Raw genomic sequence first — 46,653 nt, 5'->3', positions numbered from 1 at the left:
AATATAAGCGTTTTTGTTCAACTTGATAATGACCACTATTCGCCGACTGTCAGTCTTATTATTTGCAAGTGATTATGACTAAAAAGAGTAAAATCATATCCAATACTGATCAAGTCGAAGTTCGCGATTTTGATCTTGCTAGCCCAGAACATCGTATCGGTGCGCTCCAAGCGATCATCGATAATGTCTGCAAACAATTTGAACGAACGGCTCGGCAGTCATACCACCATCTACTTCGCCACCCTGTATCGTTTAGCCTTGAACAACAAGACACGCTGAAACTTCAAGATTATTTGCAGCAGATGCCAAAGCCGTCACTGTACCGTGAGTTTATTGTGTCACCACATGACTTACACGGCACCATTGCGATTGATGGCGAGCTGCTTTTCTTTATGGTCGATCTGTTCTTTGGTGGTCTTGGCAGTAATAAACGAAAACGTACTGAGATGAGTGATACGGAACTTCGCTTAGTCGAACGCTTTTTTTGTGTCGCCCTTGAGCATTTCTCCAACGGCTGGCACAGCATCACTAATTGGCAAAGCGAGCTAACCGAGAAGAATACACTGCGCCTCGGCAACATGATGCAAACCAATCAACTCTATCAAGTCTGTCACTTCACAATGGAAGTAGCCGGGCATAAGGGCTGGCTGGCGATCTCGCTACCTTTTGCCGGATTGGACTTTTTACGTGACCAGCAAAAACCGATAGATATTGATACCGACCCTGAATTACAGGCCCGAATTCAAAATAAAATCTGTCAGGCGCCAATGCACCTAACAACAACATTAGCAGAGCGCCGTTTGCCTTTAGGTAACGTGATGGATCTAAAAGCTGGTGATGTTATTCCGATTGAGTTACCAAATGAAGTTACGGTTAAGGCGGGGAATACAGCCCTGTTTACTGCGCGCGTTGCGGAAAACAATGCCAGCCTAGTTCTTCAAGTCCAAAGCGTGATTAAGCAAAATAGGAATTAAAATGTCTGAACAAGTCTCTGATTTAAATATCGATCTTGATGACCTTGATCTTGGCAGCTTAGGGCAAGACCCAATGCCCGCTGCGATGAATACTCCAACGCAAGATATGAGCTTCATTCGAAATATTCCAGTCAATCTGACACTGGAAGTGGCGAGCACTGAACTGATGGTCGGTGACTTAATGAATGTCGGTTTAGGCACTGTAATTGAGCTTGATAAGCTTAGCGGTGAAGCGATGGATGTGAAAGTCAACGGTACTCTACTTGGCCATGCTGAAGTGGTTATTGTGAACAACAAATACGGCCTACGTTTAGTCGATGTGGTTGATGACAATGACATGCTAAAAGGGCTTACCAAGTAATGCGCTATCTGGCTTTAATGGGCTTATGGCTCTTTGCTTGTACGCCTGCATGGGCACAAGATTTGTCATTACTGACCATTAACGGCCCAGCAGGGCAAGAGGAATACAGCGTAAAGCTACAAGTCTTCTTGCTCATGACAGCGCTGGCTTTTTTACCCGCCATGTTGCTGATGGTAACCAGCTTTACCCGCATTATTATTGTGCTCGGTATTTTACGCCAGGCCATGGGTTTACAACAAAGTCCACCCAATCGTATTTTAGTCGGTATCGCGATGACAATGACCTTATTTATCATGCGTCCCGTGCTTTATGACATCTATGATAATGCGGTAATTCCTTATCAAGAAAACCAAATGACGTTGCAAGATGCGGCACAAACAGCGGCAAAGCCACTGCGCCAGTTTATGTTGCAGCAAACACGTGAAACCGACTTAGAACAAATTCTGCGTATTGCCAACGAGTCTCCCCCTGACAATCTCGATGACCTCGATTTTCTGATTGTCATGCCAGCATTCGTCCTTAGTGAGCTTAAAACCGCGTTTCAAATTGGCTTTATGTTATTCATCCCCTTTTTGATTATCGACATCGTTGTCGCCAGCGTATTGATGGCGATGGGTATGATGATGCTATCGCCACTGATCATTTCCTTACCATTCAAGCTAATGATTTTTGTCATGGTCGATGGCTGGTCAATGACGGTTGGAACATTAAGTGCCAGCTTTGGCTAAGCAGTTATTCATCACCGGGGAAATGGATAAGATATGGGTTCAGAATTTGTAGCGGCATTTTTTGGTGATGCACTCGTTATCATCATCAGCATGGTGTGCGTATTAATTGTGCCAAGCCTTTTGGTTGGTCTTGTGGTCAGTATTTTTCAAGCCGCCACCCAAATCAATGAACAAACGCTGAGTTTTCTCCCGCGCTTACTGGTTACTTTGGCTATGCTGGGGTTTGCTGGCCCTTGGCTACTGCGCACATTGGGTGATTTATTTACCCGTCTGTTCCTCGATATTCCACATTTAATCGGTTAACCCATTATGGAGTTATCCGCAGCGCAATTCACCGCATTAATCGGGCAGGTATGGTGGCCGTTCTTTCGTATTAGTGCCGCATTAATGCTGATGCCTATCTTTGGTGGTAGCCAAATTCCGGTACAGGTCCGCATTGCCTTATCGCTAATTATTAGCGTGCTTGCCGCTCCGTTAATGCCGACAATGCCTGCGGTTGACCCCCTTTCTGTTGAAGCGCTAATTCTCGCGGGGCAACAAGTGATCATCGGCGCTATGCTCGCCTTATTGCTCGATTTACTCTTTGCCATTTTCACTACGATGGGGCAGATCTTATCGATGCAAATGGGCCTAGGGATGGCGATGATGAATGACCCGATTAATGGGGTCAGTATTCCTGCGTTAGGTAAGTATTATCAACTCTATGCTTTAATGCTTTTTCTGGCGCTAGATGGCCATTTAGTCGCGTTAGATGTAATGGTACAAAGCTTCAACATTTGGCCCGTAGGCGAGATGATGAGCCAAATGGCACTGCATACTATCATCATGCGATTTGGCTGGATGATGGCCGCCGCTTTGCTGCTCTCATTACCCGCTGTTTGTGCCATGTTATTGGTCAATGGATCATTCGGTATGATGAACCGCGCAGCACCTCAGCTTAACGTGTTTGCACTTGGCTTCCCGATGACTATGCTATTGGGTCTGATCTGTTTACTGATCACCACATCTGGCATTCCTGAAAACTTCACCCGTTTAAGCAGCGAAACCCTATCACTGATGTTAACGCTTGAGGAGGTACGGCCATGAGCAATGACAGTAGTCAGGATAAAACGGAACAGCCCAGTCAGCAGAAATTACGCAAAGCCAGAGAGGACGGTAACCTCCCTCGTTCAAAAGAGCTGGTAACGGCGTTAATGACACTGGGTAGTGCACTACTACTGACGGCATTTGGTGGCACCTTGGCAGAAATGTTTCGTCAAGTGACCCTACTGAATATGCGGTTATCTAAAGAAGCCGCTTTTGACACTAAAATCATGCTTCAGAACCTCAGTGAAAGTTTATGGTTAATGGTATCTGCCATTGGCCCTATGCTAGGACTGTTGGTACTCATTACCATTTTTGCCAACCTGCTTCGCGGGGGCTGGAACCTGTCGGCAAAATCAGCCCAACCCAAATTCTCCAAGCTTAATCCTATTTCAGGGATTAAGCGGATGTTCTCGACCAAGTCATTAGCTGAGCTGGTCAAAAGTATTCTCAAGGTCACCTTAATTATCGCCACCTTGGTGCTGTTAATTAAAAACACCCTCAACGACATTGTGAATTTACAACGTTTACCGCTGCCCGAAGCCATGCTACAAACCGTCGATTTTTTATGGCTTGGGCTATTTAGCTTTGGGTTAGCGCTGCTGTTCATTGCGATTTTAGAACTGCCATATTCGGGCTGGGAGTACACCAAACAGCTCAAGATGACCAAACAAGAAGTAAAAGAAGAAAGTAAAAACAGCGAAGGTCGCCCTGAAGTCAAAGCCCGAATTCGCCAGCTACAACAGCAAATGTCGCAACGTAGTTTGACCCAAACCGTGCCCCAAGCGGATGTCGTCATTACCAACCCAACGCACTATGCGGTGGCACTGAAATACGATTTAGATAAAGCTGGAGCACCCTTTGTGATCGCCAAAGGTGTCGATCAAATGGCGCTCCAAATTCAGCAAGTGGCACGCCGCCATGATTGCCCTGTGGTAGAAATTCCGCCGCTTACCCGTGCCGTGTATTACTCCACTAATGAATGGCAGGAAGTGCCTGCTCCTTTATATGTCGCCGTTGCACATATTCTGACGTTTGTTTTCCAAATGAAAGAATATCAAAAAGGGCGTCAGCCAAGTAAACCTGAATTTCCACGGGTCTCTATTCCCCGAGAACTTCGTCGTTAACGAGAACAATCTGCCATGAAACAGAAACTCGCTCCCATTATGTCCGTGCTTAGCAAAGGGCAAATAGGGATCCCGCTCCTCCTGATGACCCTTCTTGCAATGGTCATCTTACCCGTGCCTCCCGTTATTCTGGATATGCTGTTCACCTTCAACATTGTCTTGGCTTTGTTGGTGACCTTGGTCAGTGTTTACAGTAAACGTTCGCTCGATTTCTCGGTATTTCCGAGTATCTTGCTGATTGCGACATTGCTCCGTCTGGCATTGAACGTGGCATCAACACGGGTGGTATTACTCCATGGTCACGAAGGTGGCGATGCGGCAGGTAAGGTAATTCAAGCCTTTGGTGATGTGGTTATCGGTGGTAACTATGTTGTCGGTATGGTGGTGTTCGTTATTCTGATGATCATCAACTTCGTGGTGGTCACCAAAGGTGGCGAGCGAATTTCAGAAGTTAGCGCCCGCTTCACCTTGGATGCGATGCCCGGTAAACAGATGGCGATCGATGCGGATTTAAACGCAGGTATTATCGACCATAACCAAGCCAAGAAACGCCGTGAAGATGTCGCCCAAGAAGCCGACTTCTTTGGTTCGATGGACGGTGCGTCCAAGTTTGTTCGTGGTGATGCTATCGCGGGGATGTTGATCCTATTTATCAACATCATTGGTGGTGTCAGCATTGGTGTATTTCAACATGGCTTAGGCTTTTCAGACGCGTTCCAAACCTTTGTGCTGCTCACCATTGGTGATGGCCTTGTAGCGCAAATTCCATCGCTATTACTAGCAACATCTGCGGCTATTGTGGTAACTCGCGTTACCGACAGCAATGATTTAGCCAATCAAATTACCAGCCAAATGCTGGCATCGCCGCGCGCACTGTATGTCGTGGCAGGTATCATGCTGGTGTTAGGCTTGATCCCTGGCATGCCCCATGTGGCATTTCTATGTTTTGCTGCCGTCGTTGCGTTTGCTGGCTGGAAAATGCGGGAAGAAGCACCGACGATCAATCATGACGATTTGGCGCGTGCCGAAGAGATCGTTGAACAACATGATCAACCCGACCAACGTGAAATTGCGTCAAAAGATATTCCTCTCGTTCACGCTATCAGTCTGAATGTGGGCTATCGCTTAGTGAACTTGATCGACCGAAAGCAAGGTGCTGAATTACTTAGTCGCTTACTTGGTGTACGAAAAACCCTCACTGAGCATCGCGGCTTTGTGGTGCCTCAAATCCATGTGCGTGATGATTTAGCATTAGATGCCAATCATTATAAAATTGCCGTTCGCGGTGCCAATATCGTAGAAGCTGAAGTCGAAATGGACTGCCTACTGGCCATTAATCCAGGGCAAGTTTACGGCAATGTCGATGGCATTATGACGCGCGATCCCGCTTATAACATGGAAGCCATTTGGATTAAGCCTCACGATAAAGATAAAGCGGTGAACCTAGGCTATACCGTGGTCGACCATGCCACCATCATTTCGACCCATATCAGTAAAGTGATCAACGACTGTATTGAAGAAGTACTCAGCCCAGAAGAAGTAACCGGAATAATGGATCGCTTAGCGGCGCTTAACGGTAAATTAGCAGATGACCTACAGCAGAAGTTAACCCAGCAACAGCTACTGCGTGTTTTCCGTCAGCTGACCGTCGATGGGGTGTCACTATCGGATATTGTTACGATTGCCAACTCGCTGGTTGAATCAGCCGAACTATCCAAAGATCCTATCTTGTTAGCAGCCGATGTTCGCTGCATGTTACGCCGCGTCATTTTAGGCAACTTAGTGGGTACCAAGGCTGATATTCCTGCTATTACGCTGTCAGCAGAGCTCGAAAATATGTTGGTTAATGCGCTAAGCCAGGCGCAAGCCGGTGGTCACGTTCAACTCGATGGTTTCGCCCTTGAGCCAACCGTGATTGAAAAACTACAACGCAGCTTGCCAGAGGTGCTGGATAACATGCGCCTAAATAGCCATACTCCAATTTTATTGGTGATGCCACAATTACGCCCACTGCTAGCACGTTATTCTCGAATTTGTGCCCGTGGTTTACATGTGCTGTCATTCAATGAAATCCCCGATGATCGCAATATCTCGGTCGTCGGCAACATGGGCTAAGCTATCGCGCTCACAAGAATAAACCCGCTATCATAAAAAACGGGGCGCCTCATTGGCGCCCCGTTTTTCATTTAAGCCATTTCATGATGACTAAGAAACCGCATGTGCCGTGGTTTTCTTTTCGACCGGAATAAACAGAACAGGCACAGCCATGACAGCCATCAGCCAGAATAAATTAGCGCCCCATAAGCCGTATAACCAACCACTCAGCGCTGTCATCAATGCCATGAACGCCCCTAATGGCAAGGCATTGTATAACGCCTGCAAAGCAACCATTTGATTACTTGGCGCTTGCTGAATATAACGAATGGCCGCTAAGTGTGCCGCTGCAAATGTCACGCCATGTAACGCCTGTGCAATGACCAACATCGGCAGTGCCGTCATAGATGCGGTCATCCCCCAACGCAGCAATACACCAAATGCCGCTAGACGGAACATCCCCGCCACACTCCAATTGACAAACAAACGCTTACTGGTGGCAAAGACGAAAATTTCAGCCACCACGCTGAAACTCCATAAGTAACCAATAATGGCTTCGCTATAACCAATTTCTTTCCAGTAAATTGCACTAAAACTATAATAAGCGGCATGACTACCTTGCAGTAATGCGGCAATCACCAATAAGCGAATCACTAAACTATCCCGCAACATTTCACTTAATGCTGGGCGACTCTGTCCACTTTCTTCATGCGCGCTTGGAGCAATAGTTGGGTTTCGCATAGAAAACACCAATGCTGCCGCGAGGCCCGCAATCGCCACCCACGGAATAACATTTGCGCCATATTGAGCGGCTAACAAACCCACCAGCGTTGAACCACCAATAAAAGCAATCGATCCCCAAAGGCGGGTACGACCATAGTCTAAGTGACCATCCTTCGCATAGTGATTGGCCAGCGCATCTGACAAGGGGATCACCGGACCTGCCGCTAAATTAAACAACACAGTGACAGCCGCTAACGCCCACAAACTGCCCCCACAGAATATGTAAATAACACAACTTAACAACGCGGCTAAAGCAAGCCAGCGCAGCGCAGGGATTAAATGTTCCACTTTATGAATGCGTGGTGTCAGCACTAAATTAGCAACACAACGCACCGCCAAACCCATGCCAATTAACAAACCAATATTTGAGGCGTTCACCCCTAGATGCGCAAACCACAATCCCCAAAACGGTAAATAAACACCATAACTAAAGAAAAAACCGAACAGGTACTGCGAGGTCCAACCATACGGACTACTACGAAACATGCGACATCCTAATGCACGAAAATAAGGCGGTATTATGCCTAAAGTTTCAACACGCGCCCACCGTAATAGCAGCATTATTTCGCCTAAAAGTGCCATGATCTGGCGTGAAGGAAGATACGAGATAAAATCTAGACTAAAGTCGTCTGGCTTGATCACGCATCAGCACCGACAATAACTTTATCTCTTTTTGTATGGTGCCAGCTTGGAGCTAAGATGACTGATAAATTTGATACCTCGCTGCCGCCTTTCGATCGCTTAACAGCCATCGAGCAACAAACATTACGTAACGCGCTTGATGTTATCTATTTTCGGGCTGGCGAAACCGTTATTGCCGCTGGCGCTGACTGCCATCAGCTTTACATCATCATAAAAGGCAATATCGAAGAATATAGCGCGCCGTTAAACCCTGAAGAACATCACCACAAAGAAACCTTCGCTCACTACGCCAATGATGATTTATTTGATGTCAGCGCCCAGATTAAAGGCCAGAGCCGTCACGCATTTAAAGCCTGTGAGGATACGATTTGTTATACCCTACCACGTGAATTATTCGTACAGTGCTATCAAAACAACAGTCAATTTTCAGCCTATTTCGATACGAATCTCACCAAACGCCAAGCCTTATTAGAAGAAGCGCATCATCAACAAAACTTGGCGGAATTCATTCTGACAAAAATTGATGATGACAATATTCAACCTTGCTTGGTGGTACCGCATGACACCCCTTTATTATCGGTCACCCAGCAAATGAAAACCAAAGAGCTGGATGCTGCCTTTGTAACCCTCAATAACTTGCCGCAATACGGCATTGTGACCCGCACCGACTTATTACATGCCACTTTACTTGATGGGCACCCGCACGATACTGCGGTAAGTCGCATCGCCACCACACCGGTTGTCAGTGTCAATAAGGGGGATTATCTGTTCAATGCCATGCTGGCAATGACACGCCAAAAAGTAAAACGAGTACAGGTCTGCGATAACGATGCCGTGGTCGGTATGCTCGATTTAACCCAAGTGCTCAGCTTGTTTTCAACTCACTCTCATGTACTAACACTACGTATTGCGCGGGCTGAAACTATCGAAGAGTTAGCCCTTGCCGCTAATAGCCAGCAAACCTTGGTCGAGACGTTATTCAACAATGGGATTCGCACCCTATTTGTAATGGAACTGATAGCTGCCGTTAACGAACAAATCATAGAGAAAGCCTTCAAGCTGATAGTGCCCACTCACTTACAACCACACTGTTGTTTAATGGTGATGGGATCTGAAGGTCGTGGTGAGCAAATATTAAAAACAGATCAAGACAATGCATTAATCATTGAAGATGGTATCGACTGGCCTGATTGCGCCAGCGTGATGACTCAACTGACCAATACATTACAACAGCTCGGCTACCCACTTTGTCCAGGTAATGTCATGGTCAGTAATCCGCATTGGGTTAAATCACAGCGAATCTGGCTCCAGCACATCACCCAGCTCTGTCAGCATGGTGATCCTGATAGCATGATGACGCTTGCCATTTTAGCCGATAGCCATGCCGTTGCAGGTAACCAAGCCTTGCTGACACCATTACAAGCATGCCTTCATCAACACCTTGCCGACCAAGAACGTTTGCTCTCTATCTTCACCCGCCCAGCATTGCAATTTAGTATCCCGTTGACCTTATTTGGCAACTTAAAGGCAGGCAAACACGGACTGAACATCAAGCAAGGTGGGATTTTCCCCATCGTACATGGCATACGTGCACTGGCGCTGGAACACAACATTAGCCCCAACAATACGTTTGAGCGCATTGCGGTATTAACAGAGCAACGCGTACTGGAGCAACGTACTGCAGACAATTTAAGTGAAGCCCTAAAACTGTTTATTAAATTGCGCCTTCACCAACAATTGCGCCAACAAAAAGATGGGCAACAGCACCACATTGATATCAGCACCTTAAACCGTGCCGAACGGGATGTGCTCCGTCATAGCCTACATGTCGTTAAAAAATTCAAAGAATGGCTGGGTTACCACTACCAGATCCGTGATTAACCAAAGCCACGATAGTAAGAGAGAATCCGATGAATAGTCTTCGCCGCGCTTGGTATCAGCATAAAAACAAACACAGTCAGTACGCCGCGCTGTTTCAACGTTACCAAGGTGATGAGTTAGTTTCGCTTGATTGTGAAACCACCAGCTTAGATCCACATAGCGCAGAGTTGGTCACGATTGCAGCCACTCGTATAAAAGCGAATAGGATACTCACCAGTCAATCCATCCATCTTTCACTCCAAGCCCCATCCAGCCTTGATGGAACCTCCGTTGCCATTCATCAGATCCGCCATCAAGACTTACAGCATGGCCTCAACAATGAGCAAGCACTTACCCAATTACTCGACTTTATCGGTAATCGCCCATTAGTCGGTTACCATATTCGCTACGATAAAACGATCCTCGACCGATATTTTCAACAGCACTTTGGTTTCCCACTGCCGAACAAATTAGTGGAAGTCAGCCACCTGTACCATGAACGGTTAGAGCGCTTATTACCTAACGCTTATTATGATTTAAGCCTAGAAGCGATTAGCCATCACCTTGGGTTACCCGTACCAGAACGTCACGATGCACTCGAAGATGCCATCGCCGCTGCTTTAATTTATGTCCGCTTAAAGCATGGCGACATGCCAATGCTGACATCGTCTTAATCCTGCTAGGTATCAAAATTTCGCTCAGGAAGTACTGATACAAACCTTGATAAGACCATTGCCTACTCACCTTTTTCAATGAAACATCCATGTAAACAGCTGTAATAACAGTTGATCTGTCCCTCTCATCCTAAAGTCTAATTGTGACAAACCAGAATCTGAATCAAGTTAATAACCAGTAAAGACAATAACGAAACAACAACCTGAATACAGACAAGAATATCCCAGCCCAGATAGCGGCTATAGATGGGAACACAAGGAGAATAGGATGAGTGAGGTTCATGTTTACCCTGTCAATCAAGCGATTGCAGACACTGCACACATTACAGAAGACAAATACCGTGAGATGTACCAACAATCAGTCATCAACCCTGAAGGCTTCTGGCGTGAACACGGTCAGATCCTTGATTGGATCAAACCTTTCTCTAAAGTAAAAAACACTTCATTCGATACTGGTCACGTCAATGTGAATTGGTTTGAAGATGGCACCTTAAATGTGTCCGTCAACTGCCTTGACCGCCACCTCGCAACGCGCGGCGATCAACCAGCCATCATCTGGGAAGGCGATGATCCTACCGATGATGCAACCCTGACTTACAACGAATTACACGAAGAAGTCTGTAAATTCTCTAACGCCCTAAAAAGCCAAGGCGTACGTAAGGGGGATGTCGTCTGTCTTTATATGCCAATGGTGGCCGAAGCGGCCATTGCGATGCTGGCATGTACCCGCATAGGTGCTGTTCATACCATCGTCTTTGGTGGCTTCTCGCCCGAAGCACTTGCTGGTCGTATCGTCGATTCTAATGCCAAAGTTGTTGTCACCGCCGATGAAGGGGTACGTGCAGGCCGCGCAGTACCACTAAAGAAAAATGTTGATGCCGCATTAGCTAACGAGAATGTCACCAGTGTAGAAAAAGTACTGGTACTTAAGCGTACTGGTGGCACCGTCGAATGGGATAGCGCACGTGATGTATGGTGGCATGAAGCCACAGCCGTTGCCTCTGCCAACTGCGAACCCGAAGAAATGAATGCCGAAGACCCGCTTTTCATTCTTTATACATCAGGTTCGACAGGGAAACCCAAAGGTGTACTTCACACAACAGGCGGCTACCTTGTGTATGCCACTATGACCTTTAAATACGTATTCGATTACCAAGAAGGGGACATCTACTGGTGTACAGCTGATGTTGGTTGGATCACCGGCCATAGTTACTTGGTATACGGGCCACTGGCTAACGGCGCAACGACATTATTATTTGAAGGTGTACCTAACTACCCTAGCACTAGCCGAATGAGTGAAGTGGTCGATAAACACAACGTCAGCATTCTTTATACCGCCCCAACCGCTATCCGCGCTTTGATGGCCAAAGGGAATGAAGCCATTAAAGGCACCTCACGTTCAAGTTTACGCATTATGGGCTCAGTGGGTGAACCGATTAACCCCGAAGCGTGGGAATGGTATCACCGCACGATAGGCGATAGCCGCTGCCCAATTGTTGATACTTGGTGGCAAACAGAAACTGGCGGGATTTTGATCACCCCACTACCAGGGGCGACAGCACTGAAACCTGGCTCTGCGACGCGTCCTTTCTTTGGGGTGCAACCTGCAATTGTCGATAACATGGGTAATATCCTTGAAGGCGCAACTGAAGGTAACTTGGTGATGGTTGATTCATGGCCGGGCCAGATGCGTACCTTGTGGGGTGACCACGAACGTTTTGAGCAAACCTATTTCTCTACTTTCCAAGGCATGTATTTTACCGGTGATGGTGCGCGTCGTGATGAAGATGGTTATTACTGGATCACTGGCCGTGTCGATGATGTCCTGAATATTTCAGGTCACCGTATGGGGACGGCAGAGATTGAATCGGCACTGGTTGCCTTTGATAAAATAGCCGAAGCCGCAATCGTCGGAGTACCACACGACATTAAAGGCCAAGCCATTTACGCTTATATCACCTTAAATGATGGCGAAATCCCAAGTGCAGAACTGCACAAAGAAGTGAAAGATTGGGTACGTAAAGAAATAGGCCCAATTGCGACACCTGATTTCCTTCATTGGACCGATGCATTACCAAAAACACGCTCGGGTAAAATCATGCGTCGTATTCTCCGTAAGATAGCCACGGGTGACACCAGTACATTAGGTGATACATCAACCCTCGCCGACCCAAGCGTGGTTGATAAGCTTATCGAAGAAAAACAGAAGATCATGTAATCACCGCCTAGCGAGTGACTCCCTAAAAGACTAAACATTGTGTTTGGTCTTTTTTTTTGAGCGCATAAATCACGACTTGTCTTGGCTTCTACTGTAGAGCTGCTGATATCGAGGTAAAATTTCGCAATAACTTCGCGTTATCGCTTTCCCTCAATTCGTGCTCTAGTGCGCAGTAAATAGCCGCCAAAAGCACTATCCTCCCAAAGCCTTTCCTTCAAATATTATCTATGTTCAGAGGGAAAGGCTTACTGATAGTCTAAAAACTATGCACTATCATAGATCTACCACCCTGGTGAGCAAATACACACAACGCGTGAAACATTTGCGTGCAAGCTATATTTTACATCCAGATGGCTGTCCATTTACATTTTGCAGTGATTAGACCAGTATTTTGCTGCTAATTGCGGTGAATTCTCTATAATTGGTCCACAAACACGATTTGGCTGTTTATTTTTGAGCACAGGGAAGCAGTGGTGCAACTTTTTGCACGTTGTTAGAGTTAAACATCAAAAAGAAGTGAGTTGCCCCCAAGATGTCGACCATTAAGCGCATTTTACTGATTAATGGACCTAACCTGAATTTGTTAGGTCTCAGAGAGCCGGGTCATTATGGTCAACAAACATTGACCCACATCGTGACAGATTTAACAGCCAAAGCGGATGCATTGAATATTAGTCTTGAGCATATTCAGTCCAATGCTGAACATGAATTGATCGATGCGATCCACCAAGCTCATGGCAAAGTGGATTTTATCATCATCAACCCAGCCGCTTTCACCCATACCAGCGTCGCTATTCGTGATGCATTATTGGGGGTAGCGATCCCGTTTATTGAAGTGCACTTATCTAATGTGCATGCACGGGAGCCTTTCCGCCATCATTCCTACCTATCAGATAAAGCGGTAGGCGTGATTTGTGGTTTAGGTGCCGACGGTTATGAATTCGCCCTGAATGCTGCGGCTCGCCGTCTGCATCAGAACGCTAAATGAACAATATAAGAGAAAGATAAATGGATATTCGTAAGATCAAAAAGCTGATTGAACTAGTAGAAGAATCAGGTATTGCGGAACTAGAAATCTCTGAAGGTGAAGAATCAGTACGCATCAGTCGTAACGTACCGGCTAGCGCGCTTCCCGCTCAACAGTTCATGGCAGCACCTGCTGCTCCAGTTGCAGCTCCAGCAGCGACACCTGTTGCAGAAGCTGCAGCACCAGTAGCACCTGCAGAACCTGCTGGTCACAAAGTTCTTTCTCCAATGGTTGGCTCTTTCTACCGTGCACCAAGCCCTGAAGCGAAAGCATTCGTTGAAGTTGGTCAAACTGTCAATGTTGGCGATACCCTATGTATCGTTGAAGCAATGAAAATGATGAACCAAATCCAATCTGATAAAGCAGGTACGGTTGTAGCGATTCTTGCTGAAGACGGCGATGCTGTAGAGTTCGATCAGGCTCTAGTTATCATCGAGTAACCACGGGGACATTATGTTAGATAAATTAGTTATCGCTAACCGTGGTGAAATTGCACTACGTATTTTGCGTGCATGTAAAGAGCTAGGCATCAAAACTGTTGCCGTACACTCAACTGCTGACCGCGATCTAAAACACGTATTACTTGCTGACGAAACCATTTGTATCGGTCCAGCAAAAGGTACTGAAAGCTACCTCAACATTCCGCGCATTATCAGTGCGGCTGAAATCACGGGCGCAGTTGCGATTCACCCGGGTTACGGCTTCCTATCTGAAAACGCGGATTTTGCTGAACAAGTTGAACGCTCTGGCTTCGTATTCGTTGGCCCGACGGCAGAAACAATCCGTATTATGGGTGATAAAGTTTCTGCTATCAGTGCAATGAAAAAAGCAGGTGTTCCTTGTGTACCTGGTTCTGACGGCCCGTTGGACGACGATGAAGCACGTAACAAATCGTTCGCGAAACGCATTGGTTACCCAGTGATCATCAAAGCCTCTGGTGGCGGTGGTGGTCGTGGTATGCGCGTTGTTCGCTCTGAAGGCGAGTTAAGCGAAGCAATCGCAATGACGCGTGCAGAAGCAAAAGCATGTTTCAACAATGACATGGTTTACATGGAGAAATACCTAGAAAACCCTCGTCATATCGAAGTACAAGTCTTAGCTGATGGCCAAGGCAATGCTATTCACCTTGGTGAGCGTGACTGTTCAATGCAACGTCGTCACCAAAAAGTGGTTGAAGAAGCACCAGCACCGGGCATCACCGAAGAAATGCGTAAGTACATCGGTGAGCGTTGTTGTCGAGCTTGTGTTGAAATCAACTACCGAGGTGCGGGTACGTTTGAATTCCTCTACGAGAACGGTGAGTTCTACTTCATTGAAATGAACACCCGTATTCAGGTTGAGCACCCAGTAACTGAAATGGTTACGGGTATCGATTTGATCAAAGAACAACTGCGTATTGCAGCGGGTCAACCGTTGTCATTCAGCCAAAATGATATTCAAATTCGTGGCCATGCCGTTGAGTGTCGTATCAATGCTGAAGACCCTGAGCGTTTCCTACCTTGCCCTGGCAAGATCGAACGTTTCCATTCCGCAGGCGGTATGGGTGTGCGTTGGGAATCTCACATCTACGCAGGTTACACAGTGCCACCGCACTACGATTCAATGATCGGCAAGCTAATCACTTACGGTGAAAACCGTGATGTAGCGATCTCTCGTATGCGTAACGCTCTGGCAGAAACCGTTATCGACGGTATTAAGACTAACATCCCGCTACAGCAAGAAATCATGCTGGATGAAAACTTCCAACACGGTGGTGCGAACATCCACTACCTTGAGAAGAAATTAGGTCTGCAATAAGCACACTCTGCTTTGTGACTGAAAAAGGCTGCCTCTGGCAGCCTTTTTGTTATTTTGGCGCAGTGAAAACTCAGTCTCCAGTAACTCCGACTTTGCATCCCGAATAAGTTTTGCCACAATAACGTCCCTTTATCGGCCAAGACTGACTCTTTGCCGATGGATGACCAATCGAATAACGGGAGATCCCCCATGAAAACGCTATCAGAGCGCTATCGCCAAGCACATCGCGAAGCCAAGTGGGCGGTGGGTTTAGCGCTCGCCTATTTCCTTTGGTGGTACGTTTCCGCTTATGCGTTTACTCCAGCAATCACAGATACCTCGATGCCAGAGCTGTATTTCGGCTTTCCACTTTGGTTTCTATTAGCTTGCATCCTTGGACCCATCATTTTCACCGCACTGTGCGGGTTAATGGTTAAATACATTTATCAAGATATGTCATTAGACATAGAGAAAGAATCGCACCATGAATAGCCAACTACTGATCCCTTTAGTGCTCTATTTACTGGCCGTCTTTGCCGTCGCTCTCTTTGCTCGACAAAAACGCACCCAAGGCTCCAACTTCCTGAGCGAATACCTACTGGGTAATCGCAGCATGGGTGGCTTCGTTCTCGCCATGACGCTTGCTGCGACTTATGCCAGTGCCAGCACCTTTATAGGTGGCCCAGGTGCTGCCTATAAAATGGGATTAGGCTGGGTGTTGCTGGCCATGATCCAGCTCCCCGCGGCTTGGTTAACCCTAGGAGTACTCGGTAAGAAATTTGCCATTGAAGCACGACGCCATAACGCCCTCACTCTTAACGACATTTTATACGCGCGTTACCGCAGTCGCACCGTGGTTATCTTTGCTTCATTAGCATTATTACTGGCCTTTTTTGGCACCATGGTGGTGCAATTTGTCGGGGGCGCTCGCTTACTGCAAACCATGACAGGGTTAAGCTATCAACAAGGCTTAATGATCTTTGCCATTACCGTCGGCTTGTACACCACAATAGGTGGTTTCCGCGCAGTGGTGATGACAGATACCATCCAAGGTATCATGATGATCATTGGTACTACCGCATTGCTGGTCGGCATCATTCATGCAGGGGGAAGCGTTGGCGAACTGGTACACGAACTGCACAATATCGATCCCGCATTAATTACGCCTTTTGGCCCAGATAACTTCCTCAGTCAGCCATTTATGCTGAGCTTTTGGATTCTGGTTTGTTTTGGTGTTATCGGCTTACCCCATGCCGCTATACGTTGCATGTCGTATAAAGACAGCGCTTCACTGCACAAAGGTATGGTGATCAGTACAGCGATGGTGGCTTTTCTGATGCTGGGTATGCACCTTGCTGGCGCCTTAGGTCGAGCTATCGTGCCGGATATCGCCAGTCCAGATCAAATCATGCCAACCTTGATGATCACCGTACTGCCACCCGCCTTTGCTGGTATCTTTTTAGCCGGACCAATGGCAGCCATCATGTCGACCATCGACTCACAGTTGATTCAAGCCTCAGCGACCTTACTTAAAGACTTGTACCTCAACTACATCAACCCAAAAGCGGCAGAAGCAGCTGATGCAGAACAGCGCCTGCCAAAGCTATCTTTGTGGGTAACCGGTATTTTCTCTGCCTTAGTGTTTGTTGCGGCGATGAATCCGCCCGACATGCTCATTTGGCTTAATCTGTTAGCTTTCGGAGGGATGCAGGCCGTCTTCCTGTGGCCATTAGTCTTAGGCTTATATTGGAAAAAAGCCTCTGCGGTCGGTGCTCTGGCCTCTATGCTGACCGGATTAACCACTTACGCTAGCCTTGCCATCCTTAAGCCTGACATGGGCGGCGTACATGCCATTGTGCCAACATTGGCCATTGGTTTAGTCGCTTTTATTGCAGGCAGCCTTGCTAAACCCGTGATGGCCTCAGAGCCACCACAGACGGCCTAAAACGCCGTTAACCTTTCTTTTCAGATAGCACCTTTGGGTGCTATCTTTTGATCTGCAGCACCGCTACAAACGGCTCAGCGAGTTTTTATCACACCTCGATAATAATTATTCACCACGCAACCAGTGTGGATTGTCGAAAAATCATGCTAGACTTCGCTCCCTCAATTTTAGTCAACACAAAAGCGAATACACCATGCCTTGGATTCAAATCAAACTGAACGCAACTGCTGAAAATGCTGAAGCGATTGGCGACATGCTGATGGAAGAAACTGGCGCACTCTCTGCCACGTTCCTTGATGCACAAGATACGCCAGTATTCGAGCCACTTCCGGGTGAAACACGCCTATGGGGTGATACGGATGTAATCGGTTTATACGATGCTGAAGCCGACATGGAATTCGTGCTGACAATGTTGAAAAACAGCCCGCTGATTGCTGATGATTTTGCACATAAAATCGAGCAATTAGAAGACAAAGACTGGGAACGTGAGTGGATGGAAAACTTCCACCCAATGCGTTTTGGTCGCCGCTTGTGGATTTGCCCTAGCTGGCGTGAAGCACCAGAACCAAACGCCGTTAATGTCTTACTAGACCCAGGTTTGGCATTTGGTACAGGTACTCACCCAACGACATCTTTGTGTCTTGAGTGGTTAGACGGCCAAGACCTTGAAGGTAAAACCGTAATCGATTTCGGTTGTGGTTCAGGCATCCTAGCAATTGCGGCACTAAAATTAGGTGCCAAAAGTGTCATCGGTATCGATATCGATCCACAAGCTATTTTAGCCTCACGTGATAATGCTCAACGTAACGGCGTATCAGAGCAATTAGAGCTATTCCTACCGAAGGACCAACCTGAAGGCATTCAAGCCGACATCGTGGTTGCTAACATCCTTGCTGGCCCATTACGCGAACTATCGCCAGTGATTAAGAGCCTAGTCAAAGACGGTGGCGATCTGGCGATTTCAGGCGTGCTAGAGACTCAATCCGAAGATGTCGCGACATACTACAGCGATGAAATCGCACTAGACCCTGTGGCAGTGCGTGAAGATTGGTGTCGTATTTCGGGTCGAAAAGCGTAATTTACGCCATTCGATAAAATTAAATACTGGGTGCGCGTGCCTAAAAAACAGCCAATCGATTGAAAAACATACAGTTTTGAAAATCAAAACTTAAATGCTCAATTATTGGTCTTTTCAGACAGCGAAAAAATGCGTAAAATGCGCGCCCTTACTGGCACAGTCAGGTGTAGACGTTTTGCATATCGGTCCTTATCAACTTAAAAACCAGTTAATTGTCGCGCCAATGGCGGGTGTGACCGATCGTCCGTTTCGTGAGCTGTGTCTCCGTTACGGTGCGGGGATGGCTGTCAGTGAAATGATGTCATCCAATCCAGACCTCTGGAAAACGGCTAAATCTCAGAACCGTATGGTTCATGAAGGCGAATCGGGGATCCGTTCAGTGCAAATCGCTGGCGCCGATCCAAAATTGATGGCCGAAGCGGCTCAATTCAGCGTTGAAAACGGTGCGCAAATCATCGATATCAACATGGGTTGCCCTGCGAAAAAGGTCAACAAGAAGCTGGCAGGCTCAGCCCTGTTACAGTATCCCGCGATTATCGAGGATATTCTTCGTACCGTGGTCGATGCCGTCGATGTACCTGTTACGCTGAAAACGCGAACAGGTTGGGATCTGGAAAACCGTAACTGTGTCGATATCGCAAAAATGGCCGAGCAATGCGGCATTCAGGCACTGGCCCTTCACGGCCGGACTAAAACCTGCATGTACAAAGGCGAGGCAGAATATGAATACATCAGAGCAGCGAAACAAGCGGTGTCTATTCCCGTGATCGCTAACGGTGATATCGATTCACCAGAAAAAGCACGCTTTGTACTCGATTATACGGGTGCCGATGCTTTGATGATTGGTCGTCCTGCACAAGGGCGTCCGTGGATTTTTCGCGAGATCCATCATTACTTAACAACCGGTGAACACTTACCTTCCCCAGCAATGGCTGAAGTGAGTGAAATCATGCTGGGCCATGTTCAAGAACTTCATCGTTTCTACGGTGAGTACTTAGGGTTGCGCATTGCACGTAAACACGTGTCTTGGTACTTAAAAGAACATGCACCAGCCGGTGATTTTCGCCGGACCTTCAACGCTATCGAGGATGCCCAACAGCAAATCGATGCGCTGCAAGGCTACTTCGAAAACGTTGCATAAATATTAGAAGAGCTTACAGAATTATGTTCGAACAAAATCTGACTTCCGAAGCACTAACAGTAACAACTGTAACTTCACAAGACCAAATCACACAGAAGCCACTACGTGACTCTGTGAAAGCATCACTTAAAAACTACCTTGCTCAACTAAATGGTCAAGAAGTCGATGATCTGTACGAGCTAGTACTTGCTGAAGTTGAGCAACCGCTACTAGACACCATCATGCAGTACACGCGCGGTAACCAAACACGCGCTGCGACCATGATGGGTATCAACCGTGGCACTCTTCGCAAGAAACTAAAAAAATACGGCATGAACTAATCCAATAGTTTTGCTATTTTTTCAAAAAGCCCTGCTCACGAGCGGGGCTTTTTGTGTTTTAAGGGCCAGACATAGCCTTAAACTTTACGCCACTTCATTTGGATACAGCGCCGTGAAGTGTTCCACCTCAGGGAATGTTTCATAGAAGTGGTGCAATAAATCACGCCATTGCAGATACTCTGCCGACTGACGGAATCCCACTTGGTGATCAGCCAATGTTTCCCAGTTCACTAGCAAGACGTAACGATTGTCCTTTTCGATACACTTTTGCAGTTGGTGTGAAAGATACCCACTCATACCACTGATGATGCTCTGAGCCTCTGTAAATGCAGCCTCAAACGCTTGCTGTTGCCCTTGCTTCACATCCAGTAAAGCGACTTCCAGTACCATGCATTACTCCTATCTATTTGCTGAACTCAAATTTCAGACAAAAAAAAGCTCCGCAACGCGAAGCTCTTCTTTTTATAAATAATCACATAAATAAGCGGTGGGCACGTCCACCTTGACCTCAAAAGCGGAATCGCCCGGCACTTCGAACGAATCTCCAGCACTGTAAGTTTCCCACTCAACATGGCCGGGTAATTTCACTGTTAATGCGCCTTTTACGACGGTCATTTTCTCTGGCGCTGCCGTACCAAACTTGTATTCACCAATCGCCATGACACCAATACTGCAGTGATCGCCCTGAGTTTCAAACCCAATCGACTTCACCTGACCATCAAAATATTCGTTATTTTTTAGCATGATAATCCCTATATACAGCTACTTAATACCCTGAAGCTAACACAGTTAATTCTCTTTCACTAGCGTATGTTATGCCACATTCAGCGCTATCTTAGGGTTTTTTAATCGCGAGATTTCGATACACTATCAATCTTACGACCACTCATGAATTGGATAAATAACGATGAAGAAAGCAATCCTAATGGTTGCGGCCCTTAGCAGCCTAGTTTTAGTGGGTTGTTCTGCACAAGAAAAGCAAGGCATCAAAGACGGCTTTCGTGATATTGGCCATGCCACCCGTGATGCAACCAAAGCAACGGGACACTTTTTCCGTGACACCACCAAAGATGCAATCGACAATGCGAAAGAAGCGACATCAGACGAAAGCTAAGCCGCCGACGTTATGCCGCCCTTACTTATTGCGACATTGCCCTGCACAGCATACGTCTGTCGGGGCTTTTGTTTTATCACCTTGGTGATCACCAAGTGCTTCTAAGATAGAGCAATGGCTGGCATTATCATCGTCATGCCCACAACAAGCATCATTGATTTTTTTCAATGCGACACGAATACGCTTTAACTCCGATATTTTGGTATCGACTTCGTCCAGCTTGGCTTGGGTGATTGCCTTTACCTCCGCGCAGCTATGCTGACTTGCTTCTAAACGTATATCTAATAGCTCTCGAATTTCATCTAAACTCAAGCCGATCGTTTTCGAACGAATAATAAATTTCACCCGTGATAAATTTTCTTCGCTATAAAGGCGATAACCGCTATCACTGCGCCCTGCGGGCTGAAGCAAGCCATTCTTTTCATAAAACCTTAAGGTATCGCTACTTACCCCTGAGCGTTTGGCCAGTTGACCAATCAAATACATCTCTCTCTCCTTTCCTCGCTAAATCTCTATGGAAATCACAAGGCAAACGTTTGCGCAACAGTCAGAATCATGTAAAATATGCGTCATCAACCTATCACACCATTAAATGACTCGGCACTACGCGATTTTAGCCGAGGATATTTCCCAAAACCAAACTATGGCTTTTATTCAGCTTAGTTTTGGAAAATATCCTATCCCCGTGTATTGAAAGAGATGCTTGCAATGGAAAACGCTCGTCCTATCCGCCGTGCGCTAATTAGCGTATCAGACAAAACTGGTATTGTAGAATTCGCACAAGCGCTAGCCAACCGTGGTGTTGATATCTTATCAACTGGCGGTACTGCTCGCCTACTTGCTGAGCAAGGTATCAAAGTTACTGAAGTTTCTGATTACACTGGTTTCCCAGAAATGATGGATGGCCGTGTTAAAACCCTTCACCCTAAAGTACACGGTGGCGTTCTTGGCCGTCGTGGTCAAGACGATGCGGTAATGGCACAACACGGTATCAACCCTATCGATATGGTCGTGGTCAACCTTTACCCCTTCGCTGAAACCGTCGCTAAAGAAGGTTGTACTCTTGCTGACGCGGTTGAGAACATCGACATCGGTGGTCCAACAATGGTTCGCTCAGCGGCGAAAAACCACAAAGATGTCGCTATCGTGGTTAACGCACACGACTATGGCCGTGTTATCACGGAAATGGACGCAAACGACAAATCTCTAACACTTGAAACTCGTTTCGACCTAGCGATTGCAGCGTTTGAGCACACGGCTTCTTACGACGGTATGATCGCTAACTACTTTGGTACTATGGTGCCATCTTACGGTGAGAACAAAGACGGAGACCAAGCGTCTAAATTCCCTCGTACGTTCAACCAGCAGTTCGAGAAAAAACAAGATATGCGCTACGGCGAGAACAGCCACCAAGCGGCGGCTTTTTATGTTGAAGCGAACCCAGAAGAAGCGTCTGTTTCAACCGCACGTCAAATCCAAGGTAAAGCGCTGTCTTACAACAATATCGCTGATACTGATGCGGCACTTGAGTGCGTCAAAGAATTCGACCTTCCAGCATGTGTCATTGTAAAACATGCTAACCCTTGTGGTGTTGCGCTAGGCGATAACATTCTTGAGGCTTACGACCGCGCTTACAAAACAGACCCAACATCGGCATTTGGTGGCATTATCGCATTTAACCGCGAGCTAGATGCGGCAACAGCAACGGCTATCACTGAGCGCCAGTTCGTTGAAGTGATCATCGCCCCTTCTGTTTCTGCTGACGCCATTGAAATTATTACAGCCAAGAAAAACCTACGCCTTCTTGAGTGTGGCGAGTGGACGACGAAAACAACCGGTTTCGATGTTAAGCGTGTTAATGGCGGCCTGTTAGTTCAAGACCGCGACCAAGGTATGGTTAACGAAGACGACCTAAAAGTTGTTTCTCAGCGTACGCCAAACGCTGACGAACTGCGTGATGCGCTATTTTGTTGGAAGGTAGCAAAGTACGTGAAATCAAACGCGATTGTTTACGCGAAAGGCAATATGACTATCGGTGTCGGCGCTGGCCAAATGAGCCGCGTTTACTCGGCAAAAATTGCCGGAATCAAAGCTGCTGACGAAAACCTTGAAGTTGCGGGTAGTGTAATGGCATCAGATGCATTCTTCCCATTCCGCGATGGTATTGATGCCGCAGCAGAAGCAGGGATTACTTGTGTCATTCAGCCTGGTGGTTCAATGCGTGATGACGAAGTGATTGCGGCTGCCGACGAACATGGCATGGCGATGCTATTCACTGGCATGCGCCACTTCCGTCACTAATATTATGTGACTAAAAAGCGAGAGTTTACTCTCGCTTTTTCTCGTTAAGCTACATGACAAATATTTCAAACTTTGCCATTTTGCGTTCACCGTTAACATGGCGTGGTGATAAGGATTGAGAGATGAAAGTTTTAGTTATCGGTAATGGTGGTCGTGAACACGCACTAGGTTGGAAAGCAGCACAAAACCCAAATGTTGAAACCGTGTTTGTTGCTCCTGGTAACGCAGGTACTGCGCTTGAACCTAAGCTAGAGAATGTGGCTATCGGGGTTGAAGACATTGCAGCACTCGTAGCATTTGCGAAAGAAAACGCCATCGAGCTAACGATTGTTGGCCCAGAAGCGCCATTGGTTATCGGCGTGGTGGATGCATTCCGTGATGCGGGGTTACCTATTTTTGGCCCAACACAAGCTGCGGCACAACTTGAAGGTTCTAAGGCCTTCACCAAAGATTTCCTTGCGCGCCACAAGATCCCAACGGGCTCTTACGCGAATTTCACCGAGATTGAGCCTGCGCTGGCATATGTACGTGAGCAAGGTGCCCCGATTGTAGTGAAAGCGGATGGCCTTGCGGCGGGTAAAGGCGTTATCGTCGCTATGACTCTTGAAGAAGCTGAAGACGCAATCAAAGACATGCTAGCAGGCAACGCATTTGGCGAAGCTGGCAGCCGTGTCGTCATCGAAGAATTCTTAGAAGGCGAAGAAGCGAGCTTCATCGTCATGGTTGATGGTGCTAGCGTGTTACCTATGGCCACCAGCCAAGACCACAAACGTGTTGGCGACCAAGACACTGGCCCGAATACCGGTGGCATGGGGGCTTATTCACCAGCGCCTGTAGTAACACCTGAAATCCATAACCGAATTCTGGAAGAAGTTATTTACCCAACCGTACGCGGGATGGATGCAGAGGGCGCACCTTACACTGGTTTCCTCTACGCGGGTTTAATGATCGATGAAGACGGTACGCCAAAAGTGATCGAATATAACTGCCGCTTTGGTGATCCAGAAACCCAACCTATCATGATGCGTATGGAATCGGACCTTGTCGAACTCTGCCTAATGGCTATCGATGAGAAACTTGACCAAGCAGAATCGAAATGGGACCCACGTGCCTCTATCGGTGTAGTATTAGCTGCCGGTGGTTACCCTGCGGATTACACCAAAGGTGATGTCATTTCACTGCCAGTAGTGGAATCTGAAGGCCAGAAGATTTTCCATGCGGGCACAACCAATAACGAATCTGGCGACGTTGTGACGAACGGCGGTCGTGTACTCTGTGCAACTGCTCTAGGTAATAGCGTTTCTGAAGCACAGGAGCGTGCCTACGCGCTAACTAAGCAAGTTAGCTGGGATGGCATGTTCCATCGCAACGACATCGGCTATCGTGCGATTGCACGCGAAAATGGCTAATCGCCCTTTTCCGTATTGCTCATCATTGAGCCGTACAGACTTGCTATAAAAAACGCGCTTGATGCGCGTTTTTTATTATCAATCACTCAGTCGCCTAGTGATTCGTGATTATATGCCTGATGAGCTATTTACTCTGCAATCGAGGGGGGGACTAAACAGCTTCCTCCTTCCTTCAACAGCAGTAACTCTGAAGCGGTTACTTCACTTCGACGGACTTTCCCTACTAGCGCAACAAAATAGCTATCCTGAGACGATGCTAATTGCTTAGTCAGGTTATCAGGTAATACCGACGTAAACGTCACTTTTAGTGCCTTCCCGTCATCACAACGCACTAACGTCCCATTTTGCCACTGACCTTGCACCAAGCGCTCTCCCTCTTTGCTTTGTGCTTTCATGGTATCCAGAGCTCTATCAGCCTGTTCGGTATAACGAAAAAGCTGAGCATCTGAAAGTGGCAAGACAATCTCATCCACCAAATAACGCTGGAAAACCGCTTTACCTTGGGTGTCATAACGAACATGTAAGGAAAAAGGTTTAACACTATCACCTTGTAGTTGCTGCCCTGCGCGTTTCACTTCACGTAGTTTACCAGCACGCCAGCGGTAGACTGATTGATAGTCACCGTAGTCTCCCATCCACACTTGTTCAGCTAAATCGACAGGGCGGTTTTGACGATGGGTATACCAATAGACAGACGTAGTATCGCCAAGTACTTGGCCACCAATGTCGGTTTCAATTTGAGTTACAGGATTATTAGGAATGTTGGCTGACTCACAACCGGCAAGCAGAAACGATGAGAGGAGAAAGAGAAAAGATCGCTTCATAAAAGAAAAACTCCGCCAGAATAAGGATACTGGCGGAGTATAGATTATTTCACTGCGTCTTTCAGTGCTTTACCAGAAACGAATGCAGGAACATTTGCAGCTGCAATTTGAATCTCTTGACCCGTTTGTGGGTTACGACCAGTGCGAGCTGCACGGTGGTTCACTTTGAATGTACCAAAGCCAATAAGTTGAACTTGGTCGCCATCTTTAAGCGCGTCAGTAATGCCCTCAAGTGTTGACTCTAGTGCAGCTTTAGCTTGAGCTTTAGAAAGATCCGCTTTTTCTGCGATCAGGTCAATCAGTTGGGTCTTGTTCATTTGGTGTCCCTTCTAAGGTTTTTCTTCAGACGGAACAACTCTAATTCAAAAGAAGCCTTTGTGGCAAAGGTTTGTCAGCCATCATTTGCTCAGATGCAGACTCTTTAACCATAAACTGAGCGCAAGTTCACAAAATGTTACGCATTTAACAAGAGAAATAATTGTATCTACTTATCGCAAGGCCGAATAATATAAATGTAATTTATTAATAAAATGCAGGTAACCATGTTACTCCTTACGATTTACATCGCTGTTGCGATTGGTGTTTCGTTTATATGTTCGGTATTAGAAGCCGTTCTTTTGAGTATATCGCCAAGTTACATTGGCACATTACGTCAGCAAAACCACCCGATGGCTCCTCGTTTAGCCGCACTAAAAGAAAACATTGATCGTCCTCTCGCATCAATCCTAACCTTAAATACCATTGCTCATACCGTTGGTGCTGCCACTGCAGGTGCACAAGCTGCGGTTGTTTTTGGTAACCAATGGTTGGGTGTGTTTTCGGCTGTTCTGACGTTCGCTATTCTGCTTTTTTCAGAGATTATTCCGAAAACTATCGGCGCAACTTATTGGCGTCAACTCGCCCCCATGTCGGCCTCAATCTTACGCTGGATGGTATGGGCTCTCACTCCATTTGTATGGGTGTCAGAGCAAATCACGCGTCGTTTAGCCCACGGTCATGAGCAACCCAAGCTGCGCGATGAACTATCAGCGATGGCGATGCTGGCACGTGAATCGGGGGAATTGGCTGAAGGTGAATCAAAAATTTTGGTCAACTTGCTCGAATTTCGAAATGTGAGCATCACTAAAATCATGACACCACGCCCGGTGCTATTTCGGATTGAGGCTGAACAATCCATCGATACTTTCCTAACGGAACATAAAGAAAGCCCGTTTTCTCGCCCGTTGGTTTACAGCGAGCAAAAAGACAACATTCTTGGCTTTGTTCACCGCTTAGAACTGTTTGCCGAAAGCCAAGCAGGCCGTGGCGGCCAAGAAATCGGCGCCCTTATGCGCCCTATTCCCGTGGTATTAAACACCGCGAGCGTACCGAAAGCCTTTGAGCGTTTGATGAAAGACAGATCTCAGCTGGCTCTCGTCGTAGATGAATACGGTACAGTGCAAGGACTTGTCACACTTGAAGATGTGTTTGAAAGCTTGGTGGGTGAGGAGATTGTCGATGAAGCCGACACCAATACCGACATGCAGCAACTGGCATTTCAACGCTGGGAACGCTGGAAGAAGCTTCATGGCGTGATAGAAAGTAAAGACGACGAATAAGCCAAGCTTATAACCGTCATTCAGGCTTAAACTCAAAAGGGACCGCAAGGTCCCTTTTTTTACGCATAATAACTAAGACAAAGTATTACGACGCAGCTGATGCTACCACTGTAGAACGCGCTTTTACTTTCGAGGTTGAATATACCAAGCTCATCACCAGCATTACAATCGCAGGTATAATCCAGCTTGCGTAGAAATCATAAAGTGGCAACGAGTGCTCAAACATCTCATTTAAGCCTGCTGGCATCTTACCAAGGACATGCAAAGCATCAACACAGCCAAATGCCGTTGTGGTAATAACTGTTGCCATCACTGCACCTTGGGTTAAACGCTTACGCACTGGGGCAATAAAAAGCAACACAATTGCAATCGGGTGTAGAGCAACAACCACAGGCAAAGTAATGGCCAGTAACTGATCCAAACCGACGTTAGCAACCAAACCAGATGCAATCATGGTCGCCCATACACTCGCTCTGTACGACACCGGAGTAAAGGTACGGCTATAAAATTCACTGCCCGCAGTCGTCACGCCAATTGCTGTCGTTAAACACGCCAACACCATGACAGAGCCCAATAACAAAGTACCATACACACCGAAGTGCAAGGTGGTGAACGCCGTTAAAATTTCACCGCCATTAGAGAAGCTAGTGCCTAAATCAGCACTCGTGCTACCAATATAAGCCAATGCAATGTAAACCAGCGCCATGGCAACAGCATACATCGCAGCTGCGTAGAAAGTGTATTTCGCAATCGCTTTAGGTTCTGTTACACCCATCCCTTGAATCGCTCGGAAGATTACCCAACCAAAGCCAATAGAGCCCAGCGCATCCATGGTCATGTAACCTTGGGTTAGGCCTTCTGCTAACGCGTTCTGTTGGTAAACCTCTGCCGTCGTCATCACATCACCACCAGGGAATGCAATCGCGAAGACACCTAACGTTGTTAGCATCACAATCAATACTGGCGTTAACCACTTACCTAAAGAATCCACCAGCTTACCTGGGTATAAGGAAAATAAGATCGCCGCTAAACAAAAGGCTGCTGAAAAGAAGGGAAGCGCGGTATCACCGACAAATGGCGAAAAGGTAAATTGGTAAGCAACAGTTATGGCACGAGGAATAATAAAAGCAGGCCCAATAACAATAAAGACCATTACCCAAAAGCTAGTCGCTACACGGCGTGGTAACGCTGCGGTTAAGTTATCGGAACCATTAACGATAGCGACCATCACCAAAGCCAGTGCTGGTAAGCCAACGCCTGTTAGCAGGAATCCCACCATACCACTCAGAAAGTGGTCACCGGCTTGATAGCCTAAAAATGGAGGGAAAATTAGATTACCTGCGCCCAAATACATGGCGAAAGTCATAAAGCCTAAAGCGGCAATATTGCGTGTACTTAACATAGTTATCCTCAGCGTTTCATTACCAAAGCCCTGATCAAAAAAGTGACCGAAATGGCTGTGTTTGCATTGGTATAGTGTTGTAGATGAAATCAGCTTGGAGGAAAGTTAGTAAGGAGGGATATTATGGATATTATTCCTGCTAACTTTACTCAAGCTAACAGAAATTGCGTACAGCCTGTCAGCTCCGAATCAGGTTCAAAGAGAGGAGGAGTAGCGCAGGCATCGCAACCAGTGCGATATTCTGACAATGTGTGCGTACGATTGTATTCACAGTAACTCCTACCCTAAACAGGGACTATCCATAATCACGAAAAGAAATTATTTATCCTTTCGTTCGATAACTAATGTTATAAACGTCTAAGCGATGACAAACAAGCACCAAAATTAAATAAGTGATTTGGGTTACATCACAACCGATAACTAGCATATTAAGCTGCTTTTTCAATTTAAATTCAGAACTATCAACTTAACAAGTCAACAACAAGTGCTGCCATTCAACATATTGGGCAAACCACAAACAACACGCACAAAAAAGGAGCCATCAGGCTCCTTTATAGTATTGCGCTATTTAATAACGCTTACAGTGCAACACCAATATTACTGACGGGTTCATCACGTAGCTCTTCACGTAGGCTACGAATTAATTCAATGTCACGCTTTTCTGCATCTTTTAGTGCACGGAAAATAGCCCACTGCACATCCCACTCTTCACATACGGCTTCATTTCCTTTCTGATTCTCGTGAGTGATTTCCTCACCAGAACGTGCTGTTTCTAAATCAGCAACGGTTTCTGCAGACAAGGTACTGATCTTATTGATAGTCTCAAGCATTAGATCGCGATCAAGTATTGCATGAAGTAAATCCGCTAAAGCAACACAAGCATCAATCGCTGGGTTAACCGCATAAATATCAAAATCATCTGCGCTCGGCACAAGATCTTCTAACTTTTCTAGCTGCTTTTCGAAATTAATTTTCGCTGACTTAACCGTTAAAATTTCCCAGATACTATCGAGGATGATTCGGTACGTATAAGCATCAGCAAACTCCGTTTCCTCACAGAACAGCACATAATTGGGATACATACGTTCACATAGCGACACCATAAAAGTAAGGTGTTGCCACGGTTCTAATTTCTCTAAACGAAGCTGAACTGGATTTTTTAACATGGAATAATCTGCGATAGTGGTTTGCAACGAATTCTACTTGATAATACCAAGCTGAACAATTAACTACGGGTTTCAACAGCAAGATCGATAAGATTCATATCATAAACATTGGCACAAAAGGAAAATGGCATGCACCAGGTACTGATCGTCTCTCGTCAACACCGAACCTACCGTGATTTATTGGCTAAAGCCGCTTTGCCTGATCTTTCAATAACAGACGATCCTCAGCAAGCCACTATCATTTTAGCGGATCCGCCACGCATTGCATCTCAGCTAGGCGATTACCCGCAACTCAAGTGGCTACAATCGACATTCGCGGGCGTTGATGCACTCACCAAACCAGCATTACGCCGTGATTACTGCTTAACCAATGTGCGAGGCTACTTTGGCCAACTGATCAGCGAATATGTACTGGGCTTTTTAATCGACCGTTTCCGCCATATTAGCCATTACCAGCAGCTGCATCATCAGCAGCAGTGGCAACCTCAGCCCTATCGTTCTTTAGCTGATCTCAAGATGGTTATTCTAGGTACAGGGTCAATCGGTGCCCATCTTGCTCAGGCTTGCCAAGCGCTAGGGCTCGATGTCATCGGAGTGAATCGCAGTGGCCACGCTGCATCACCAGCGTTTAATCGTAACTATTCGTATAACCAACTCTCAGATGCCTTTTCTGAAGCCGATATCATCGTATCGACATTACCGGCGACAGATAACACCAATGATATTCTTAATACAGATAGTCTAAGCTACTGCCAAGGTGCGTTACTCTTTAATGTGGGGCGAGGTAACGCCATTTGCGAACACGGTTTATTAACAGCGATCAATAATGGTGCAATAGCCCATGCTTACCTTGATGTATTCAAGCAAGAACCCCTGCCCCCTGCCCATCCTTTCTGGGGGCATAGTCAGATCACAATTACTCCTCATATCGCCGCTGAAAGTTTTCCGGATCAAGTCATGACCATTTTTACGAAGAATTATCATCAATACCGCCAGCAACTGCCCTTAGAATATCAAGTCGATTTCGACCAAGGCTATTAAGATGGCAACGCAACAATTTAGTAACTTACTGGATCGTGTGCGAGCGTGCACGATCTGCCAGGATCATCTCAGTCATGGTGTACGTCCGATCATTCAAGCAAGCCCGAAAGCCAAGCTTCTGATCATAGGGCAGGCGCCGGGTCTTCGCGTGCATGAAAGTGGCATTCCTTGGAATGATCCCAGCGGGGAGCGGTTACGCCGCTGGCTCAATCTGCCATCTGAAATATTCTATAACGAGACACAAATCGCCATTGTTCCGATGGGCCTTTGCTATCCAGGTAAAGGGAAATCCGGTGACTTACCGCCACGACCAGAATGTGCATCGCTTTGGCATCCGCAACTATTGCCAGCCCTGCCCAATGTGGGCATGACATTACTGATTGGCCAGTATGCGCAGAATTATTACCTCAGTGATAAACCAAAGACCCTGACAGAAACAGTCAAGCAATGGCAAACATGGGCACCCCGCTATTTACCTTTACCCCATCCATCACCGCGCAATACGCTATGGCTAAAACGTAATCCCTGGTTTGAAGATGAGGTGGTGCCTTATATTCGTGATTACGTCCACCAGCATCTAAAGCTGTAACCGCTTCTCTTAGCATAAAAAAGCCCACACCGTAAAACGGCATGGGCTCTTCAATAGTATTGATGTAACGCGTTGCCTCAAACTGCTGGGGTTATGAGCAAAGCGTCAGCGTACTATTTGTGGTACGGCTTCGACAGCTCGTGGACCGCGTCAACAAACACACCTGCATTTTCAGGCGGCACATCAAGGTGGATGCCATGACCAAGGTTAAACACGTGGCCTGTACCTTCATCGCCATATCCTTCAAGGATAGTAGCCACTTCTTGGCGAATACGCTCAGGCTGGGCGTAAAGCATTGAAGGATCCATATTGCCTTGTAGAGCAACTTTATCACCAATGCGCGCTTTCGCATCTGCGATATTAATCGTCCAGTCTAGGCCAACCGCATCACAACCTGTCGCTGCAATTTGCTCTAACCACATACCACCATTTTTGGTGAACAAGGTGACAGGTACACGACGACCTTCATTTTCACGGATCAGTGCATCAACAATTTTGTGCATGTAACGCAGTGAGAATTCGTTGTAATCGCGTGGCGTTAATACACCACCCCATGTATCAAATACCATTACAGATTGCGCACCCGCTTTAATTTGCGCATTCAGGTATTCAATCACGCTATCTGCTAGCTTATCAAGTAACAGGTGCAGGGTTTGTGGCTCTGCGTACATCATCTTCTTGATCTTAGTGAACGCTTTCGAGCTGCCACCTTCAACCATGTATGTCGCTAGTGTCCATGGACTACCAGAAAAGCCAATCAACGGTACTTCGCCTTGCAGATCTTTACGGATCTGACGAACGGCGTTCATCACGTATTGCAGCTCGCCTTCTGGATCGGGCAGGCCAATCTTCTCTACGTCTGCTTTACAGGTAATTGGGCGCTCAAATTTAGGGCCTTCACCCGCTTCAAAGTACAGACCAAGACCCATCGCATCTGGAATGGTCAGAATGTCCGAGAATAGGATCGCCGCATCCAGCGGGAAACGACGCAATGGCTGAAGGGTTACTTCACTTGCCAACTCAGCATTCTTACATAGCGACATGAAATCACCAGCGACGCTACGTGTTGCACGGTACTCTGGAAGATAACGGCCAGCTTGACGCATCATCCACACAGGGGTGCAATCTACAGGTTGCTTCAGCAACGCACGTAGGTAACGGTCATTCTTTAATTCGCTCATTTGAAACTCCATGGGTAAATTCTGTCGCGTATTGTATCACTCCCTAGCGGCAACAAAAGAGGGCAATTGTTAAGCAGATCAAGTTTACTGCAACATTCTCATTACTCTATTTGTGAGAACCCCACCAGACGTGATACAAAACGGACGTGCTAGCAATAATAACAACTACTTACTCTATAGAGAGTAATGATTCACACCTTTCCCTCCCATTGGAGGGTTTTTTTATATTTTCCGTTAGCACTTACACTTTAGGGTTATTCATTAACTCGAGTGATAACTCAATCAGATGCCGTGCAATCGTTCCCGCCGGGGCAACCTCGGGCATATTCTCTTTTGTCGCCCAAACCGCATCACTCAACTCGGTATAATCCGGTTTTAATTGACCACTTTGATAATCAGCCAAGAAGCCCATCATCACATTGGACGGGAATGCCCAAGGCTGACTACCAACATAACGAATATTGGCAACCGTTATCCCTGTTTCTTCTAGGACTTCACGCGCAACACATTGCTCTAAGGTTTCTCCCGCTTCGACAAAGCCCGCGATAACGGTGTACATTCCCGTTTTATGGCGAGGGTGCTGAGCAAGTAGCAATTCATGCTCTCGGCGTACAGCAACAATGACACACGGTGAAACACGCGGATAATGCTGGCTACCGCACTGCTGACACACCATGGCTAATTCTTTTGTTCCAAGCACACATGTACCGCCACAGGCAGAACAAAAGCCTTGAGTGTGGAACATGTGAGATAGTTGCGTCGCACGCCCAGCTAAATCAAATAACGCAGGCGGTAACCCAAGTAATTCTCTTTGCGTGTAAAATCCTGAACTATCAGCACCTTCAGGTGCCTCTAACCAATACACTGGGCGATTGTCGTATTCACCAATCTTGACTGCCATATCAGCACCAAACGCCAACTCTTTAGCATCTAGCAGAGGAAGAGCCCCTTGTGTAAGGTAAAGCTTACGATCTTGTACTACACACCAATACGCTAATTCTCGTTTTTTTAACATCAATGTCACATCCATCCTTGCAGGGTTTCGTTTTTACTGGCAATCTAAACTTGATAACGGAATATGAATCCGCATACAAGGTTCTCTTTATTAAGAGTTTCATGGGTATAGTATCTTGTTAGGATACTGCTAGATCATGAGGGCATGATCATGTTAAGTAAATTTGAACAAGTAAAACAACAATGGGGCGGCACCAGCGATGTTATTGATCACTGGTTAATGTCACGTCAGCAGTTGCTCATTGATTACTGTAAACTTGCAGGGCTACCACCCTTTGATAACAGTAAAAATCAACTACCTGAAGCCTCTCAATTACAGCTCTTCTCACAGCAACTCGTCGATTATATCTCAGCTGGTCATTTTAAAATCTACGACATGGTAATGGCTCGTTGGAATGATACGGGGTATTCACCAACTGAAGACATTTCTCTGCTATACGCTAAAATCACCCAAACCACTGACCCTTTATTAAACTTTGCAGATCGCTACTGTGATGCAGATGAAGCAAGCACCATGGATGATTTTGACCTGCACCTATCAGCAGTCGGTGAACTTATTGAGCAACGCTTTGCGCTAGAAGATCAACTTATCGAGCTCATTAGCGAAAGTCTGGCTTGCCCTCCGGGCGCCTAGTACTCATCATCGTCTTATATAAACGGTGAGGCAGCGATGCTGCTTCTCGTTGCGCCTGTCATATCTGAAATACTCCTCACGTGTTTCGTTGCCCTCCGCGAAACCACGTGAAGATACTCGCTGACCCCTCTTAAAATACCCATATTAATACCCACACTGCCTCTCAATATAGGGATTAATATCAGAGCATTAAACACTTCCAGCCCCCTCTGATTTCATTACAGATCCACTCCTATCAAATATTCCTGATCGCCAGAAAACAAAAAGGCATCCCGAAGGATGCCTTTTTTATATCAATCAAGTATGAATACTATGATTAATCGTCGTTCAGACCCGCATTAAGCAGTGCTGCTAGATCTTGAGTCGCTTGCTCTTGATCTACTTGAGGCGCTACTGGCTCAAGCTCTGCATTACGCTCGTTCTGACGGCGCTGGTGGTAAGAGAAACCTGTACCCGCTGGGATCAGACGACCCACGATTACGTTTTCTTTCAGACCACGAAGCTCATCACGCTTACCAGAAACCGCAGCTTCAGTAAGTACGCGCGTCGTTTCTTGGAACGATGCAGCTGAGATGAATGACTCAGTCGCTAGCGATGCTTTCGTGATACCTAGAAGGTCACGAGAGAACGTTGCGATGCGCTTACCTTCAGCTTCTAGCTGACGGTTTGCAATAGTCACACGAGAGAACTCAACTTGCTCGCCAGGTAGGAAATCAGAATCTCCAGCCACAACGATAGTTACCTTACGTAGCATTTGACGAACGATAGTCTCAATGTGCTTATCGTTAATCTTAACGCCTTGTAGACGGTAAACTTCCTGTACTTCGTTCACAATATATTCTGCTACTGCGTGAACACCACGTAGACGTAGAATATCGTGCGGAGTTTCAGGACCATCGGCGATTACATCACCACACTCAACCTTCTCACCTTCGAATACGTTCAACTGACGCCATTTATGGATCATTTCTTCGTATGCGTTGCCTTCAGCAGGCGTGATGATTAGACGACGCTTACCTTTCGTTTCTTTACCGAACGAAACCGTACCCGTGATTTCTGCAAGAATTGCAGGCTCTTTCGGTTTACGTGCTTCGAACAAGTCAGCTACGCGAGGTAGACCACCGGTGATATCTTTAGTACCACTTGATGCTTGTGGGATACGTGCAAGCGTATCACCGATACCAACCATTGCACCGTCTTCAAGCTGAACGATCGCTTTGCCAGGTAGGAAGTATTGTGCTGGCATTTCAGTGCCGGCGATCATTACATCGTTACCTTGCTCATCAACTAGCTTAACCGTTGGACGCATGTCTTTACCTGCACCAGTACGCTCAGCAGCGTCTAGTAGGGTAATCATAGACAGACCCGTTAGGTCATCAGTTTGACGAGAGATCGTCACGCCATCAATCATATCAACGAACTGGATACGACCAGCCACTTCAGTGATGATTGGCATTGTGTGCGGATCCCAGTTAGCGATTACATCGCCAGCTGCAACCAAATCACCATCGCCACGAGACAGGTGTGAACCGTAAGGTAGTTTATAGTTCTCTTTAGTACGGCCAAATTCATCAATGATGCTCATTTGAGACGCACGAGAAGTAATAACTAACTTACCATCGCTGTTTGTTACAAACTTAGCATTCTGTAGTTTCACAGAACCTTTGTTTTTAACTTGAATGCTGTTTTCCGCAGCTGCTGCAGATGCCGCACCACCGATGTGGAACGTACGCATCGTTAGCTGTGTACCTGGTTCACCGATTGATTGTGCAGCAACAACACCTACTGCTTCACCAGTGTTAACCAAGTGACCACGTGCTAGGTCACGGCCGTAACAGTTCTTACAACAACCGAAGTCATTTTCACATGTTACAACAGAGCGTACTTTAACTTGGTCGACAGAGTTCTCTTCCAGGATTTCACACCACTTCTCATCAAGAAGGGTGTTACGTGGAGCAAGAATTTCATCAGTACCAGGTTTGATAACGTCTTCAGCAACAACACGACCAAGAACACGATCGCCTAGTTGTTCTTTAACATCACCGCCTTCAACTAGTGGCATCATAGTGATACCAGCATGTGTACCACAATCATCCGCAGTAATTACTACGTCTTGTGCTACGTCTACTAGACGACGTGTTAGGTAACCGGAGTTCGCTGTCTTAAGTGCGGTATCGGCAAGACCCTTACGAGCACCGTGCGTAGAGATGAAGTACTGTAGTACGTTCAGACCTTCACGGAAGTTCGCAGTGATCGGCGTTTCGATGATTGAGCCATCCGGCTTAGCCATCAGACCACGCATACCAGCAAGCTGACGAATCTGCGCTGCAGAACCACGAGCACCAGAATCGGCCATCATGTAAACACTGTTGAACGATTTCTGTTGTTCTTCTTCACCGTCACGGTTAATAACAGTATCAAACGACAAGTTATCCATCATCGCTTTAGCAACTTGCTCATTCGCTGTTGCCCAGATATCGATAACTTTGTTGTAACGTTCGCCAGCTGTTACTAGACCAGATTGGAACTGCTCTTGGATTTCAGCAACTTCTGCTTCTGCTTCTGCGATCTTAGTGTACTTCGCGTCAGGTACAACCATATCGTCGATACCAACAGACACACCAGATAGTGCAGCGTAAGCAAAACCTGTGTACATGATTTGGTCAGCGAAGACTACAGTGTCTTTCATGCCCAATTCACGGTAACAAGTGTTAAGCAGTTTAGAAATTTGTTTCTTACCTAGTGCTTCAGTGTTCACAAGATCGTATGAAAGACCTTTAGGAACAATTTGCCATAGGATTGCACGACCAACAGTTGTATCAACAAGCTTAGTATCAGCAACTAGGTTGCCTTGCTCGTCGTAGCTGTGCTCGGTGATGCGAACTTTAACGCGAGCGTGTAGTTCTGCGTTACCAGTACGGTATGCCTTTTCAGCTTCAGATGAGCCTTCAAGGTACATGCCTTCACCCTTCGCGTTGATACGATCACGCGTCATGTAGTAAAGACCCAATACAACATCCTGAGAAGGAACGATGATCGGATCACCAGACGCTGGCGATAGGATGTTATTGGTAGACATCATCAGTGCACGTGCTTCAAGCTGTGCTTCCAGAGTTAGAGGTACGTGTACCGCCATCTGGTCACCATCGAAGTCGGCGTTGTATGCCGCACACACTAGTGGGTGAAGCTGAATCGCTTTACCTTCGATTAGTACTGGTTCAAATGCCTGAATACCTAAACGGTGCAGTGTTGGTGCACGGTTAAGCATTACTGGGTGTTCGCGGATCACTTCGTCTAGGATATCCCAAACAACAGCTTCTTCGCGCTCAACCATTTTCTTAGCAGCTTTGATTGTCGTTGCTAGGCCACGAGTCTCTAGTTTGCCGTAGATAAACGGTTTGAATAGCTCAAGTGCCATCTTCTTAGGAAGACCACACTGATGCAGACGTAAGTATGGACCTACGGTGATAACAGAACGACCTGAGTAGTCTACACGCTTACCAAGCAAGTTCTGACGGAAACGACCTTGTTTACCCTTGATCATATCAGCAAGAGATTTCAGAGGACGTTTGTTCGAACCTGTGATAGCGCGGCCACGACGACCATTATCAAGCAATGCATCAACAGACTCCTGAAGCATACGTTTTTCGTTACGTACGATAATATCAGGTGCTGCAAGATCCAGTAGACGCTTCAGACGGTTGTTACGGTTGATTACGCGACGGTACAGATCATTCAAATCTGAAGTAGCGAAACGGCCACCATCTAGCGGTACCAACGGACGAAGATCCGGCGGTAGTACTGGAAGTACAGACAGGATCATCCACTCTGGGTTGTTACCTGACTGTAGGAATGCTTCTACAAGCTTAAGACGCTTGGTCAGTTTCTTACGCTTAGTTTCAGAGTTAGTTTCTTCTAGCTCTTCGCGCATGTTTTCGATTTCAGCATTTAGGTCCATGTTGCCTAAAAGTGCTTTAACCGCTTCTGCACCCATCTTCGCGTCGAACTCATCGCCCCACTCTTCAAGTGCATCCAAGTACTGCTCTTCTGAAAGCAGTTGGCTACGCTCAAGGTTGGTCATGCCTGGTTCGATAACGACATATGATTCGAAGTAAAGAACACGTTCGATATCACGTAGCGGGATGTCCATTAACAGACCGATACGAGATGGAAGTGACTTTAAGAACCAGATGTGAGCTACAGGTGAAGCTAACTCAATGTGACCCATACGTTCGCGACGTACTTTAGTCTGAGTTACTTCAACGCCACATTTTTCACAAATAACACCGCGGTGTTTTAGGCGTTTGTATTTACCACAAAGACATTCGTAGTCTTTTACCGGGCCAAAAATACGTGCACAGAAAAGACCGTCACGCTCAGGCTTAAAGGTACGGTAGTTGATGGTTTCTGGCTTTTTAACTTCACCAAAAGACCATGAACGGATCATGTCAGGTGAAGCAAGACCGATTTTGATTGCATCAAATTCTTCGGTCTTATGTTGTGCTTTCAGAAACTTAAGTAAGTCTTTCACATTCGGCTCCTGTGAGGAGTTGACCCATAAAGGCGCCAGTCTGCTGGCGCCTTCATATATATACCGGAGTAACTAATAAGCTTGGCTAATGCCTACTTATTCGTCTTCCAGCTCGATGTTGATACCCAACGAGCGGATTTCTTTCAACAATACGTTGAAGGATTCCGGCATACCAGGTTCCATACGATGGTCGCCATCGACGATGTTTTTATACATCTTCGTACGGCCGTTAACGTCATCCGACTTAACAGTTAGCATTTCCTGTAGAGTGTAAGCAGCGCCATATGCTTCTAGCGCCCATACTTCCATCTCACCGAAACGCTGACCACCGAACTGAGCTTTACCACCCAGCGGCTGCTGAGTAACAAGGCTGTAAGAACCGGTAGAACGGGCATGCATCTTGTCATCAACCAAGTGGTTAAGTTTAAGCATGTACATGTAACCAACAGTTACAGGACGCTCAAACGCATCACCGGTGCGACCGTCAAACAGTTTCAACTGACCAGATTCTGGTAGATCACCAAGCTTAAGCAGTTCTTTGATAGATTTCTCAGGAGCACCATCAAATACAGGCGTTGCAATTGGTAGACCTTTACGTAGGTTCTGAACCAGCGTACGTACTTCATCGTCAGATAACTCTGCGATATCTACGTTCTGACGAGTTTCGCCTAGATCGTAAACTTTCTGCAGGAAGTTACGGAACTTATGAAGTTCTTGTTGCTGTTTCAGCATCTCGTTAAGTTTGTCACCGATACCTTTCGCTGCAAGACCCAAGTGAGTCTCCAGGATTTGACCGATGTTCATACGAGATGGTACACCCAGTGGGTTCAGAACGATGTCGACAGTCTGACCTTTTTCATCGTACGGCATATCTTCAACAGGGTTAATCTTAGAGATTACACCTTTGTTACCGTGACGACCCGCCATCTTATCACCAGGTTGGATACGACGTTTAACAGCTAGGTATACTTTAACAATCTTAAGTACGCCAGGTGCTAGGTCATCGCCCTGTGTGATCTTACGACGCTTGGTTTCGAATTTCTTATCGAATTCAGCTTTAAGCTCATCGTACTGCTCAGCCAACTGTTCTAGTTGGTTTTGCAGGTTTTCATCGTCAAGCGTTTGTGCAAACAGCGTTTCGCGGTTCATTGAAGACATTTTATCTTCGCTGTAACCCGCAGAAAGAAGCAGTGTACGAACACGAGCAAGAAGACCACCCTCAAGGATCTGGAATTCTTCTGTGATGTCTTTCTTCGCTTCTTTCAGCTGCATTTCTTCGATTTCAAGCGCACGCTTGTCTTTTTCTACGCCATCGCGAGTAAAGACTTGAACGTCGATGATGGTACCAGACACTGAGTTTGGTACACGTAGAGAAGAGTCTTTAACATCAGACGCTTTCTCACCGAAGATTGCACGAAGTAGCTTCTCTTCTGGAGTCAGTTGAGTTTCACCTTTAGGTGTCACTTTACCTACCAGAATGTCGCCGCCTTTAACTTCCGCACCGATGTAAACGATACCTGATTCATCCAGCTTAGATAGCGCTGCTTCACCCACGTTAGGGATATCGGCAGTGATTTCTTCTGAGCCAAGTTTAGTATCACGAGCCACACAAGATAGTTCTTGAATGTGGATAGTTGTCAGGCGATCTTCCTGTACAACACGCTCAGATACTAAGATGGAATCCTCGAAGTTGTAACCGTTCCAAGGCATGAATGCGATACGCATGTTTTGACCAAGCGCTAGCTCACCAAGGTCTGTTGAAGGACCATCAGCAAGAACATCACCACGTGCTACTGGCTCGCCAGGTAGTACAGTTGGACGCTGGTTAATACATGTGTTCTGGTTAGAACGGGTGTACTTCGTCAGGTTGTAAATGTCGATACCAGCTTCGCCAGGTACTAGCTCGCTTTCGTTAACTTTAACAACGATACGAGAAGCATCTACTGACTGAACCATACCGCCACGTTTAGCAACAGCTGTAACACCTGAGTCAACCGCTACGTTACGCTCGATACCAGTACCAACTAACGGCTTATCAGCACGTAGTGTTGGAACTGCCTGACGTTGCATGTTCGCACCCATAAGGGCACGGTTAGCATCATCGTGTTCAAGGAACGGGATTAGGGATGCCGCCACAGATACAACCTGGTTGGTTGCAACGTCCATGTATTGAACATGGTCACGTGGGTGCAGACCTGAATCACCTTTCTGACGCGCAGTGATCAGTTCGTCAGCAAAAGAACCGTCTTCGTTAAGCGCGGCATTTGCCTGTGCGATAACGTATTGACCTTCTTCGATTGCAGACAGGTATTCAATTTCTTCGGTAACTTTACCATCAACTACTTTACGGTAAGGCGTTTCAAGGAAACCATAAGGGTTACATTGAGCAAACGCTGAAAGTGAGTTGATTAGACCGATGTTTGGACCTTCAGGGGTCTCGATTGGACATAGACGACCGTAGTGAGTCGCGTGTACATCTCGAACCTCAAAGCCAGCACGTTCACGAGTCAGACCACCTGGACCAAGCGCCGAGATACGACGTTTGTGAGTAACTTCTGATAGTGGGTTGTTCTGGTCCATAAACTGAGACAGTTGTGAAGAGCCAAAGAACTCTTTTACTGCCGCAGAAATTGGCTTAGCGTTAATTAGGTCTTGAGGCATAATTGCATCAAGATCGCCTAGGCTTAGACGCTCTTTAACTGCACGCTCAACACGTACTAGACCAACGCGGAATTGGTTTTCAGCCATTTCGCCAACTGAACGGATACGACGGTTACCAAGGTGGTCGATATCATCAACTTCACCACGGCCATTACGGATCTCGATCAATTTACGCATAACATCAATGATGTCGTGCTCGTCTAGTGTGCCTGAACCTGTTGTTTCGTCACGTAGCATTGAGCTGTTGAACTTCATACGGCCTACAGCAGATAGGTCGTAACGATCTTCAGAGAAGAACAGACTTTCAAACAGTTGCTCAGCAGCTTCACGTGTTGGTGGCTCGCCAGGGCGCATCATGCGGTAGATTTCTACTAGCGCACTTAGACGATCTGTTGTGCTATCCACACGTAGTGTTTCAGACATGTATGGACCAAAGTCTAGATCGTTAGTAAATAACGTCTCAATAGACTTGTGACCTGCCTGAGAAAGCAATGCTAATGATTCTAGGCTCAATTCCTGGTTAGCTGAAACGATCAACTCACCAGTTTCTTCGTTCACGTAATCGCGAGCAGAAATTTTGCCTACAATGTATTCAACAGGTACTTCGATATGATCTACGCCGTCTTTGCCTAATTGGCGAATATGACGGGCAGTAATACGACGACCAGTTTCAACGTACACCTTACCGTTCGCTTCGATATCGAAGCTTGCAGTTTCGCCACGTAGACGATCAGGTACTAGTTCCATTACTAAAGCAGTGCCTTGAACTTCGAAGTTTACTTTATCGAAGAATAGGTCAAGGATTTCTTCAGTAGTTTTACCTAGAGCACGAAGAATGATAGAAGCTGGAAGCTTACGACGACGGTCGATACGTACGAATACGTTATCCTTAGGATCAAACTCGAAATCCAACCATGAACCACGGTATGGGATTACGCGTGCGTTATATAGCACTTTACCTGAGGAGTGGGTTTTACCCTTATCGCTGTCGAAGAAGACACCCGGGCTACGGTGCAGCTGGGATACGATAACCCTCTCGGTACCGTTAATAACGAATGTACCGTTATCTGTCATGAGCGGAATTTCGCCCATGTAAACTTCTTGTTCTTTGATGTCTTTTACGGTGCCAGCAGGCGCGTCTTTATCGTACATAACAAGACGTAGCTTCACGCGTAGTGGAGCTGAATATGTTACGCCACGAATCTGACATTCTTTAACATCGAAGACCGGCTCACCGAGACGATAGCTAACGTATTGCAGCTCGGAATTGCCGTTGTAGCTCTGAATTGGAAAAACAGAACGAAAGGCAGCTTCTAGACCGTAATGCCCTTCAGGATCCTGCTCGATGAATTTTTTAAAAGACTCAAGCTGGATCGACAGCAAGTATGGTATGTCCAACACTTGCGGACGCTTACCAAAATCCTTACGGATACGCTTTTTCTCGGTATAAGAGTAAACCATAGGTTCCTCAGATCGCTGATAAGTGATCCAAACTGTCCAACAATGGGACAGTGACTAATGACATTGTTTATTGTAGGAACAACTCTAAAGAATATAGAGCTGTTTTTTGCATGAATAATGGTTACAAAACAATGTGAAAATTACCATTACCCTACAGCGCAAAAAGGCCGGTGACATTTAGCCACCAGCCATTAGCCTAAAAAGGCTAAGAAATCAAATAATTATTTGATTTCAACAGAAGCACCAGCTTCTTCTAGCTGAGCTTTAAGAGCTTCAGCTTCAGCTTTATCTACGCCTTCTTTAACAGCAGCAGGAGCGCCGTCAACTACAGCTTTCGCTTCTTTAAGGCCAAGACCAGTTGCGCCACGTACAGCTTTGATTACTTGTACTTTTTGAGCACCAGCAGCTGTTAGGATAACGTCAAATTCAGTTTGCTCTTCAACAGCTTCTGCTGCTGCGCCGCCTGCTACTACTGCAGCTGCAGCAGTAACACCGAATTTTTCTTCCATAGCTTCGATAAGCTCAACAACTTGCATTACAGACATTTCTGCAACTGCGTCTAGGATTTGCTCGTTAGTGATAGACATAACAATTCTCTTTGAAATCAACAATTAATTTAATATAGCGTTCAGATAAAACAGAGGCAATTAAGCCGCTGCTTCTTCTTTCTGATCGCGTACAGCTGCGATAGTACGTACCAGCTTGCCAGCTGAAGCTTCTTTCATGCACATCATTAGGCGTGCAATAGCTTCGTCGTAAGTTGGTAGTGTCGCTAGAACTTCTGCGTCAACAACAGCGCCTTCGAATGCGGCTGCTTTGAACTCGAAATCTTTATTCTCTTTAGCGAAGTCTTTGAAAAGACGCGCTGCAGCACCTGGGTGCTCATTAGAGAAACCGATTAGTGAAGGACCAACAAAAACGTCTTTAAGACATTCAAAATCAGTACCTTCAACTGCGCGGCGTGCTAGTGTGTTACGAACAACTTTCAGGTAAACGCCGTTTTCACGAGCTTGTTTACGAAGAGAAGTCATCGCACCAACTGCAACACCACGAGAGTCAGCAACAACTGCAGACAGGGCACCATTGGCAGCTTCGTTGACTTCAGCAACAATTGCTTTTTTGTCTTGAAGATTTAATGCCATTGGAATAGCTCCTGGATTTTTGCTGGGTTTCCCCAGTCATTACACCACTCACTGTCAGTATGACAGGAGAGTCTTTACGGCGCAGATCCAAGATAGATATACATCAATCATGTTCTGGCACCGTCTACGTAGGTAATATTAAGTTCTTAAAAAGAACGCCTACGGTCTTTGACGAAGGCTAATTATAAAATAATCAGCCTCAGCCATGAATTTGTGAACGCCAAATTATACATCAATTTGGCGTTTCTGCAAATTATTGTGCGTTAGTGTCCAGAGTATTCTGGTCTAGCGCTACACCTGCACCCATAGTGGTAGAGATGCTTACTTTCTTAACGAAAGTACCTTTAGCTGAAGAAGGCTTAGCTTTCTTCAGTGCAACGATAAGAGCTTCTAGGTTCTCTTTAAGTTGCGCAGCATCAAAGTCCACTTTACCGATAGTAGTGTGGATGATGCCGTTTTTGTCGTTACGGTAACGAACCTGACCAGCTTTAGCATTTTTAACTGCTTGAGCAACGTTAGGAGTCACAGTACCAACTTTAGGGTTTGGCATTAGACCGCGTGGACCAAGGATAGTACCTAATTGACCAACAACGCGCATTGCATCTGGAGATGCGATAACAACGTCAAAGTCCATTACGCCTTTCTTAACTTGATCAGCAAGTTCTTCCATACCCACTAGGTCAGCGCCAGCTTCTTTCGCAGCTTCAGCGTTTGCACCTTGTGTGAATACAGCAACACGGATATCACGACCAGTACCGTGTGGTAGCACAGTTGCGCCACGTACGTTTTGGTCTGATTTACGTGCATCGATACCAAGGTTAACAGCAACGTCAACACTTTCAGTAAATTTCGCAGTAGCTAGTTCTTTAAGAAGAGCAACAGCTTCGTTGATGTCGTACTCACGAGCGATATCAACTTTTTCGCGGATTACGCGCATACGTTTAGTAAGTTTTGCCATTGTCTTAACCCTCTACCACTAGACCCATTGAACGAGCAGTACCAGCAATCGAACGCTTCATAGCTTCGATGTCAGCACCAGTCATGTCCGCAGCTTTAGTTTCTGCGATCTCTTGGATCTGAGCGTCAGTTACAGTACCAACTTTCTCAGTGTTCGGACGGCCAGAACCAGACTTAACGCCTGCAGCTTTCTTAAGAAGAACTGCTGCCGGTGGAGTCTTAGTGATGAACGTGAAAGAACGGTCATTGTATACTGTAATAACAACAGGAGTCGGTAGACCTTTCTCTAGAGAGTCAGTCTTAGCGTTGAACGCTTTACAGAATTCCATGATGTTAACGCCGTGTTGACCAAGTGCTGGACCAACCGGTGGACTAGGGTTTGCTGCACCAGCTGCAACTTGCAGCTTGATGTACGCTTCTACTTTTTTAGCCATTGCTATATACCTAAATTTGGGTTCAAACGTCTATTTTTTGAAAAACAGACTCCCCGTCTAACGAAAGGGCGCGAAATTATAATGCAATTTCACGCCCCTGACAATATCGTGCTGATTGTTTTTTGATCAGCTTTTTTCCACTTGACCGAATTCTAGCTCAACTGGCGTTGCGCGGCCGAAGATCGAGACAGATACCTTAATACGGCTCTTATCATAATCAACTTCTTCAACTGTACCGTTAAAGTCAGCAAATGGGCCATCATTAACGCGTACCACTTCACCTGGTTCAAAGACCGTTTTGTGAATTGGTGACTCACTCGCCTTCTCTAGACGATTAAGGATTGCCGCGGCCTCTTTATCAGAGATAGGCGATGGGCGATCAGACGTTCCGCCGATGAACCCCATTACACGAGGAATACTACGCACCAAGTGCCAGCTTTCATCATTCATCACCATTTGTACAAGTACATAGCCTGGGAAGAACTTGCGCTCGCTTTTGCGGCGCTGGCCTGCACGTACTTCAACCACTTCTTCTGTAGGTACTAAAACCTCATCAAATAGGTCTTCCATACCATGCATTTTGATATGTTCACGTAGTGATTGTGCCACACGGCCTTCAAAACCAGAGAAGGCCTGAACAACATACCATCGTTTTTTTGGAGCTTCGCTCATGAACTTTTACCTCACACACCGGTAACTAGGCGGACTAGACGGACCATAATGCCGTCAATGCCCCATAGGGCTAACGCCATAACAACAGTGACAGCTAGAACGATAAAGGTTGTCTGCGTAGCTTCCTGACGAGTAGGCCATACCACCTTGCGGACTTCCATGCGCGACTCACGAGCAAACGTAATCGCGGTTTTACCTTTCGCTGTAAGTGCAGCAACACCGGCAGCAGCAGCAACAAGTACTACTACAGCGCCTGCGCGCAACACTACAGAAACATCACTGTACAGGTAATTACCAACCACAGCGGCAGCGAGCAGCGCAATAACGACAACCCATTTAAGGCCATCCATATTGCTTGAGCTGCTTGGGTTTTCGGCATTCGCTTTCATACAACCAACCTGTAACTAGTCTCAATATAGACGAAAATCACCCCGCAAAAGCGAGGCAAAGAAAATGAAATTAAACGTTAACTTATTAATTAACGAACAGAAAATTTCATCTCTGCAGAATTTCTCTCTGCGCACAACGGCTAAAAAACATGCAATTTAAACGTTTAACGCAGAAAAAGGGCATCAAATGATGCCCTTTTTAGTACCGTGTCGTCAAATATTATTCAACGATAGTTGCAACAACACCAGCACCAACTGTACGGCCACCTTCACGGATAGCAAAACGTAGACCTTCATCCATC

At 46.4% G+C, this 46,653-nt stretch carries 44 protein-coding genes; 25 read left to right on the top strand and 19 right to left on the bottom strand.

Annotated elements, in window-relative coordinates; all coding sequences use genetic code 11:
• Positions 1–74 precede the first annotated feature (74 nt).
• From ASV53_RS04660 to flhA, 7 genes are read left to right on the top strand one after another with little or no spacing between them, the layout of a single operon-like run.
• Positions 75–974, top strand: a complete 900-nt coding sequence (locus ASV53_RS04660; protein WP_094956279.1) for a flagellar motor switch protein FliM — start codon at positions 75–77, stop codon at positions 972–974.
• Between the two features lies 1 nt (position 975).
• Entirely contained in the window at positions 976–1,335 is a 360-nt protein-coding gene (fliN, locus tag ASV53_RS04655; RefSeq protein WP_062690156.1) for a flagellar motor switch protein FliN, read from the top strand.
• Positions 1,335–2,063, top strand: a complete 729-nt coding sequence (fliP, locus tag ASV53_RS04650) for a flagellar type III secretion system pore protein FliP (protein ID WP_094956278.1) — start codon at positions 1,335–1,337, stop codon at positions 2,061–2,063. Before fliN ends, fliP begins: the two co-directional genes overlap by 1 nt.
• Positions 2,064–2,096: 33 nt before the next feature.
• Positions 2,097–2,366, top strand: coding sequence for a flagellar biosynthetic protein FliQ (locus ASV53_RS04645; RefSeq protein ID WP_048899827.1), 270 nt, complete (start codon positions 2,097–2,099; stop codon positions 2,364–2,366).
• A gap of 6 nt (positions 2,367–2,372) precedes the next feature.
• Positions 2,373–3,149 (top strand): flagellar biosynthetic protein FliR, encoded by a 777-nt coding sequence (gene fliR, locus ASV53_RS04640; RefSeq protein ID WP_189337824.1) that lies wholly within the window; start codon positions 2,373–2,375, stop codon positions 3,147–3,149.
• On the top strand, positions 3,146–4,273 hold the full coding sequence (gene flhB / locus ASV53_RS04635; protein WP_094956276.1) for a flagellar biosynthesis protein FlhB: 1,128 nt from the start codon (positions 3,146–3,148) through the stop codon (positions 4,271–4,273). Before fliR ends, flhB begins: the two co-directional genes overlap by 4 nt.
• Before the next feature lie 15 nt (positions 4,274–4,288).
• The gene (gene flhA / locus ASV53_RS04630) at positions 4,289–6,388 is read left to right on the top strand and encodes a flagellar biosynthesis protein FlhA (RefSeq protein ID WP_094956275.1); all 2,100 of its coding nucleotides are present in this window, start codon (positions 4,289–4,291) and stop codon (positions 6,386–6,388) included.
• Positions 6,389–6,478: 90 nt separating this feature from the next.
• Here the strand turns inward: flhA and ASV53_RS04625 are convergent, their stop codons facing one another.
• Positions 6,479–7,636 carry a 3-phenylpropionate MFS transporter gene (locus tag ASV53_RS04625; protein WP_094956274.1) on the bottom strand — a complete coding sequence of 386 codons (1,158 nt, stop codon included), beginning with the start codon at positions 7,634–7,636 and terminating at the stop codon, positions 6,479–6,481.
• 213 nt (positions 7,637–7,849) lie between these two features.
• Between ASV53_RS04625 and ASV53_RS04620 the strand changes: the two genes are divergently transcribed.
• From ASV53_RS04620 to fis, 11 genes are all read left to right on the top strand, one after another.
• Positions 7,850–9,673, top strand: coding sequence for a DUF294 nucleotidyltransferase-like domain-containing protein (locus tag ASV53_RS04620; RefSeq protein WP_094956273.1), 1,824 nt, complete (start codon positions 7,850–7,852; stop codon positions 9,671–9,673).
• Positions 9,674–9,702: 29 nt separating this feature from the next.
• Positions 9,703–10,326, top strand: coding sequence for a 3'-5' exonuclease (locus ASV53_RS04615; protein ID WP_094956272.1), 624 nt, complete (start codon positions 9,703–9,705; stop codon positions 10,324–10,326).
• A 268-nt stretch (positions 10,327–10,594) separates the two neighbouring features.
• Positions 10,595–12,544: an acetate--CoA ligase gene (acs, locus tag ASV53_RS04610; RefSeq protein WP_094956271.1), complete on the top strand. Its 1,950-nt coding sequence runs from the start codon at positions 10,595–10,597 to the stop codon at positions 12,542–12,544.
• Positions 12,545–13,076: 532 nt separating this feature from the next.
• Complete coding sequence (aroQ, locus tag ASV53_RS04605; protein ID WP_062690141.1) at positions 13,077–13,532, top strand: type II 3-dehydroquinate dehydratase; 456 nt, start codon at positions 13,077–13,079, stop codon at positions 13,530–13,532.
• 20 nt (positions 13,533–13,552) lie between these two features.
• The gene (gene accB, locus ASV53_RS04600) at positions 13,553–14,011 is read left to right on the top strand and encodes an acetyl-CoA carboxylase biotin carboxyl carrier protein (RefSeq protein WP_094956270.1); all 459 of its coding nucleotides are present in this window, start codon (positions 13,553–13,555) and stop codon (positions 14,009–14,011) included.
• A 13-nt stretch (positions 14,012–14,024) separates the two neighbouring features.
• Positions 14,025–15,368 carry an acetyl-CoA carboxylase biotin carboxylase subunit gene (gene accC / locus ASV53_RS04595; protein ID WP_062690137.1) on the top strand — a complete coding sequence of 448 codons (1,344 nt, stop codon included), beginning with the start codon at positions 14,025–14,027 and terminating at the stop codon, positions 15,366–15,368.
• Positions 15,369–15,557: 189 nt separating this feature from the next.
• On the top strand, positions 15,558–15,839 hold the full coding sequence (locus ASV53_RS04590) for a YhdT family protein (RefSeq protein WP_062690135.1): 282 nt from the start codon (positions 15,558–15,560) through the stop codon (positions 15,837–15,839).
• Positions 15,832–17,292 carry a sodium/pantothenate symporter gene (gene panF / locus ASV53_RS04585; RefSeq protein ID WP_094956269.1) on the top strand — a complete coding sequence of 487 codons (1,461 nt, stop codon included), beginning with the start codon at positions 15,832–15,834 and terminating at the stop codon, positions 17,290–17,292. Before ASV53_RS04590 ends, panF begins: the two co-directional genes overlap by 8 nt.
• Before the next feature lie 193 nt (positions 17,293–17,485).
• Complete coding sequence (gene prmA / locus ASV53_RS04580; protein ID WP_094956268.1) at positions 17,486–18,370, top strand: 50S ribosomal protein L11 methyltransferase; 885 nt, start codon at positions 17,486–17,488, stop codon at positions 18,368–18,370.
• Between the two features lie 175 nt (positions 18,371–18,545).
• Positions 18,546–19,511, top strand: a complete 966-nt coding sequence (dusB, locus tag ASV53_RS04575) for a tRNA dihydrouridine synthase DusB (RefSeq protein ID WP_189337823.1) — start codon at positions 18,546–18,548, stop codon at positions 19,509–19,511.
• A gap of 23 nt (positions 19,512–19,534) precedes the next feature.
• Positions 19,535–19,831, top strand: a complete 297-nt coding sequence (gene fis / locus ASV53_RS04570) for a DNA-binding transcriptional regulator Fis (RefSeq protein WP_005372656.1) — start codon at positions 19,535–19,537, stop codon at positions 19,829–19,831.
• 84 nt (positions 19,832–19,915) lie between these two features.
• Here fis and ASV53_RS04565 read toward each other — a convergent pair whose 3' ends face one another.
• Both ASV53_RS04565 and ppnP read right to left on the bottom strand, forming a co-directional pair.
• Positions 19,916–20,221 (bottom strand): antibiotic biosynthesis monooxygenase family protein, encoded by a 306-nt coding sequence (locus ASV53_RS04565; protein WP_094956266.1) that lies wholly within the window; start codon positions 20,219–20,221, stop codon positions 19,916–19,918.
• 72 nt (positions 20,222–20,293) lie between these two features.
• Positions 20,294–20,575 (bottom strand): pyrimidine/purine nucleoside phosphorylase, encoded by a 282-nt coding sequence (gene ppnP / locus ASV53_RS04560; RefSeq protein ID WP_094956265.1) that lies wholly within the window; start codon positions 20,573–20,575, stop codon positions 20,294–20,296.
• Between the two features lie 163 nt (positions 20,576–20,738).
• Here ppnP and ASV53_RS04555 point away from each other — a divergent pair, with 163 nt between their 5' ends.
• Positions 20,739–20,945 carry a hypothetical protein gene (locus tag ASV53_RS04555; RefSeq protein ID WP_062690129.1) on the top strand — a complete coding sequence of 69 codons (207 nt, stop codon included), beginning with the start codon at positions 20,739–20,741 and terminating at the stop codon, positions 20,943–20,945.
• Between the two features lie 21 nt (positions 20,946–20,966).
• Here ASV53_RS04555 and zntR read toward each other — a convergent pair whose 3' ends face one another.
• On the bottom strand, positions 20,967–21,431 hold the full coding sequence (gene zntR / locus ASV53_RS04550; RefSeq protein ID WP_062690127.1) for a Zn(2+)-responsive transcriptional regulator: 465 nt from the start codon (positions 21,429–21,431) through the stop codon (positions 20,967–20,969).
• A gap of 222 nt (positions 21,432–21,653) precedes the next feature.
• Here zntR and purH point away from each other — a divergent pair, with 222 nt between their 5' ends.
• The gene (purH, locus tag ASV53_RS04545; RefSeq protein WP_062690125.1) at positions 21,654–23,246 is read left to right on the top strand and encodes a bifunctional phosphoribosylaminoimidazolecarboxamide formyltransferase/IMP cyclohydrolase; all 1,593 of its coding nucleotides are present in this window, start codon (positions 21,654–21,656) and stop codon (positions 23,244–23,246) included.
• A 122-nt stretch (positions 23,247–23,368) separates the two neighbouring features.
• Complete coding sequence (purD, locus tag ASV53_RS04540; protein WP_094956264.1) at positions 23,369–24,655, top strand: phosphoribosylamine--glycine ligase; 1,287 nt, start codon at positions 23,369–23,371, stop codon at positions 24,653–24,655.
• A gap of 128 nt (positions 24,656–24,783) precedes the next feature.
• Here the strand turns inward: purD and ASV53_RS04535 are convergent, their stop codons facing one another.
• Both ASV53_RS04535 and hupA read right to left on the bottom strand, forming a co-directional pair.
• Positions 24,784–25,479, bottom strand: coding sequence for a DUF1481 domain-containing protein (locus ASV53_RS04535; protein ID WP_094956263.1), 696 nt, complete (start codon positions 25,477–25,479; stop codon positions 24,784–24,786).
• A gap of 44 nt (positions 25,480–25,523) precedes the next feature.
• A complete protein-coding gene (hupA, locus tag ASV53_RS04530; protein ID WP_062690119.1) occupies positions 25,524–25,796 on the bottom strand; it encodes a nucleoid-associated protein HU-alpha in 273 nt (90 codons plus the stop codon).
• Between the two features lie 225 nt (positions 25,797–26,021).
• Between hupA and ASV53_RS04525 the strand changes: the two genes are divergently transcribed.
• Complete coding sequence (locus tag ASV53_RS04525; RefSeq protein ID WP_094956262.1) at positions 26,022–27,077, top strand: CNNM domain-containing protein; 1,056 nt, start codon at positions 26,022–26,024, stop codon at positions 27,075–27,077.
• 85 nt (positions 27,078–27,162) lie between these two features.
• On the opposite strand, the gene brnQ is transcribed toward ASV53_RS04525, so the two are convergent.
• Together brnQ and ASV53_RS04515 are read right to left on the bottom strand one after the other, a co-directional pair.
• On the bottom strand, positions 27,163–28,479 hold the full coding sequence (gene brnQ, locus ASV53_RS04520; RefSeq protein WP_094956261.1) for a branched-chain amino acid transport system II carrier protein: 1,317 nt from the start codon (positions 28,477–28,479) through the stop codon (positions 27,163–27,165).
• A gap of 578 nt (positions 28,480–29,057) precedes the next feature.
• Entirely contained in the window at positions 29,058–29,645 is a 588-nt protein-coding gene (locus ASV53_RS04515) for a YjaG family protein (protein ID WP_094956260.1), read from the bottom strand.
• Between the two features lie 129 nt (positions 29,646–29,774).
• Between ASV53_RS04515 and ASV53_RS04510 the strand changes: the two genes are divergently transcribed.
• Positions 29,775–30,686: a D-2-hydroxyacid dehydrogenase gene (locus tag ASV53_RS04510; protein ID WP_094956259.1), complete on the top strand. Its 912-nt coding sequence runs from the start codon at positions 29,775–29,777 to the stop codon at positions 30,684–30,686.
• 1 nt (position 30,687) lies between these two features.
• On the top strand, positions 30,688–31,275 hold the full coding sequence (locus ASV53_RS04505; RefSeq protein ID WP_094956258.1) for a uracil-DNA glycosylase family protein: 588 nt from the start codon (positions 30,688–30,690) through the stop codon (positions 31,273–31,275).
• Between the two features lie 113 nt (positions 31,276–31,388).
• On the opposite strand, the gene hemE is transcribed toward ASV53_RS04505, so the two are convergent.
• Together hemE and nudC are read right to left on the bottom strand one after the other, a co-directional pair.
• Positions 31,389–32,456 carry a uroporphyrinogen decarboxylase gene (hemE, locus tag ASV53_RS04500; RefSeq protein ID WP_062690107.1) on the bottom strand — a complete coding sequence of 356 codons (1,068 nt, stop codon included), beginning with the start codon at positions 32,454–32,456 and terminating at the stop codon, positions 31,389–31,391.
• Positions 32,457–32,697: 241 nt separating this feature from the next.
• Complete coding sequence (gene nudC / locus ASV53_RS04495; protein ID WP_094956257.1) at positions 32,698–33,471, bottom strand: NAD(+) diphosphatase; 774 nt, start codon at positions 33,469–33,471, stop codon at positions 32,698–32,700.
• A 150-nt stretch (positions 33,472–33,621) separates the two neighbouring features.
• Between nudC and rsd the strand changes: the two genes are divergently transcribed.
• Positions 33,622–34,104, top strand: coding sequence for a sigma D regulator (rsd, locus tag ASV53_RS04490; RefSeq protein WP_094956280.1), 483 nt, complete (start codon positions 33,622–33,624; stop codon positions 34,102–34,104).
• A gap of 316 nt (positions 34,105–34,420) precedes the next feature.
• Here rsd and rpoC read toward each other — a convergent pair whose 3' ends face one another.
• The 9 genes from rpoC to ASV53_RS04445 all read right to left on the bottom strand — a co-directional run.
• Positions 34,421–38,635 (bottom strand): DNA-directed RNA polymerase subunit beta', encoded by a 4,215-nt coding sequence (gene rpoC / locus ASV53_RS04485; protein ID WP_094956256.1) that lies wholly within the window; start codon positions 38,633–38,635, stop codon positions 34,421–34,423.
• A 96-nt stretch (positions 38,636–38,731) separates the two neighbouring features.
• Positions 38,732–42,757, bottom strand: coding sequence for a DNA-directed RNA polymerase subunit beta (rpoB, locus tag ASV53_RS04480; protein ID WP_094956255.1), 4,026 nt, complete (start codon positions 42,755–42,757; stop codon positions 38,732–38,734).
• 221 nt (positions 42,758–42,978) lie between these two features.
• Positions 42,979–43,344 (bottom strand): 50S ribosomal protein L7/L12, encoded by a 366-nt coding sequence (rplL, locus tag ASV53_RS04475; RefSeq protein ID WP_062690104.1) that lies wholly within the window; start codon positions 43,342–43,344, stop codon positions 42,979–42,981.
• Positions 43,345–43,404: 60 nt separating this feature from the next.
• Positions 43,405–43,899, bottom strand: coding sequence for a 50S ribosomal protein L10 (rplJ, locus tag ASV53_RS04470; RefSeq protein WP_006233765.1), 495 nt, complete (start codon positions 43,897–43,899; stop codon positions 43,405–43,407).
• 253 nt (positions 43,900–44,152) lie between these two features.
• Positions 44,153–44,857: a 50S ribosomal protein L1 gene (gene rplA / locus ASV53_RS04465; RefSeq protein WP_094956254.1), complete on the bottom strand. Its 705-nt coding sequence runs from the start codon at positions 44,855–44,857 to the stop codon at positions 44,153–44,155.
• Positions 44,858–44,861: 4 nt separating this feature from the next.
• On the bottom strand, positions 44,862–45,290 hold the full coding sequence (gene rplK / locus ASV53_RS04460; RefSeq protein ID WP_062690100.1) for a 50S ribosomal protein L11: 429 nt from the start codon (positions 45,288–45,290) through the stop codon (positions 44,862–44,864).
• A 126-nt stretch (positions 45,291–45,416) separates the two neighbouring features.
• Complete coding sequence (nusG, locus tag ASV53_RS04455) at positions 45,417–45,962, bottom strand: transcription termination/antitermination protein NusG (protein WP_062690098.1); 546 nt, start codon at positions 45,960–45,962, stop codon at positions 45,417–45,419.
• Between the two features lie 11 nt (positions 45,963–45,973).
• A complete protein-coding gene (gene secE / locus ASV53_RS04450; RefSeq protein ID WP_094956253.1) occupies positions 45,974–46,351 on the bottom strand; it encodes a preprotein translocase subunit SecE in 378 nt (125 codons plus the stop codon).
• A 220-nt stretch (positions 46,352–46,571) separates the two neighbouring features.
• The coding region (locus ASV53_RS04445; RefSeq protein ID WP_082874015.1) for an EF-Tu C-terminal domain-related protein at positions 46,572–46,653 on the bottom strand (82 nt) is incomplete at its 5' end.

This window comes from Photobacterium sanguinicancri, assembly GCF_002265265.1.
GTDB lineage: Bacteria > Pseudomonadota > Gammaproteobacteria > Enterobacterales > Vibrionaceae > Photobacterium > Photobacterium sanguinicancri.
Note: the sequence above shows the minus strand (reverse complement) of the source record. Positions and strands in the feature narration are given on the sequence as shown.

Excerpts from the sequence above, each read along its gene's own strand:
- nudC (WP_094956257.1), bottom strand. The coding sequence starts at position 33,471 with ATGTTAAAAAAACGAGAATTAGCGTATTGGTGTGTAGTACAAGATCGT.
- ASV53_RS04505 (WP_094956258.1), top strand. The coding sequence starts at position 30,688 with ATGGCAACGCAACAATTTAGTAACTTACTGGATCGTGTGCGAGCGTGC.
- rplA (WP_094956254.1), bottom strand. The coding sequence starts at position 44,857 with ATGGCAAAACTTACTAAACGTATGCGCGTAATCCGCGAAAAAGTTGAT.
- aroQ (WP_062690141.1), top strand. The coding sequence starts at position 13,077 with ATGTCGACCATTAAGCGCATTTTACTGATTAATGGACCTAACCTGAAT.
- fliP (WP_094956278.1), top strand. The coding sequence starts at position 1,335 with ATGCGCTATCTGGCTTTAATGGGCTTATGGCTCTTTGCTTGTACGCCT.
- rplK (WP_062690100.1), bottom strand. The coding sequence starts at position 45,290 with ATGGCTAAAAAAGTAGAAGCGTACATCAAGCTGCAAGTTGCAGCTGGT.
- ASV53_RS04660 (WP_094956279.1), top strand. The coding sequence starts at position 75 with ATGACTAAAAAGAGTAAAATCATATCCAATACTGATCAAGTCGAAGTT.
- ppnP (WP_094956265.1), bottom strand. The coding sequence starts at position 20,575 with ATGCTAAAAAATAACGAATATTTTGATGGTCAGGTGAAGTCGATTGGG.
- ASV53_RS04565 (WP_094956266.1), bottom strand. The coding sequence starts at position 20,221 with ATGGTACTGGAAGTCGCTTTACTGGATGTGAAGCAAGGGCAACAGCAA.
- ASV53_RS04625 (WP_094956274.1), bottom strand. The coding sequence starts at position 7,636 with ATGTTTCGTAGTAGTCCGTATGGTTGGACCTCGCAGTACCTGTTCGGT.
- accB (WP_094956270.1), top strand. The coding sequence starts at position 13,553 with ATGGATATTCGTAAGATCAAAAAGCTGATTGAACTAGTAGAAGAATCA.
- rplL (WP_062690104.1), bottom strand. The coding sequence starts at position 43,344 with ATGTCTATCACTAACGAGCAAATCCTAGACGCAGTTGCAGAAATGTCT.
- accC (WP_062690137.1), top strand. The coding sequence starts at position 14,025 with ATGTTAGATAAATTAGTTATCGCTAACCGTGGTGAAATTGCACTACGT.
- ASV53_RS04620 (WP_094956273.1), top strand. The coding sequence starts at position 7,850 with ATGACTGATAAATTTGATACCTCGCTGCCGCCTTTCGATCGCTTAACA.
- rplJ (WP_006233765.1), bottom strand. The coding sequence starts at position 43,899 with ATGGCATTAAATCTTCAAGACAAAAAAGCAATTGTTGCTGAAGTCAAC.
- ASV53_RS04510 (WP_094956259.1), top strand. The coding sequence starts at position 29,775 with ATGCACCAGGTACTGATCGTCTCTCGTCAACACCGAACCTACCGTGAT.
- ASV53_RS04535 (WP_094956263.1), bottom strand. The coding sequence starts at position 25,479 with ATGAAGCGATCTTTTCTCTTTCTCCTCTCATCGTTTCTGCTTGCCGGT.
- purD (WP_094956264.1), top strand. The coding sequence starts at position 23,369 with ATGAAAGTTTTAGTTATCGGTAATGGTGGTCGTGAACACGCACTAGGT.
- zntR (WP_062690127.1), bottom strand. The coding sequence starts at position 21,431 with ATGTATTTGATTGGTCAACTGGCCAAACGCTCAGGGGTAAGTAGCGAT.
- purH (WP_062690125.1), top strand. The coding sequence starts at position 21,654 with ATGGAAAACGCTCGTCCTATCCGCCGTGCGCTAATTAGCGTATCAGAC.
- fliN (WP_062690156.1), top strand. The coding sequence starts at position 976 with ATGTCTGAACAAGTCTCTGATTTAAATATCGATCTTGATGACCTTGAT.
- nusG (WP_062690098.1), bottom strand. The coding sequence starts at position 45,962 with ATGAGCGAAGCTCCAAAAAAACGATGGTATGTTGTTCAGGCCTTCTCT.
- flhA (WP_094956275.1), top strand. The coding sequence starts at position 4,289 with ATGAAACAGAAACTCGCTCCCATTATGTCCGTGCTTAGCAAAGGGCAA.
- prmA (WP_094956268.1), top strand. The coding sequence starts at position 17,486 with ATGCCTTGGATTCAAATCAAACTGAACGCAACTGCTGAAAATGCTGAA.
- ASV53_RS04525 (WP_094956262.1), top strand. The coding sequence starts at position 26,022 with ATGTTACTCCTTACGATTTACATCGCTGTTGCGATTGGTGTTTCGTTT.
- flhB (WP_094956276.1), top strand. The coding sequence starts at position 3,146 with ATGAGCAATGACAGTAGTCAGGATAAAACGGAACAGCCCAGTCAGCAG.
- ASV53_RS04590 (WP_062690135.1), top strand. The coding sequence starts at position 15,558 with ATGAAAACGCTATCAGAGCGCTATCGCCAAGCACATCGCGAAGCCAAG.
- panF (WP_094956269.1), top strand. The coding sequence starts at position 15,832 with ATGAATAGCCAACTACTGATCCCTTTAGTGCTCTATTTACTGGCCGTC.
- ASV53_RS04645 (WP_048899827.1), top strand. The coding sequence starts at position 2,097 with ATGGGTTCAGAATTTGTAGCGGCATTTTTTGGTGATGCACTCGTTATC.
- rpoB (WP_094956255.1), bottom strand. The coding sequence starts at position 42,757 with ATGGTTTACTCTTATACCGAGAAAAAGCGTATCCGTAAGGATTTTGGT.
- rsd (WP_094956280.1), top strand. The coding sequence starts at position 33,622 with ATGTTAAGTAAATTTGAACAAGTAAAACAACAATGGGGCGGCACCAGC.
- ASV53_RS04515 (WP_094956260.1), bottom strand. The coding sequence starts at position 29,645 with ATGTTAAAAAATCCAGTTCAGCTTCGTTTAGAGAAATTAGAACCGTGG.
- hemE (WP_062690107.1), bottom strand. The coding sequence starts at position 32,456 with ATGAGCGAATTAAAGAATGACCGTTACCTACGTGCGTTGCTGAAGCAA.
- ASV53_RS04615 (WP_094956272.1), top strand. The coding sequence starts at position 9,703 with ATGAATAGTCTTCGCCGCGCTTGGTATCAGCATAAAAACAAACACAGT.
- hupA (WP_062690119.1), bottom strand. The coding sequence starts at position 25,796 with ATGAACAAGACCCAACTGATTGACCTGATCGCAGAAAAAGCGGATCTT.
- acs (WP_094956271.1), top strand. The coding sequence starts at position 10,595 with ATGAGTGAGGTTCATGTTTACCCTGTCAATCAAGCGATTGCAGACACT.
- fliR (WP_189337824.1), top strand. The coding sequence starts at position 2,373 with ATGGAGTTATCCGCAGCGCAATTCACCGCATTAATCGGGCAGGTATGG.
- secE (WP_094956253.1), bottom strand. The coding sequence starts at position 46,351 with ATGAAAGCGAATGCCGAAAACCCAAGCAGCTCAAGCAATATGGATGGC.
- fis (WP_005372656.1), top strand. The coding sequence starts at position 19,535 with ATGTTCGAACAAAATCTGACTTCCGAAGCACTAACAGTAACAACTGTA.
- brnQ (WP_094956261.1), bottom strand. The coding sequence starts at position 28,479 with ATGTTAAGTACACGCAATATTGCCGCTTTAGGCTTTATGACTTTCGCC.
- ASV53_RS04555 (WP_062690129.1), top strand. The coding sequence starts at position 20,739 with ATGAAGAAAGCAATCCTAATGGTTGCGGCCCTTAGCAGCCTAGTTTTA.